We start from the raw sequence: 56,409 nt of genomic DNA on the forward strand, positions 1-56,409 counted from the left end.
CGCTGATTCAACGAGCGGATGGGTCCAAAAGCCGGATAGCAGCATACAGTTGGCTCCTTTGCCGTTTTAATCTTTGCTTACGGCGCGGGCGCCCGGAAGGTTTCGTTTTTTTATGGAATGAGCACTTTGGATCAGGACGGAGAGGGCCGGTTGATCGAATCGGCCGGCTCGGCCGCCGGGCATCGTTCCCTTACGCCAATGATCTTATTTCAGTTCTACGACCGTGACGCCGGATCCGCCTTCGCCCGCTTCCCCGAAGCGGAAGCTTTTGACGCGGGAGTGGCGGCGAAGGTATTTCTGGATGCCTTCGCGCAATGCGCCGGTCCCTTTGCCGTGGATGATCGAGACGCGTGGGTAGTTCGCGAGGAGGGCGTCGTCGATGTACTTTTCGGTCCGGCGGATGGCGTCTTCGTAGCGCTCGCCCCGGAGGTCGAGTTCCATCCTGACTCCTTCCGCGGAACGTCCGCGGACATTCGCGACTGTGACCGTTTCTTTCGGCTTCTCCGGTTTCACGTACTCCAGGTCCGATTCGTGCAGGCGCATCTTCAGGATGCCGATCTGGACGAGCCACTCGCCGTCCGATCCTTTTTCGAGAAGCGTTCCTTTCTGGCCGTAGCTGATGACCTTGACTTCGTCGCCGGGCTGAAGTTCATGTTTGGCCGGCTTCGCCTTGGTCTTCGGCTTTTTGCGCAGGTCCTCTTGAGGCACTGCCCCTTCGAGCCGTTTCTTCGCCTCGATGAGTTCGTGCTCTTTCACCTGCGCACCGGCGTTGAGGCGCATCGACCGGAGTTCGGAAATGACGGTCTCCGCTTCCCGGCGGGCGTCTTCCACGATTTTCTTCGCCTTCTCCTTGGCCTTCTCTTCCAGCTGGTCCTTCTTCGAATCATACTCCGACAGCCGCTCTTCCAGTTGGCTCCGGAGTTCTTCGGATTCATGCAGTACGCGTGCGGTCTCTTCGGCGTCTTTCTCCGCCTGGACCCGGCTCGCTTCCAGCGACGTGATCATCGTCTCGACTTCATTTCGGTCCTCGCCGGTGAATGTCTTCGCATGACGGATGATGTGATCCGGGAGGCCGAGACGCTTGGAAATCTCGAAGGCGTTGCTTCGTCCGGGGACCCCGATGAGGAGGCGGTAGGTCGGGCTGAGCGTCTCGACGTCGAACTCGACGCTCGCATTCACGACGCCCGGCCGGTTGTAGCCGTACGCCTTCAGTTCCGGATAGTGGGTCGTCGCCATGACGCGTGCGCCCCTGCCGTGCACTTCATCGAGGATTGCGATGGCGAGCGCCGCGCCTTCCTGCGGATCGGTGCCGGAGCCCAGTTCGTCAAACAGGACGAGCGAGCGCTCATCGAACCGTTCGAGGATGCCGACGATGTTCACCATATGGGAGGAGAACGTGCTCAGGCTCTGTTCGATCGACTGCTCGTCACCGATGTCTGCATAGATGCCGTCGAATACGGCCATCTCCGATCCCTCGAGTGCGGGGATCGGAAGTCCCGACTGCGCCATGAGCGTGCAGAGTCCGACCGTCTTCAGTGTGACGGTCTTGCCGCCCGTGTTCGGACCCGTGATGACGATGGCGGTCGTGTCTCCGCCGAATTCGATCGTGTTCGTGACCGCTTCTTCCCGCGGGATGAGCGGATGGCGGGCTTTCACCATGCGGATCGATCCTTCGTCGTTCACCCCCGGGATGGTCGCTTTTTCCGCCATTCCGTATTTGGCTTTGGCCAGGACGACATCCATGTCGCCGAGGATCCCAATGAGGACGAACAGTTCATGCGCATGCCCCTGGACCTGTTCCGACAGCATCCGGAGAATCCGCTCGATTTCCTCGTTCTCCTTCATTTTCAGTCGGCGGATTTCATTGTTCGCCTGGACGACGGCATCCGGCTCGATGAACAGCGTCTGTCCGGAGGCCGACTGGTCGTGGACGATGCCGCCGAAATGGGTCCGGTACTCCTGTTTGACCGGGATGACATACCGGTCATTCCGGATCGTCACGATGGCATCCGACAGCATTTTGGCGTTGTTGCGGGTGTACTGCTCGAGCTTGTCCCGCACGCGCCCTTCCTGCGCGCGGAGCTGCTGGCGGATCGACCGGAGAGCGCCCGACGCACTGTCGACGACTTTCCCGTTGTCATCGATGCACGCATTGATCTCATGTTCAAGTGCCGTCAGGACCGGCATCTCTTCTTTTTTCGCGAGGAACAGGGGAATGTCGATCTCCCCTTCCGCTTCGATCGCCTCAAGAAATTGCCGGAGGATGCGGCCGGCGCGGATCGTGCTGGCGGTTTCCATCAGTTCCATCGCGCCGAGCATGCCGCCAGCCTGTGCCCGCTTCGAATAAGGACGGATGTCGAACAGCCCGCCCATCGGAACGTTGCCGCGGATGCGGTAGATGGCGAGCGCCTCGTCCGTCTCTGCGAGCAGCGCGGCGACTTCGCCGAGATCAGTGGACGGGACGAGACCGGAGATCCGGCTCCTCCCGAGCACCGATGTGCAGTGCCCGGCCACTTCATCGCGGATTTTATCAAATTCAAGTGTCTTCAGGACTCGGGAGTCCATCGGCTGCACTTCCTTTCTTCTAAATAGCAGCGGCCCTCAGCCTTTCAGGTGGCCGAGGAACCGTTCGAGTGTCCATGTATTGACGATGTTGTCTTTGTTCAGCCAGGCGCGCCGGGCGTACCGGACGCCGGTGTCCATGTAGCCGAGCTGTCCGGTGCTGTGCGCATCGGTGTTGATCGCAATCGGCACGCCTTTTTCCTGTGCCAGAACGAGCCATTCCTCCGCCAGGTCGAGCCGGTACGGATTGGCATTGAGCTCAAGGATCTTTCCGTATTCCGCCGCCCAATCGATGAGCCGGGCCACATCCGGCGAGTAGCCGTCGCGTCGGCCGATGAGACGGCCCGTCGGATGGGCGATCATGTCGACATTCGGATTGGAGATCGCGGCATGGAGGCGTTCCATGATCTTTTCCTGGGACTGGTTGAAGTTCGAGTGGATGGAAGCGATGACGAAGTCCAGTTCCGACAGCAGCTCATCGGCGAAATCAAGCGTCGCGTCGGGGAGGATGTCCATCTCGGTCCCGCAAAGAACCGTGATGCCTTCCAGTTCTGCGTCCACTTCCCGCACTTCCGCGATCTGCATGCGGAGGCGATCCGGCGTGAGCCCGTTTGCGACTTTCAGGTAATGGGAATGGTCGGTGATGACCATATGGCTGTATCCGCGGTCCCTGCAGGCCTCCGCCATCTCGCGGATCGACTCGGCGCCGTCCGACCAGACCGTGTGCATATGAAGATCGGTCCGGATGTCCTCGAGCCGGACGAGCCCGTCCAGCTCATCGCCGCGCTTGAGTTCGGTCCCGTCTTTCCTCACTTCCGGCGGGAAGAACGGCAGGCCGAAATGGCCGAAGAACTCTTTTTCGGATGAAAATGTCAGCACCGAACCGTCTTCCTGCTCGACGCCGTATTCGCTGATCTTTTCACCGCGTTCCTTGGCAATCTGCCGCATCCGGACGTTATGATCCTTGGATCCGGTGAAATGGTGGATGGCGCTGGCGAACTGTTCTTCGGTCACGAAGCGGAAGTCCACGTCGACCGGATCGTCCGCCTCTACGGTGACCGAAAGCTTGGCGTCGCCGGAAGCAATCGTCTCCATGACCGGAAGGGTGTTCATCAGTCCCTCCCGCACCCGCTCCGGCTGTCCGGTCACGACGATGAAATCGAGGTCGCTGCTCATCTCTGCCATCCTCCTGTAGCTGCCCGTCGCGAGGAACCGGTCAACTTCAGGGATGGCGAGCAGGCTGTTTTCAATGGAATGGACAACCGGCTCGAGCGCCCAGTGTGGAAGCTTGTCCGGCCGCTGACCGAACGTCTCCAGCTCCGCCAGAAGATTCTTTTCGGTCTTTTTTCCGAAGCCTGGAAGCTTGCTCACGTCCCCCGCTTCGCAGGCCGCTTTCAGCGATTCGGCGGAATCAATGCCGAGTTCCTGATGGAGCTTGGCGATCTTCTTTCCCCCGAGTCCCGGAATCTTGAGCAGCGGAATCAGTCCGTCCGGCACTTCCTCCTGCAGCTCGACGAGCAGGTCCGACTCCCCTTTTTCGAGCAGGTCGGTGATAACCGCCCCCGTCCCTTTGCCGATCCCCTTCAGGGACAGGATATCATCCATTTCCGTCAGGCTCCGCGGGTCCTGCTCGAGCACGGCCGCCGCTTTTCGGAACGCCCCGACCTTGAACGGGTTTTCACCGAGCAGTTCCATATGGAGTGCGATCTCTTCAAGCGTCTGGATGATGATCTTCTTGTTCATATGAAAAACCTCCCCTTTCGGCTAAAAAGCTCCCCTCTCGGGAGGGAAGCTCATTTCACGTAAATGTACCACCAGTTCTTGGCCGCCTCGGAGATGAGCGGCGTATGCTTCAGGATGGCCCCCGCCAGGATCGACGAATCGATCCGGTCCTGGATAAAGCCGATCGGCAGCATGGCAAAAACATACAAAAGGAAAAAGAGGACAAGATAAAATTCCAAAAAGCCGAGCGCCGCTCCGGTGAACGCGTTGATCGACCCGAGCACGGGCAAGTATTTCAGGAAATCCAGCATGGAAGAAAGCAGCTGGAGGACGAGCTTGACGGCGATGAAAATAAAGACAAACGCCAGCAGACGGTAGAACGTCTGGTCAAAATCGATGCTCCCGAATGCGATCTTGAGCGAATTTCCGGCCTCCACCGCCGGATACGGCACCCAGAGGACGAACTTTTCGGCGAGCGGCTTGTAATAAACCCAGGCCACGATAAGTGCGACGATGAAACTTACCATATGTATAAGCTGGACGATCAGGCCCCGCTTGAAGCCGGCGATCAGCCCTCCGAGCAGGACAAAAACTATCATTAAATCGAGCATGCACGTCAACCCTTCAGCGTTTTCAGTTCGTTTTCCAGCTCTTCGATGCGCTCTTTCAGCTTGACGGCATCGTTCACTGTGTTCACTGCCGTCAGGACGGCGATTTTCGTCGTATCGAGCGACCGGTTTTTCGAGGAGATTTCGCGCATCATGTCATCCACGAGCGAAGCGACGAGGCGCATATGGCTGCTGCTCTCCGTTCCGACCATCTGATATGTCTGGCCATAGATCTCCACGGCCACACGGATTTTTTTCGGTTCAGTCACTCCCGCCACCTCCTTGAAAAATCCTATACACCATAATACCATGAAAGCAGATTCAATGTGTAGGACGGAAAACGCCGGCCATCCTTTTTGGGAGCCGGCCGGATCTGCACAGGATGGAAGGATGAGAATATGTCGAATACGGTCATCACGATGGACCCCGTGCAGATGAAGAAACTGATGGATCACTATGCCGCGTCGAAGGTCGAGCGCTCCGCTCCCGGCGTGGTCTTCGCCGCAAAGGCGGGCGGCGCCTCGATCACGGCGTACCGCTCCGGCAAAGTCATGTTCCAGGGGGCGGGAGGGCCCGCTGAAGCGGCCAAATGGAGCGCAGGCACCTCTGCGGGACAGGCGCCGCCCGCAAAGAAATCGGCGGCCAAGGGAGACCGGCTTCCGGACGGGTTCTCCCGGATGTCCGTCCTCGGTTCGGACGAAACCGGAACGGGCGATTTCTTCGGCCCCGTGACGGTCGCCGCCTGCTACGTGCCCGCCGAAAAAATTGCGCTTGCCGAGGAACTCGGCGTGAAAGACTCGAAGATGCTGACCGATCCGCTCATGAGGCGGATCGGACCGGAGATCAAGGCGGCGTTCACGAACAGCGTGCTCGTCCTGCCGAATGAGAAATACAACACCGTCCAGGCGAAGGGCTGGTCGCAGGGCAAAATCAAAGCCCTCCTCCACAACCAGGCGATCCGTCATGTGCTTCGGAAACTCGGCGACGACCGGCCGGATTTCATCCTGATCGACCAGTTCGCCGAGCGGAATGTCTATTACCGGCACATCGCCCAGGAAGGGGAAATCATCCGGGAAAACGTGCTGTTTTCCACGAAGGCGGAAAATCTGCATGTCTCGGTAGCCTGTGCGTCCATCCTCGCCCGGGTCGCTTTTCTTGAAAAAATGGACCGGCTGAGTGAGAAAGCCGGCATCACCCTACCGAAAGGGGCCGGCAAGCCGGTCGATGAAGCGGCGGCGAAGATCATCCTCGGCAAGGGCGACGGCTTCCTGTCGTCGATCACGAAGCGCCACTTCGCCAATACCGGCAAAGCCGCCCTGCTCGCTGCGAAAAAACGCGGCAGGGGATGAATTTGACGCGAATAGATAGAAAGCGGACATGAATAGATAGAATGCCTGGACGAATAGATAGAAAGCTGACTCGGATAGATAGAATGCTGACACGAATAGATAGAAAGCTGACTGAATGCCGACACGAATAGATAGAACAACTCAAAAACCCTTCCCCGTTCTGCATCTCGGGGAAGGGTTGTTACTCGTTCAGCTGCGGACGCGTGCGCCTTCGGCTTCCAGCGCACCGATGACGCGGTTGTGCGCTTCGGACACTTCTTCATCGGTAAGCGTGCGTTCCGGATCCTGGTAGGTGAGCGAGAAGGCGATGGACTTCATGCCTTCCGCCATCTTCTCCCCTTCGTACACGTCGAACACATGGACGTCCTTGAGCAGGCTTCCGGCATTCGAGCGGATCGCTTTTTCAAGCGTCGCGGATTCCGTCGTCTTCGGCACGACGAGTGCGATATCCCGGCTGATCGACGGGAACTTCGGAACCGGCGAGTAGACTAGCGGCTCATCGTCTTTCTTGAGGATGGCCTCCAGATTCAGTTCCATGACAAATGTGTCTTTCAGGTCACGTGCCTTCTGCTCGGACGGGTGCAGCTGGCCGACGACGCCGACCCGCTCGCCGCTGAGAAGGACATCCGCCGTCCGGCCCGGATGAAGGCCGGCCATCTCCCCTTTCCGGAACGAAAGCCCTCCGGAAAGTCCGAGGATGTCAAAGAGACCTTCCGCGATTCCTTTGATCGTATAGAAATCCGCCTTCCGGGCCGAGCCCTGCCATTCGCTGCCGTTCCATTCCCCGGTGATGACCGCGGCGGCATGTTCAACTTCCGTCGGCAGGCCGTCCGCTCCTTCGCCGAGGAACACGGCGCCGGTTTCATACAGGGCGATCGAGCCGTTCTGGCGCGCCACATTGTAAGTGACCGCCTCAAGCAGATGCGGCAGGAGGCTCTGGCGGAGCGTGCTCCGCTCCTCGCTCATCGGCATGAGCAGCTCTGTGACCGGCGCCGTTTCAAGCGCGAACTTCTGCGCTTCTTTCGCGGAAGTGAGCGAGTAGGTGATCGCCTGATAGAGGCCTGCCCCTTCCATGAAACGGCGGACGACCCGGCGCTTCGACTGGTACGGGCTCAGCCCGCCCGGAACCGATTCGGCCACGGGCAGTGTCTTCGGAATTTCATCGTATCCGTAGAGCCTGGCGATTTCTTCGACGATGTCTTCTGGGATGGCGATGTCGCCGCGCCGGGTCGGAGCATCGATGACGAACAGGCCGTTCACCGCTTCGTACGGGAATTTCAGCCGGTCCATGATCCGCTCCATTTCTTCAAACGGGATTTTCATTCCGAGATGTTCGTTGATGAAATCCGGCGACACCGTGACGCGGAGCGGTTCTTTATCGAGTTCGTCAAAGAGGACCGTCCCGGACAGCACTTCGCCGCCCGCCAGGCTTTCCATGAGTGCGGCTGCGCGTTCTCCGGCTTCGATCACCCGGTTCGGATCCACGCCTTTTTCAAAGCGGGTGCTGGCGTCGCTGCGGAGTCCGAGGTCCTTGGACGCGCGACGGACGGAGGCCGGGTCGAACCAGGCAGCCTCGATCACGACAGTCGTCGTTCCTTCATGGACTTCAGAATTCGCCCCGCCCATCACGCCGGCGATGGCGACCGGCTCGCGGCCGTTCGTGATGAGGAGATGATGAGGTTGGAGCGTTCGCTCGGTGCCGTCGAGCGTTTCGATCGTCTCTCCCTCGGATGCATGCCGGACGACGATCTCCCCCGTGCCGAGGCGGTCATAGTCGAACGCATGGAGCGGCTGGCCGTATTCGAGCAGGACGAAGTTGGTGATGTCGACGATGTTGTTGATCGGGCGGACGCCGGAAGCCATGAGGCGGGCCTTCAGCCATTCGGGCGAGCTGCCGACCTTCACATTGCGGACGACTTTCGCCGCGTACAGCGGGTTCGCCTCCGGTGCATCGACGCGCAGTTTCAGCTTTCCGGAAGCCGGATCCTCCGCTTCTCCGTGGGACGTATCGGGAAGCGTCACTTCCTTCGACAGGATCGCCCCGGCCTCATAGGCGACGCCGAGCATGCTGAGCGCATCCGCCCTGTTCGGCGTGAGGTCCAGTTCAAGGACCGTGTCATCGAGCCCGAGCAGCGGGAGCGCGTCCTCGCCGGCAGGGGAATCGTCCGGAAGCACGTAAATCCCTTCGGAAACGGCTTTCGGGACGACCTTGCCATCAAAACCGAGTTCCTGCAGCGAACAGATCATGCCGTTCGATTCCTCGCCGCGCAACTTCGCTTTCTTGATCTTGATGCCGCCCGGGAGCCGCGCGCCGGGACGGGCCACGACGACGTGCTGGCCGGCTGCCACGTTCGGCGCCCCGCAGATGATCTGGACGGGCTCTTCTTCGCCGACATCCACTTGGCAAATGTTCAGCTTGTCCGCCTGCGGATGCTTGCTGCATTCGACCACGTAGCCGACGACGATGTTTTTCAGTCCTTCAGACCGGTCGTCCACGCTGTCGACTTCGATCCCGGAACGGGTGATTTTTTCCGCCAGCTCGGCGGGGGCCACTCCGTTAATGTCTACATATTCGTTCAGCCAGTTCAATGATACATTCATGTCAACAATCCCTCCTCAGCTTTCCGCCCTGTGGAACTGGGCGATGAACCGGATATCGTCCGTATAGAAGTGCCGGATGTCGTCAATGCCGTACTTCAGCATCGCGATCCGCTCCGGCCCCATGCCGAATGCGAAGCCGGACACCGTTTCCGGATCGTAGCCGCCCATCCGGAGAACGTTCGGGTGGACCATCCCCGCGCCGAGGATCTCGATCCAGCCGGTCCCCTTGCAGACGTTGCACCCCGACCCGCCGCATTTAAAGCAGGAGATGTCCATTTCAACGGATGGTTCCGTGAACGGGAAGTAGCTCGGGCGCAGCCGGATCTCCCGGTCTTCGCCGAACATCTTTTTCGCAAACAGGTCGAGCGTCCCCTTCAGGTCGCTCATCCGGATGCCTTCCCCGACGACGAGCCCCTCGATCTGGGTGAACTGATGGGAGTGGGTCGCATCGTCGTTATCGCGGCGATAAACCTTGCCCGGGCAGATGATGCGGAACGGGCGCCCTTCTTTCGCTTCCATCGTGCGGGCCTGGACCGGCGATGTATGGGTCCGCAGGAGGATATCTTCCGTGATGTAGAATGAGTCCTGCATATCCCGCGCCGGGTGCCCTTTCGGCAGGTTCAGCGCCTCAAAGTTATAATAATCCTTCTCGACTTCCGGTCCTTCCGCCACTTCGTAGCCCATCGAGATGAAGAAATCCTCGATCTCCTCGACGATCCGGGTGAGCGGATGGTGGTTGCCCGTCTTGGCCGGGGTCCCGGGAAGCGTGACGTCGATCGTCTCCGCTTCGAGTTTGCGGGCGNACCACGTAGCCGACGACGATGTTTTTCAGTCCTTCAGACCGGTCGTCCACGCTGTCGACTTCGATCCCGGAACGGGTGATTTTTTCCGCCAGCTCGGCGGGGGCCACTCCGTTAATGTCTACATATTCGTTCAGCCAGTTCAATGATACATTCATGTCAACAATCCCTCCTCAGCTTTCCGCCCTGTGGAACTGGGCGATGAACCGGATATCGTCCGTATAGAAGTGCCGGATGTCGTCAATGCCGTACTTCAGCATCGCGATCCGCTCCGGCCCCATGCCGAATGCGAAGCCGGACACCGTTTCCGGATCGTAGCCGCCCATCCGGAGAACGTTCGGGTGGACCATCCCCGCGCCGAGGATCTCGATCCAGCCGGTCCCCTTGCAGACGTTGCACCCCGACCCGCCGCATTTAAAGCAGGAGATGTCCATTTCAACGGATGGTTCCGTGAACGGGAAGTAGCTCGGGCGCAGCCGGATCTCCCGGTCTTCGCCGAACATCTTTTTCGCAAACAGGTCGAGCGTCCCCTTCAGGTCGCTCATCCGGATGCCTTCCCCGACGACGAGCCCCTCGATCTGGGTGAACTGATGGGAGTGGGTCGCATCGTCGTTATCGCGGCGATAAACCTTGCCCGGGCAGATGATGCGGAACGGGCGCCCTTCTTTCGCTTCCATCGTGCGGGCCTGGACCGGCGATGTATGGGTCCGCAGGAGGATATCTTCCGTGATGTAGAATGAGTCCTGCATATCCCGCGCCGGGTGCCCTTTCGGCAGGTTCAGCGCCTCAAAGTTATAATAATCCTTCTCGACTTCCGGTCCTTCCGCCACTTCGTAGCCCATCGAGATGAAGAAATCCTCGATCTCCTCGACGATCCGGGTGAGCGGATGGTGGTTGCCCGTCTTGGCCGGGGTCCCGGGAAGCGTGACGTCGATCGTCTCCGCTTCGAGTTTGCGGGCGACGGCCTCTTCTTCCAGGATGGCCATCCGGTGTTCCAGGGCTTCGGTCACTTCCCCGCGCACTTCATTGACGAGCGCCCCCATTTTCGGACGTTCTTCGGCGGGCAGTTTGCCCATCCCTTTCATGAGGTCGGTGATCGGCCCTTTTTTTCCGAGGTATTTCACACGGATGTCATTCAGGGACTTGACGTCGCCCGCCGACCGGATGCCGGCGAGCGCTTCTTCTTTCAGCTGATTGAGTTGCTGTTCCATGCTGATCTGCTCCTTTCGCATAAAAAATAAAAACCCCGCCCCTGGAAAAGGGACGAGGTTGAATTCGCGGTACCACCCTGATTACCGCACACGGGTGCGGTCGCTCGGACAGGATAACGGCTGTTCGCCGGCCCGCCTTTACAGCGACTGCTGGTCCCGGCGGCAACTGACGGGGTGAACTTCGACGGCATCCGAACGCCCGCGCTTCCAGTCCCCGGCGCCGGCTCCCTGTGATCAGATGGTTCGTCTACTCTTCCCGCTCATCGTTTTTCGATTATTCATTCCCCAGTATATCGGAAGCGGACGCCGCGGGCAAGCCGTTTTAAGCTCTTAGGGCATACAGGAGGATGCCGGCGGCCACGGCGACGTTCAGCGATTCGGCCCTGCCGCGGATCGGGATCATGAGCCTGCGGTCGCACGCTTCCAGAAGTTCGGGGTCCACTCCGCTCCCCTCGTTTCCGACGATGAGGGCGAACGCGTCTCCCTTCCCCGGCTCATCGAACGGGACGGCCCCTTCAAGCGCAGTCCCGTATACGGGGATTCCCGCTTCTTTCAGACGCACGGCTTCTTCCCTCAGATCTCCGCGGACGACCGGGATGTGGAAATGGGACCCTTGTGCAGACCGGACCGTCTTCGGCGCAAACGGATCGGCGCAGCCTTTTCCGAGGATCACCGCGTCGATGCCCGCCGCGTCCGCCGTCCGGATCATCGTTCCGATGTTGCCCGGGTCCTGGACGGCGTCGACCAGGAGAAGCGAACGCCAGCCAGCAGCCTGCTCCGCTCCGTAAGCCGGAATTTTGCACTGTGCATAAATTCCCTGCGGATGCTCCGTATCCGTGATTTCCCGCTCGACCGCCGGCGTGATCTCGATCAGCTCGACTCCGCCGGTCTCCCAGTGCGCAGGCAGTTCGATCCCTTCCCTGAAAATGAGGGCGAACACCGAGCCGCCCTGGTTCAGCGCCTCCTCGGCAAGATGTTCGCCTTCGACGAGGAACTCGCCGGTCTTGTCCCGCTCTTTCCTCGTGTTGACGAGCTTTTTCCAATGTTTGACGAGGGAGTTTTGTGGTGATTCAATCCGTTTCATCTGTCCGCCACCTTCTGCACGATTATAGGCCAAGTTTACCAAACACCATGTATACCCGGCGAGCGAAACGGACAGGATGCGCGCAGGAGGGTGATCAAATATGAATTTCCAGATCCGCGACGCCATTTCTGCGAACATGTCCGGCAACACGGCGCAGGACATCCGCGGCGTCATCGATGACGCCATTACCCGGGGCGAGGAGCATCTCCTCCCGGGCCTCGGCGTGTTTTTCGAAAAGTACTGGCAGCAGGCGGACCCGGCCGAGAAGGAAAAAATCACTTCCGGCCTGGAATCCGTGTTCGGAAACAAAGTCCAATGAACGGTCAAAGGGCCCTCCGGTCATTCCGGCGGGCCCTTCTGCTTTTACATAATGGAAGCGAGCACGGCTTTCTGTGCGTGGAGCCGGTTCTCCGCCTGGCGGAAAACATGGGAGTTCGGACCATCGATGACGGAAGCCGCCACCTCTTCGCCGCGGTGGGCGGGCAGGCAGTGGAGGAACATGAAGTCCGGCTTCGCTCGCGCAATCATTTCATCGTCGACCATGAATCCCTTGAACGCTTCAACGCGTGCCGCCGTCTCTTCCTCCTGGCCCATGCTCGTCCAGACATCGGTATAGACGGCGTCCGCCTTGTCCACGGCCGCGTCGGGTTCAGACGTCCAGGAGACATGGCCGCCGGTTTTGCCCGCAATCGCAGTTGCCGTCTCCATCACATCCGGCGACGGCTCATAGCCCTCCGGCGTCGCGACGGCGATTTCCATGCCGGCATGGGCGGCGGCGAGGATGAGGGAATGGGCGACGTTGTTGCCGTCCCCGACGTAGGCGATTTTCCGGCCTTCCAGCCCGCCCTTCACTTCGCGGATCGTCAGCAGGTCCGCAAGCGCCTGGCACGGGTGATAAATATCTGTCAGCCCGTTGATGACCGGAATGGCCGCTTCGTCAGCCAGTTCCTGCACCATCGTGTGCCTGTTGGCGCGGATCATGATGGCGTCCAAGTAACCGGACAGAACGTGTGCGGTATCACGGACGGACTCGCCGCGGCCGATCTGCAGGTCCCGTGAATTCATGAACATCGCATGTCCCCCGAGATGGATCATTCCCGATTCAAACGAAATCCGGGTGCGCGTCGAATGTTTTTCGAAAATCATGCCGAGGATCTTCCCCGACAGCAGCTTCGGATAGCGGCCTTCCTTCGCCAGCTTCTTCAGGATAAAGCCGAGTTCGATGAGTCCCGTCACTTCCTCCGTCTCCAGCTTATCAAGCGAGAGAAGGTCTTCCCCCTTCAGGCTTTCCACCAGCGTCATTTCCTGCATCCCCGTCATGAACATATAACCGCCCCTTCCTTCATTCATCTTATTGCATGATTATACATATGTATTTATATTAAATCAAGCGGATGTTTATAATTGGGAAGAGATTTCTTTTCAGGAGTTGCGATTAGGCAGGAGACGGTGAGGCTGGTGCGTCGTTCGCCGGATAGATTATGTATAGATACACAACGTTTCAGCCTATATGAGTTGAGATAAATAATCTTCATCCAGTCGATTTCCGTTGCAGGCGGACGCTTTCCGTGGGCACAGCTTTAGCCGGCGCCAATACGAAGGTTGGCGTCTGCGCTCAAAAGCGAAGCGTTGGGCGGCATCGCGGGGTCTTCAGCTCGTGCTGTTTCCACTGGAGTCGCCGCCTTCCACTCCAATCGGCTAGAATAATGAATGCACAGAATTTAATTCAACTTATATAGATACGCAACGTTCAGTCAAATCTTCATGCAGAGAACCGGACACCCTTACGGTTTGACCCCGCAAAAATAAAAAAGCCCTCAAGGACGTCGGGCCTTGAGAGCTTGGACTTACATTTTCAAGAAAATGTGATGCGTTCGACGGTTTCCTGATCGAGCTTTTTGATCACTTCGATGAGGAGCTTGACGGCATGTTCATAATCTTTTTTATGCAGCATCGCCGCATGGCTATGAATGTAGCGGCTCGGGATGCAGATTGCCAGGGATGGAACGCCTTCGTTCGCCAGGTGGATTGAGCCGGCGTCGGTGCCGCCGCCCGGGATGAACTCAAACTGGTAAGGGATCCCATGCTCTTCGGCAGTGTCGACAACGAGATCGCGCAGCCCTTTGTGGGAAACCATCGAGGCGTCATACAAGACGATCTGCGGGCCTTCGCCCATTTTGCCTTCCGCTTCCTTCGAAGAGACGCCCGGTGTGTCGCCGGCAATGCCAACGTCGACGGCAAAACCGATGTCCGGCTTCACTTTCCGGGCGGCCGTGCCGGATCCGCGGAGGCCGATCTCTTCCTGGACCGCCCCGACGCCGAATACGCTGTTCGGGTGGGATTCGCCTTTCAGGCCGCGGAGCACATCGATGGCGATCGCGCAGCCGATCCGGTTGTCCCACGCTTTCGCGAGCAGATAATCGGGATTATTCATGACCGTGAATTCAAAATACGGGACTGCCATGTCTCCGGGACGGACCCCCCACTCCATCGCCTCTTCCTTAGAGGAAGCGCCGATGTCGATGAACATATCTTTGATATCGACCGGTTTTTTTCGGGCTTCCGCCGTCAGAATGTGCGGCGGCTTGGAGCCGATGACGCCGGTCAGTTCCTTGCCGTCTCTCGTGACGATCGTGACGCGCTGGGCCAGCATAACCTGCGACCACCAGCCGCCGACCGTCTGGAAGCTCAGGAATCCTTTGTCGTCGATCCGCGAGATCATGAATCCGACTTCATCCAGGTGGCCCGCCACCATGACACGCGGCCCTTCCCCGCCTTTCTTCTCTGCGATCAGGGAGCCGATGCCGTCATAGCCGATCGAGTCGGCGAACGGTTCGATATAGCGCTTCATCACTTCTCGCGGTTCACGTTCATTTCCGGGGATGCCTTTTGCATCCGTCAGGTCTTTCAGCATTTGAAGCTGTTCATCAAGCTGTGCCATTCCTTCGTCCTCCTAATCATCGTGTCAACGCCATTATAGAGGAATGGATGCCCCTTTTCAAAACATTTCGGAAACCTCGACGGAGGATGGACGTGCCAGTTTGCCCGTCCTCTCCTGAAGTTCCTCAATAAACTTGCCCGGCTCATCCGCGCGGATATGGACCTGGTCATATTTCCGCCGGATTCCCATGACCAGGACGGCCTCAGCCGGCCGGTTCAGCCTCAGGATCACATGCGGGGGCGCCGGACCAAAATCAGCGGGAATGAATTCGATGGCATTCTTCGGTGCCTTCATTTCCGGGTCGCCTTCCACTTGCAAGATCTCAGCGATGTCGGAAAAACGGACTTCCATCCGCTTCATCAACCCGAGCGAAAGATAAATCCGGTCTTCCGCGAACTTTGCAGGAGTCAGGCGGACGGCTTGAATGTCCCCGATAAAGAGAATGACCGCGTACACGTTCAGCAAGAGCAGGATGATCGACAGGATCGGCGCCCGGTCGTGGAGCCACCAATGGATGCCGATCGATTCGATGACGATGGCATGGATCAGCATGAGCTGGAGGGCGAGATAGCCAGATTTCTGATGGAGTGTGAACAGACCGTCGCCGGCATGTGGGCTCTTCCGCCAGGAGGCGAAGGCAAAATAGAACATGAGCATTTCTGAGCAGAGGACTTGGATGATAGGGCGCTTTTGGACATGGAGATCGACGGAGTCGGGGAATGAAAACAACAGAGGCGCATTGCTGGAACGCGCCGTCTGGATGATGGTCGGCAAGTAGACAAACAAGGCGGCAAGGACGAGGATTTCCAGGAACAGCAGTGCCCCTTCGGCGGCAAAACCGATCCATGTGATTGCCGCAAAACTGCCGAGCCATTCGGCGGGAATGAGAAAGCGGACGGTGATCAGTCCAAGTGCCGCTCCGGAGAACATGCCCTTCAATGTGATCTTCCCGCGCCAGGCCATCCATAACAACGGAGAGACAACAGCCAGGTCAACCATCGATCCGAGCACCACTCCCTCAATCGCACCTTCTAACAGCGACAGACCGAATTCCGTTCGATAAAGGATGAAGTTGGAACTCAGCACAGCCATGAGCAAAATGAGCCAAACCGAATTGGAACGTCTTTTCACTGCATTCATTTCCGGCCCCCCTTAAATCAGTCTCACAGACTCGCCCTCATTATAGCGGATCCACTCCTTCCCCGGCATCCGGTCCGGCGACGATTCCGTGACGGGTTTCGTTTCTCGTGGTACATTTGTGGTATAACATCCAGTGATATCTGGCTTGATGAAATGGAGCGTCTTTATGCGGTTTTTAGTCTATCTGATCGTCTTTTTCTCGTTTTTTGATTTGTTCAGCCAGCTTCCGATCATGAGTCCGCATGCCCTCGCGCTCGGCGCCACGCCGTTCATCACGGGGCTCGTCGTCGGAATCTACTCGCTCGCAAACACGATCGGCAACGTCATTTCCGGCTTCTCGACCGACCGGAAAGGGCCGTTCCTCGTATTGGTCACCGGGCTGTTCCTGTCGGCCGGAGCTCTATTCCTCTATAGCTTTGCAGAGAGTCCGGGAGTGCTCCTGGCCGTCAGGTTCGTGCACGGGTTCATGGAAGGGCTGATTGTGCCGGCGGCGTTCACGTTCATCGCGAACCGGACGGAACAGTCGAACCGGGGACGCAAAGTGGCGCTCTCGGGCGCTTTCGTCGGGCTTGCCGCCATCCTGGGGCCGGCCATCAGCGGCATTTTGGCGGCACGGACCGGTGCCGCTTTCATCATGACCATGAACGGGACGATCATGCTGGCTCTGGCCATCATGGCGCTGCTCCTCCTCGGAACAGATGCCGGACGGACAAAAGCGGCGGCCAAAAAAGGAGGTCATGCCCACTTCCCGGTGAGGGCACTGTTCAAGAACCCGGGAGTGATGCGGGCGTTCGCCGGCGCTTTCTTCCTCATGTTCTCCCAGGGTGTCCTGGCACTCGTCCTTCCGCTGAAAGTGGAGGCACTCGGCTATGACACGAAAACGAGCGGAATGCTGCTCAGCATATTCGGCCTCGTCGCGATCTTGATTTTCCTGTTGCCGACCAACCGTCTCTTTGACAAGCTGCGCCCGATGGTGACACTGGCATTCGGCATCTCGGTGATGGGGCTCAGCATGCTGTTTCTGTCGGGGGCCGATGAAATGGGTTCCCTCTATCTGAGCATGGTTTTCTACGGCACCGGATTCGCTTTCCTGTTCCCGTCGATCAATTCGCTTCTGATCGATTCGACCGAGCCGGACCACCGGGGCAAGGCGTACGGTTACTTTTATGCGTTCTTCTCGATGGGTGTCGTCGCGGGATCCGGGCTGATCGGCCTGCTCGATCTTGGCTTCCGCGGAGCCTTCATCCTGACCGGCATCCTGCTGCTGGCCATCGCGCTTTATGTATTGACCGGCCTGTTCGGAGCCCGCAGGAGAAAACAGACCATATAACTCTATGTACAAAAAACCAGCCATCCGGGGCAATCAGTTCTGCCTTTCGGATGGCTGGTTTTTTCAATTAGTTCAGGATCTTCACTTTCACTGTACGGGATCCCCACTGAAGCGCACGGCCCTTGTTCGGAATGAAGACGTCGATCCGGTTGCCCTTGATGGCGCCGCCCGTGTCCCCTGCAATCGCTTCGCCGTATCCTTCCACCCAGACCTTCGTTCCGAGCGGGATCACGCGAGGGTCGACCGCGATCACTTTGGCGTTCGGATTCGCCTTGAGGTTGATGCCGGTCGCCGTGATGCCGGAGCAGCCTGCGCAGTAGGCGGTGTAAGCTGTCGAGCGGACAGTCAGTTCACGTGTTGCGGACTGTGCCGGAGCGCTCGTCTGGACCGTCGTGCTCTCCGACTTGACTGCCGTGCCGGAAACCTTCAGGCGGTCTCCAGGATGGATCAGCGAGCTGCCGAGACCGTTCAGGGACATGAGCGTCTTGACGCTCATTCCGTGGTTCGTTGCAATTCTGTAAAGGGTGTCGCCGCTTTTTACTGTATATGTGGCACCCGCTGCCGGCTTGGCCGCCGGTTTTGCAGCCTGGACCGGCTTGCTTGCCGGTTTCTGGACTGCGGCCGACGCCTGGTCAGCGGATGTTGTCAGAATGTCTCCGGGGTGGATCAGGTCAGATGAAAGAGAGTTCCACTGCTTCAATTGTCCGACCGAGACCGAGTTCGCCTGGGAAATGGACCAGAGCGTGTCCCCCTTGGCTACCGTGTATTCTGCTGCCGATGCTGTTCCTGCGCCGGCACCGAGTGTAAGGGCGGCCGTCAGTGCGATCAAACTTTTTTTCATGGATTGGATATCCCCTTTCTTCAACGACACCAACTCTACCACGGGAATGTTTCATTCTCATGACAAAGCGATGAAGAAAAGAAGACAATCCTATTACACTCAAAAACGACCTGTAATATTCTGGGCCGGAAGCTCGACCCTTACTGTCGTCCCGCGGCCTTCCACACTCTCAAACCGGATGGTGCCGCCGTGATGCTCGATGATCTTATAGCTGGTCATAAGGCCGAGGCCGGTTCCCTTTTCTTTGTTTGAGTAAAACGGTTCGCCCAGCCGGTGGAGCCGGTCTTCCGGAATGCCGATTCCGTCGTCTTCAACCAGAATCTCCACTTTGTCGTCATGGCGCATCAGGCCGACCCGGACATCTCCGCCTTCCGGCATGGCTTCGACGGCATTTTTGATGAGATTGATCATGACTTGTTTGATCTGCTTCGCTTCACAATTAACGATCACCGGTTCCTCCGGCTCGGACAGAATGACCCGGCAGCCATGCAGATGGGCTTCCGCCTCCAGGAATCCGGTCACTTCCCGGAGGATGCCGTCCAGACTTTGGCGCTTCATCTCGGTCTCCTGATTCGGCTTGGCCAGGACGAGAAATTCATCCATGATCATTTCAATGCGCTGCAGCTCGTCCAAGATGACTTCGGTGAATGGGCTGTCCTGCTCTCCTGAAAGCTGGACAAAACCTTTGACCGTGGTGAGCGGATTGCGGACCTCGTGCGCAATCCCTGCCGCGAGTCTCCCGACCACGCCGAGCTGCTCCCATTTTCGGGACAGTTCCTGGCTGTGCTTCAGATCCGTAATATCCTGGGAAATGATAATCTTGCGGACGGTTCGGCCCGATTCATCAACAATCGGGATGAATTTGGAGCGGATCCATCTGATTTGGTCACCGGAAGCGGAAATTTTGTATTCCACTTCTCCCTCCTTCAATTTCTCACCTTTTAAAAACGTTTCGGTCTTTTGTCTTAACTCCGGGTCCAGGAAATTGCGGGAAATCGCAGGCGGATCGGCATAAAGCTCATTCAGGGACACGCCAAAGAGCGTCTCGATCGCCGGATTCAGATACATATACTTCCTGCGCACGCAGTCATACTGACAGATGCCGAGATCCACATTGTCCATGATGTCGACGATGAGCTGGTCACGGGTTTGGATAATCCGCTCCTGAAGCTGAATCAGCGATCGGACAGCGAGGGTTGATTCCCGCGAGATAATCAGTGCGCTCAACGCGCAGATCTGTCCCTCTTCGTTAAAAATCGGGAACGCCTGGAGATGGACCGGCACGCGGCTTCCATCTTCCCGCAGCCGGACCGTATCCAGTTTGAATACTCGTTCGCCTGCCAAAAGACGGGCCCTTCCCACTTCAAATTCCCGGGAAAGTTCCGCGGGGATGAACGGAAGCCGCCTGCCCACGAGGTCTTCTTCTTCCCAGCCGAATTCCTTCATAAATGCCCTGTTCACCTTGCTCACCTTTCCGTCAACGGTCAGGAGAACGGCGGATTCGTCGATCAGATCGAAAAATGGGCTCCTCCAGGAGATCGGTGTTCCGTTGTCCGTATATCCTTTCGCTGATGTTTGGACGACCGGAAACATGGTGATCAGGAAACAATCATGTTCCACCTGCTCAATGCCGGTGACATAGAAGGGGTCTGTGCCATCGTTGCGTTCACGGAAAGTGAAGGGAATGAAGGCCTTTCCCTCAGACGCCTCTCTGATCCGCTGCTCGACCAGCGGAAGGTCGGCGCTGTGGATAATTTCCTCATAGGAATACCCATCCCCCGATGTGCTTTGGTATCCGGGTACCGCCTCGCCGTCAGGCATGATGAACCAATATTCCTTCGTCCCGATATCGATAACAAAGCACGACAGTCCTGCTTCCGGTGGAGAGAACCGTGACGCAAACCGGCCGCTCGGCTTTTTCATTTTGATCGACCCACTTCCGTAACTGGAATTACAGCAGACAGGAAGGGCTTTCTGCCCACTCCTAACACAAACATCGTCCGAAAGCACGATAGAATTTTCAGTTTAGAACAAGTATACAAGAATATCTTGACAAAAGGAACCGTAATATTTCCGAAAAAATGAACGTTCCCAGCATGTCAGTTCTGGGTTCCGGATGTTTTGCGAAGGACACTTTTACACAAAATGGGGTGACCGTCTATCTGGAGTGTCAACGGAGATTCTTCGCCAATCACAGTTCTTCCTCAACAGAACGGAACGATCAGTTCCGGGCTGTTGTTCTTCGGTGAATTGACCGCCGAAGACACCTCATACGCTTCCATCCGGCCGGCATCGTAAGGGGCGAGCAACGCCAGGAGGGCATCGGCATCCCGGTTTTCCGGATCCAGCCACTCCTGCTCCCGCTCTCTCGGCAGGATGACGGGCATCCGGTCATGGATACCGGCCATCAGTGAATTCGGCTTTGTCGTGATCGCCGTGCATGAGTGGATCCGTTCGCCTTCCGGGAACACCCACGTCTCCCACAGGCCGGCCAGGGCAAACACTTCCTCCCCTTTCAGACGGATTCTCATCGGTTTTTTCCCGTTGTCCGTCTTTTGCCACTCGTAGAACGAGTCAGCGGGGATCAGGCAGCGGCGCTTCCTGAATGCCTCCCGGAAGCTCGGCTTCTCCGCGACTGTCTCGGCCCTTGCATTGATCAGCCGGCTGCCGATTTTCGGGTCATCCGCCCAGCGCGGGATGAGACCCCATTTCAAATGACCCAGGCGGTTTTTGCTGCCGTCGTTGATCACCGCGACCACTTGCTGTGTCGGCGCGATATTATAGCTCGCTGCATAATCGGATTCAGGAAAAGCGGATCCGGCGGCGGCAAACCGCTCAACCAGTTCGGAATACGACACATAAAGAGTGAATCGACCGCACATCATCTACACCTCTTTTTTTTCTGTATTTTATCACATTTGAAAATGCCCATTCCAAGCAAAAAACCGGCCTTCCTGGACTCAGGAGGCCGGCTTTTGTGCGCGGGTACGGCTGGCATCGACTTTTCCGAGCCAGAGTGTGAGGATCAGGCCGGCCAGGAAGGTGATGACACTGGCGGCAATCGTTCCGGCCCCTGTCGGGAGTCCCGGAAAAATAACGAAGACCGAACCTGCGATGAGGCCGATGATGATCGAATACATGACTGCAGGAAACTTGTTGAGCAAGTAGTGGATCACCTTGCTGCTGACGATGAACCCGACTGCGACGCCTGCACCGATCACCGCGATGATCGGCAAGTTCAGGTCCGACAGAGCCGCAATCGCCGTGGAGTAGGCGCCGAGCAGCAGCAGGACGAACGATCCGCTGACGCCAGGGAGCAGCATCGCCATGCTGCCGAGCCAGCCCGAGAAGAACAGGAAGACTGCTTTGGATCCGGTCAGTTCCCGGATCGGTTCGCTTTCCGCGGGGTTCAGGAACGCCGTCGCGGCAAGCCCGATTCCGACGAGCACGAGCAGCACGTAATGGGCGGGACGGAAATTGCGCTTCATCCCCGACTCCCTTGCGAGGAACGGCAGCACGCCGAGCACGAGCCCGATGAAGAAGAACTGCGTCGGTACAACATGGTTGTTAAGCAGATAATCGATCAGCCGGCTGAATATGAGGAGGGCGGCACCCATTCCGATTGCAAGAGGCACGAGGAATCCGAGCTGCTTTTTCCAGTCTTTGCTGAAGAAGCCGCTGATCGCTTTCAGCAAGTGATCATAAATGCCGAGAATGAGTGCGATCGTCCCGCCGCTCACCCCCGGAATCAGATCGCTGATCCCCATCATGAGGCCGCGGTAAATATTTTTCCATTGCATGAGTGCTTTCATCCTTCCAGTCTGCCAAATAAAAAACCACAATCAGTATACCATGTCTCCCAGCCCATTATGACGCCGTCTTTCATTGAAAGTTCCACTGAAAGACGGGAAGCCCCATGCCTTCCGGCACAGGGCTTCCTGTTTCATCAGTTCTTCGCTGTTGTCAGACGGTCAACCTGCTCCTGCCATTCCTCTTCGGTCATGCCGGTTTCGAGGAAGTAGCGGTTGCGCGGGTGTTCCCTACATTCATCTGAGCAGCTCCGGCGATGGATCAGTTCGTTTTCCTCCGAGCAGAGGATCTTCTTGTTGCATTCCGGATTTGCGCAGTTGACGTATCTCTCGCACGGTTCACCGTCGAAGTGATCACGGCCGACGACGACATGCTCGACCTGGTTCACCGGAACGGCGATCCGCTCGTCGAACACGTAGCACTGGCCGTCCCACAGCTGGCCTTTGGCGACCGGGTCTTTTCCGTAAGTGACGATTCCGCCGTGGAGGTGGCCGACATCTTCAAAGCCTTCGCGCTTCAGCCAGCCCGTAAACTTCTCGCACCGGATCCCGCCTGTGCAGTAGGCCAGAATCCGTTTACCTTCGAACATGTCCTTGTTCTCCTGAACCCATTCCGGCAGATCGCGGAAAGTCTCCACTTCCGGACGGATGGCGCCGCGGAAGTGGCCGAGGTCATATTCATAATCGTTGCGGGCATCAAGGACGACCGTATTTTCATCTTGCATCGCTTCAAGGAATTCATGCGGCTCCAGGTATTCGCCGGTCAGCTCGTTCGGATCGATGTCTTCGTCCAGGCTCAGATTGACGATCTCTTTGCGTGCCCGGACATGCATCTTCCTGAATGTATGACCTTCCGTCTCATCGATTTTGAATACCAGGTCGCTGAACCGTTCGTCGGCATGCATGGCATCCATATATTTTTGGGTCTGCTCAATCGTGCCGGAGCACGTTCCGTTGATGCCCTCTTCCCCGACAAGGATCCGGCCTTTCAATCCGAGCTCCTTGCAGAACGCCAGATGGTCGGCGGCAAACGTCTCTGGATCCTCGATCGGCACATATTTATAATAAAGCAGGACTCTGTGTGTGAATTTTCCCATAATCCGACACCATTCCCTTTCTCCTCGTTGATTTAAAAAATTGCTACACTACAATATAACAAATTCCGCCCCGGCTGAAAAGCCCCGGAAGATGGAAAACAGTCCGCCGATTCATCGGCGGACTGCGGTGTTCACCACTTTTTCAGGTTCTTATAGCTGCGGATGAACGGCTCGGGGTGTTCCTCTGTCTCAAAGGCGAACAGCCCTTCATCCGTATGGAGATACAGGAACCAGCTGTTGCCGGCTATAGGCCTGCAGCTCATGTCCGTCACTTTCCCGAGAACGAAATCCCGTTCATGCGAGCAGACCGCTGCGTCAGTGAGTGTCAGTTCATGGACCCGGCGATCCGTCTGCTGCTCAAGCCAATGGATCCGGCGGTGCATTTTGACGTACCGGATGGACGTGATGCGCTCCCCGTCTTTTCTCATTTGAACACGGATGTGCTGTGCAGCGGCTGAACACGGGATTTCGGATCCAGGTAGGCCTTCGCGTTGTTGACGGCGATCGGCGCTTCCCCGAGACCGACGGCGATCAGTTTCACTTTGCCGTCATAAGACGTCACGTCGCCTGCCGCGTAGATCCCTTCGATGTTCGTCTCCATTTTCGTATTGACGATGATGGAGTTTTTGTCCATCTCCAGTCCCCACTCCTTGAGCGGCCCGAGCGAAGATACGTTACCGTAGTTGACGATCACATGATCCGCATGCAGTTCCGTCTCGCTTCCGTCTTTCGCGACGAGGACGACTTCATCGAGCTTGCCCTCTGCCCCCTGCAGAATCTTGACGTTATGCGAAGTTTTCACTTCAACCGAAGACTCATGCAGTTTCGTCACACTCGTTTCGTGTGCAGTGAACCGGTCTCGCCGGTGGACGAGCGTCACTTTCTTCGCCACGCCTTCCATCATGAGCGCCCAGTCGACGGCGGAATCGCCGCCGCCGCATACGAGGACTTCGGTGCCGGCAAAGCTGGACAGGTCCTTCACCCCGTAGTGAAGCGACTTCCCTTCAAACGACTCCGCCCCTTCAACATTCAGCTTGCGCGGCTGGAATGCTCCGACGCCGGCCGTGATGAGCACGGTCCTCGAGTAATGGACGCCCTTGTCCGTCTCGATCACGAACAGATCCCCGTCCCGGTTGGTCGCGAGGACCGTCTCCCCGAGGCAGATTTCCGGCTTTCCGTACTGCGCCTGCGTTGCCAGGTTGTCGACCAGGTCCTTCGCCAGGATTTTCGGAAAGCCGCCGACATCGTAAATGAATTTATCCGGATACAGCTCGGACAGCTGTCCGCCGAGTTGCGGAAGGCTGTCGAGAATCTTCACTTTCATCTCGCGCATACCCGCATAAAAAGAGGCAAACAAGCCAGTCGGCCCGCCACCTACAATCGTAATATCAAAAATATCGTTCTCATTCACCACTGAGCTCAACTCCTCATTGATCCAATCGAGAATCCTTTTCAGTGAACATTATACCCGTATCTTCCCGGGATAGAAAATACATTGCCCATTGTTTCGGTTTCCGGACGTTTCCCGTGCATCGCGCGGGGGTAGTGGTCTACAATAGGAAAGGTGTAGCGGCCGGGAGGATAATCATAAAAGAAAGGTTGTTTTAGAGTGGGGAAACAGCAGCAGGAAATCTTTGACCACATGATGGCGAACAAGGATGAACTTGCACAGAGATGGATCGATTCAAGTACCGGGGACGACCAGCGGTATGCGTTTAACTTCGAAGACGAAGATAAACTCCGCCGGCAGCATGACGGACTGATCGAGGCCGTGTCCTGCATTTTCATCGAAAAAGAACTTTCGTTCAAAATACATATCAACGAATGGGCAGAGTCGGTTGCGGCCGACTGGGTCAAGAACGGCGTGACGATGCATGAAACGATCGCCCAGTTCCGCACAATCCGTTCCGTCTACTGGGACTACGTCAAAGACTTCATCCTCTCTGACAAGGATGATTTCACGATGGAAGATGCATTCTACTGGAGCAATGTCGTCAATGACGCGTTTGATTACATCACCGAGAATTTTGCCCGGCACTATGAGGAAGCCCACGACCAGATCCTCGCTTCCCAGCAACAAATGATCACGGAGCTGAGCAGCCCGGTCATCCCCGTCAAACAGGGGATCGGCATCCTCCCTCTCGTCGGCGATATCGATACATACCGTGCGAAAGTCATTCTGGAAACAACGCTTGAACAAGCGTCCAAACAAAAGCTGGATCAGCTGTTCATCGACCTGTCCGCAGTGCCGATTGTGGATACGATGGTCGCCCATCAGCTGTTCCAGCTGATCGATGCCCTGCGGCTCATCGGCGTCCGCACGGTCCTTTCGGGGATCCGTCCGGAAATTGCCCAGACAGCCGTTCAGCTCGGCATTGATTTCAAAGAAACCCGGACCCAGTCCACGCTCATGGATGCCCTCGACATCTTCGGGTGATCTCGCGCCTGCCCGGGAGGTTTTCGCGCCCGCTTCGGCTCTTTTCGCGCCCGCTTTCCGGGAAGCCGGATTCTCGCGCCTGCCCGGGGGCATTTCGCGTCCGCTTCGGCTCTTTTCGCGCCCGCTTTTCGGGAAGCCGGATTCTCGCGCCTGCCCGGGGGCATTTCGCGTCCGCTTCGGCTCTTTTCGCGCCCGCTTTTCGGGAAGCCGGATTCTCGCGCCTGCCCGGGAGGTTTTCGCGTCCGCTTCGGCTCTTTTCGCGCCCGCTTTTTGGGGCGCGGTATTTGCACAACCCCTCTCCCGTCGGCCGGAGGGGTTTTTTTGATGAGTTCTCATTGAAATCGGCCTGCCGGTCGTGAATAATGGGAAATGTGCGACCATTCCATAAAGGGGTTGTTTTAATGGTGACCTTCAAAGATTACAAGTACATCCGGCCGGATCTGCCTGCGCTCAGGGAGAAGTGGCGCAGTCTTTTGTCCGAATTCGGACAGGCGACGTCCGCTGACGATCAGAACCGCATCATTGAAGAGCTGAACAAGCTGTCCGATGACTATTCCACCCAGTCGAATCTCGCCTTCATCCGGGCTTCGATCGATACGAACGACGAATTCTACCAGGAAGAACGGGATTACTTCGATGAGATCGGCCCGGAGTTTGATGAGCTGAACACCGAATACTACAAGGCGCTCGTCTCCAGCCCTTACCGGGAAGATCTCGAGGCGCGCTGGGGCACGCAGCTGTTCGCCATCGCCGACCAGAGCATCCGCTCCTTCTCGCCGGAAGCCATTCCGCTGCTGCAGAAGGAAAACCGGCTGTCTTCCGAATACTCGAAGCTGACGGCGTCTGCACAGATCGAATTTGACGGGAAAACGCTCACGCTGGCCCAGCTCGTCCCTTACACCCAATCGACCGATCGTGCAATCCGCAAGCAGGCCGTCGAAGCGACTTTCGGCTTTTACGCGGAGCACGAGGAGCAATTCAACGATATTTACGACCGGCTCGTCAAAGTCCGCCATGAGATCGCCCTGACGCTCGGCTACAAGGACTTTGTCGAAGTCGGCTTCCTCCGAATGAACCGGATCGGCTACGACCGGGACATGGTGAAAAACTTCCGCGACCAGGTCAAGGAGCATATCGTTCCGCTCGCGACCAAGTTGTTCGAACGGCAAGCAACGAGGATCGGCGTGGATCCGCTCTTCTTCCATGACGAAGGGCTGAATTTCACGGACGGGAACGCCAAGCCGGCGGGTCCTCCGGAATGGATCCTCGAAAACGGAAAGAAGATGTACGACGAGCTCTCTCCGGAAACATCGGAATTCTTCCATTTCATGATGGAACGGGAACTGATGGACCTTGAAGCGAAAAAAGGGAAAGAAGGCGGCGGCTACTGCACATTCATCGACGATTACCAGTCCCCGTTCATCTTCTCGAATTTCAACGGCACCTCCCACGACATCGACGTGCTCACCCATGAGGCGGGGCATGCTTTCCAGGTGTATGCCAGCCGGAACATCGGCGTGCCGGAGTATATCTGGCCGACGACCGAAGCGGCGGAAATCCACTCGATGAGCATGGAGTTCTTCACCTGGCCGTGGATGGAGCTGTTCTTCAAGGACGAAACCGAAAAATACAAATTCACCCATTTGAGCTCTGCCCTGCTGTTCCTTCCGTATGGCGTGGCGGTGGATGAGTTCCAGCAGATCGTCTATGAAAAGCCGGAAATGACCCCGGCCGAGCGAAAGCAGGCATGGAAAAGCCTCGAGGAGAAATATTTGCCGCACAGGAATTATGACGGCATCCCGTTCCTTGAGGCGGGAGGCATCTGGCAGAGACAGTCTCATATTTACGAAGTGCCGTTCTACTATATCGACTACTGCCTCGCACAGATCTGTGCGCTCCAGTTCTGGAAGCGGTCGCGCGAGGAGCGGGAAGCCGCCTGGAACGACTATCTCCGCCTTTGCCGGCTCGGCGGATCGCAGGCGTTCCCGGAACTCGTCAAGGCGGCCAATCTGATGTCGCCGTTTGAAGACGGGTGCATCGAATCGGTCGTCGGTCCGATCACCGAATGGCTTGATGCGGTGGACGACCGCGCCCTCTGATTCCGAAAAAAGCGACGGTTCACGAAGAAACGGCGAGCGTGCACCCAATAAAAGGGGTGCGCGCTCGCCTTCTTTATTGGATGTTGATAAGAATTCCCTGCGCCTAGTTCTCCGAATTTTTTATGTTTGGCGAACATTTAAACTTCGTAAATCGAAGAGAATTTTCTTTTATTTTTGTCCGTTATCCTCTATTATAATTTTCGGACGAACTAAATGTTCGGATTTCGAAATATAGGGGGAATTCTCATGTTTAAGAAATGGATGGTCGCCACTGCAGCCACTGCGCTGCTGCTCGGCGCCTGCGGAACGAAAGACGCTTCGGAGATCGATGATGTTTATCTCGATTCCGCGGATTATAAAAAGGCTGCGGACGTTGAAGCACCGGAATCCTATTCCAAGGACTTCCTGCTGGACACGAGCATTTACATGTCCGAAACGGCTGAAACGGTCGATGTGTTGAACCGCAATGTCGACAGCGTTCTTGAAACCGGCAAGCTGGATGACGAGGAAGCCGTCAAAACGGCTCTGAAAGACTTCAACACCTTCTCGTCGGATTTCACGCTTGAAAGCAAATCCGATTCCGAAAAAGAGATTTCGGAGCTGGCGGACGAGATCAACAAGAATATCGGCATCTATGAAGACTACCTGGAAAGCTATATGGAAGAGCCTGAAGAAAAGTACAACACCACTCTTTCCAGCGCCCGCTCCCGCGTGCTTCAGCTGACGGGCGACATGAGCAAGATCCTGGAAGAAAACGACGCCCAGCCGGCGCTGAAAAAACTGAAAGAGCAGTTCGACGCACTGCACTACAACGCGGACTTCGACGGATTCAAAGGCAATTATGCCGTCCTGAAAAGCGAAGACTGAGTTCAAGCAGCGATAGCCGGGCCGGAGATTTTTTCTCCGGCCCGGCTTTTGTTTGATCAGGAAGCGGGACCCGCCGCAGCGGTCTCATATTGAACCATCACCAAAAAGAACCAGGACCTCCGCGGAGGCGCCTGGTTCTGATTATGTAGTGATCCTGTTCACTGTACCGGCATGCCGGCTCTTACCAAAGATTCGGCTTGGCCACCATGAACCAGAGCATGACGAGCAGGAGGGCGATGTACGTCCACAGCTTCCGGTTCAGCAAGCCGACGAGTTCCCGCCTGTCCCCTTCGCCTTCAGAAAGATTCTTCAGGACCGGCTTGAAAGCCCTCGCCAGGAAAAAGATCGAGGCGAACATGACGGCAATCGTGGCGACGACCCAGGAAGTCGACCAGGGATAGCCTCCTCTCCACATGAGGAGGACTCCCGTCGCGACCAGCACATGGCCGGCATGCTTCACGATGCGGACGGCAGAACGGAACACCGAAATATGCTCGTCCATGAAAGATGCCTCTGCAACCCTCATCTTCCCGATGAGCGGGACAAGCACGAAAAATGGCCCGATGGAAAGCGCGGCGCTCAGTACGTGAAAAAACAGGATCAGCGAATAAAAGACACTCATCTCACGTTATTCAGCAGCGGGACGGAATTCATGGACCCAGACTTCCATCTCGGGTACCCATTTCATCCCGTGGTGGATCGAGACGATGGCGTCCTTGTACTCGTCCAGATTGCCGAACCCCGCGGCCTGCGCATCGGCATCCGTCACTTCCCCGAGTGTCTGGGTATAGACGTCGGTGATTTCAAACCGCTTGCCCTGCAGATCCATCACTTCCCCGGGATCTGCATACCGATCATTGCGCCGGACTGCGGTTTTTTTGCCCTCGATCACTTTTTGGATGTCATCCGGCTTTGTGACGAGCCGTTCGATCGAACATTTCTTTGGAGGCAGTTCACCGTTTTCATATCGTTTTATCAATATTCCACTCCTTCCGGCCGGATCAGTTGAAGAAGCCGGCCTTTCTTGCTTCAAATTCAAGTTCTTCACGGAACTTCGGGTGAGCGATGGCGATCAGACGCCTGGCGCGCTCCGAGAACGGCTGTCCGTACAGATCGGCCACCCCGTACTCGGTGACGACGCTCCCGACCGAGTTTTTCGACGTCGTGACGACCGATCCGGGCGTCAGATTGAGCCGGATGCGAGAAATGGCATCGTCTTTCGCAGTTGAATGAAGGCAGATAAAGCCTTTCCCGTTCTTGGAGAACCGGATGCCGTTCGCAAAGTCGGCCTGCCCGCCGCTGAGCGAGTAGTATTTGCCTCCAACCGTTTCCGAAGCCGCCTGGCCGTACAGGTCAATCTCCGTCGAGGCATTGATGGACACCATATTGTCTTCCTGCGCAATATTATGAGGGTTGTTCACGATATTGACCGGCAGGAATTCCACGCCCGGATTGTTGTGGAGAAAGTCATACAGCTTGTGGGTTCCGAGGGCGAAAGTGCCGACGATCTTCCCCCGATTCGTCTTTTTCCTGCTTCCGTCCAGCGCCCCCGCCTCAAAGAGGTCGACGATGCTGCTCGTCAGCATTTCGGTGTGGATGCCGAGATGTCGGTAATCTTTCAGCATCCCCATGACGGCGTTCGGGATGGACCCGATCCCGACCTGGAGCGTGTCCCCGTCCTCAATCCGCCCGACGACCTGCTCGGCGATGCGGATGTCCTTTTCGCCCGCCGGCGGAGCGACGGCTTCCGTCAGCGGGGCATCATGGCGGATGTATCCCGCAATCTGGCTGATATGGACCTGGTTGCGGCCGAACGTCCTCGGCATCCGATCGTTGACTTCCAAGACGAACGGCACATGTCCGATGAACTCCGCCACGTAGTCGGCGTTCGTCCCGAGCGAAAAGTATCCGTGTTCATCCATCGGCGACGCCACCGCCATTACCATGGAACGCTTCGTCGTCCGGGTGAGCAGATACGGGACGTCGGAGAAGTTGTTCGGCACAAGCTCGACTGTCCCCTGGTGATAGGCTTTCCGGGTGGCCGAACTCAGAAAATAGGAAACGTGGGAGAGCCGGCCGGGAAATGCACCTTTGATATAGTCCCGCTCACGCAGGGCGTGCATCTGATGGATGCGGACGCCGTCAAGTTCTTCCGCATGCGCTTCGAGTATATCCAACAGCCGGAAAGGCTCGCCGTTCGCGATCGGCACGATCAGATCGTCCCCCGGGCCGATCAGTGAAAGAAATTCGCTGTCGGTCAATTGCCTCGTCATCGTTGAAACACTCCAATCGTTCCATGATCAAACTTTAACATAAAAAATCCTTCTCCTTTAATAATACCGCCCGCCATCCGGCCAATCCCATCCGGAATTTGAACGTTTGTTGACGTTCAGGTCACAGCAGCAGCCTTCCGTAGTCCGCCGGTGTAACGTTTCCTCCCGACAGGACGACCGATACCCGCATGCCGCGGATTCCTGTTTTTCCGGAAAGGAGGCCGGCAAGTGCCGTGGCGCCCGACGGTTCCACCACTTGCTTCGCCCCTTCGAACAGGATGGTCATCGCTTTGCGGATTTCCATGTCCGTGACCGTGATGAGGTCGTCCAGGGCCTCCCGGACAATCGGGAAAGTGAGTTCCCCCGGAATGGCGGTCCTGAGCCCGTCCGCAATCGTTCCGGTGGCTCCGATCGCTATGCGCCGCCCCGCCTCCAGGGATAGTTGAGTATCGTTTGCCGTGTCCGGCTCGACGCCGATCACCCGGACGTCCGGGCGGGTTTGTTTCACGGCCGATAAAATCCCCGCAATCAGCCCGCCTCCTCCGACGGGAACAAAAATGGCTCCACAGCCGGGGACTTGTTCGAGAATCTCCAGGCCGGCCGTCCCCTGTCCCGCCATGATCTCCGGATCATCATAGGGAGGGATGAACACGCCTCCGTCATCGCCGGCGATCCTCACCGCTTCAGGGATCCGCTCGGCGGAAGTCAGTCCGCACTTGACGATCTGCCCCCCGTACGCCCGGATGGCCGACGCTTTCGCAGGGGAGACGTCTTCAGGAACGACGATGGTCGCCCGGATGCTGAGCATTCCGGCCACGCAGGCGACTGCTTGTCCATGGTTGCCCGATGAGGCGGTGACAACATGAGTGACCCCCTCCTTTGCAGCCAGCCCCACCTTGTTCGCCGCTCCCCGTATTTTGAACGACCCGGTCTTCTGGAGGTGTTCCGACTTCAGAAACACTTCATTGCCGGCGAGCTTGTCCAGCCTGCCCGAAGTCATCACCGGTGTCCGGTGAATCATGCCTTCGATATTCCCGGCAGCTCTTCTGATTTTCTGCAGGTCAATCATGTCTGTTCCTCCTCTTCCCTTTCTTCCATGGTTTCATTCTAAATTTCTTTCCTCTCCTCCGGCAACCATGACATTTGTCATATGCTCTTTTTGACAGGTATGACTGTTTTGGCGGACCGGATTTCCGTAGACTTAATCTATACTCGCAACTGCCGTCGTCAACCCGGCGGTCAACGTTCAAACAATGACACTGAAGGCTATTTAAAAAGGAGGAGCAAAATGGATCGGGAAAAGACCATGCAGCTTCGCAGAAACGTGAAGCCCTATGAACAATCAGACCGGCGCGCAAGCATCGTCCAGATCTTGAATACGTTCCCACCGTTCTTCCTGCTCTGGGGAATCGCCCTGGCAGCTTACTCCGTCTCTCCGTGGATCAGCGCAGGCGTCGCCGTCATCGCGGCCGGCTTCCTAGTCAGAATCTTCATCATCTTCCATGACTGCACGCACGGTTCATTCTTCAAAAAGAAAAAAGCCAATGACATGCTCGGCACGATCACCGGCATCATGACACTGTTCCCTTATGAGAAATGGAAGCGGGAGCATTCGATCCACCATGCCACAAGCGGGAACCTCGACAAACGCGGGACCGGCGACATCTGGGTGATGACCGTACAGGAATTCAATGAAGCAACGCCGATGCAGCGGCTCGGATACAGACTGTACCGGAATCCCGTCGTCATGTTCGGTTTCGGCCCGCTTTACCTGCTCCTCGTGTCCGGCCGGTTCAACCGGAAAGATGCAAAGCAGAAAGAACGGCTGAACACATGGTTCATCAACGCGGCGGTCGTCGTCATTTACGCTGCGATGATCCTGCTTGTCGGATGGCTGCCGTTCCTCATCATCCAGGGAACGATCCTGTTTGTCGCGGGTTGCCTCGGCATCTGGCTGTTCTATGTCCAGCATCAGTTTGAAGACTCCTATTTCGAAGACGAATCGGAGTGGAACTACGTCAAGGCGGCGGTCGACGGCAGCTCCTACTATCAGCTGCCCCGTCTGCTTCAGTGGGTGACCGGGAATATCGGCTATCACCACGTCCATCACCTGGCGCCCCGTGTTCCGAACTATAAGCTGGAACAGGCCCACGAATCGGTTCCGCCGCTCCAGAAGGCGACGACCATCACGCTGCGGACGAGCCTCGAATCACTCAGGTTCAAACTGTTTGACGAAGCGAACAAGCGGTTCATCACGTTCAAGGAATGGCGTGCGGCTTATGCGGCTTCAATAGCGACTTCCGTTTCTCACCGTCGCCGGAAAACCCGGATTGAACATTGACAGAGCGGCCGTTCCCGAACAGGGGGACGGCCGTTTTGCCTATCGGAAAGTGCTTTCTGCTATAATTGTGGAAAATAGACGCACAGGGATGGAGACGCCTGTTGAAAAAATGGTATGAGATTTTTTCCAGAAACAAATGGTTCAACATCTATGCGTGGATCCTGTTCAGCATGATGCCGTTCTTCTTCATCTTCCGCTCGATGGCTCCGCTCGAAATCGTTGCCGGCCTTCTTCTGTTCGCCCTGTTTTTCCTTGCCTACCGCGCCTCGTACAATGCGAGCGGGGCGAAAAGCTATGTTTGGCTGGCAATCGAGATATCCATCAGTTTCTTCATGACAATCGCGTTCGGTTTCATCTATTTCTTTCTGTTCATCGCACTGTTCATCGGAAACATCCGAAGGCGGGTCCCCTTTTTCATCTTCTACGGGATCAACACGGCCGCTTCCGTAGCCGCGCTCGTGCTCGTCATTTTCACGGAGACCGAAATCTTCATCTCCCAGTATCCGTTCCTGATCATGACCGTGGTCGGCGTGCTCCTCATTCCGTTCCACGCCTACAACCGCCATCAGCGGGAAGTGCTTGAGGAAAAGCTGGAAGACGCAAACCGGCTGATCTCCCACCTGATCGTCCACGAAGAGCGCCAGCGGATTGCCCGTGATCTGCACGACACGCTCGGACAGAAACTGTCGCTCATCGGCCTGAAGAGCGATCTTGCCTCCAAGCTCGCCGTGAAAGATCCGGAGCGGGCGCAGGAAGAGATGCTCGATGTACGCAGAACGGCCAGGATGGCGTTAAAAGAAGTCAGGGACCTCGTTTCCGGAATGCGGGGGGCCAAGTTGGAGACAGAGCTGGAACGCGCCGCGCAGATGCTCGATGCGGCGGGGATCCGCCTGTCGCTTTCCGGCAGTCCGGAAGTGATTGCGGCTTCCCCCTACCTCGATGATGTTCTCGGGAAGTGTCTGATGGAAGCGGTGACGAATGTGGTGAAGCACAGCCGGGCATCATTCTGCGAGATCGGCATGGAGAGGACCGGGGCCGAAATCATTCTTTCAATCACGGATGACGGCATCGGAATCGATGACTTTGGCGGCAAAGGGAACGGGCTCCGGGGAATGGAGGAACGGCTCGAGTTTGTCAATGGCCGGCTGGTCATCGACGCCGGTCATGGGGGGACGGGCACTTCGCTCATCGTCCACATCCCGATCGCCAAGCAAGACGTGAAGGAGGATACGGCATGATTTCGATCGTAATCGCGGAAGACCAGAAGATGCTGCTCGGGGCTCTTAGCTCCCTGCTCGATCTGGAGCCGGACATGGAAGTGGCCGGACTGGCCTCAGACGGGGCCGAGGCGGTGGAGCTCGTCCGCCGGCTGAAACCGGACGTCCTCATCATGGACATCGAAATGCCGATCCAGAGCGGCCTCGACGCAGCAGAACAGCTGAAGGACCTTCCGCTGAAAATCATCATCTTGACGACGTTTGCCCGCGCCGGGTATTTTGAACGCGCCCGAAATGCAGGCGTGGACGGCTACTTGCTGAAAGATAGTCCGAGTGAGGAACTGGCGGCGGCCATCCGGTCGATCATGTCCGGGCGCCGCATCTATTCTCCGGAGCTGGTCGATCTTGCTTTCAGTCCGCCGAACCCCCTGACGGAACGGGAAACCCAGGTTCTTGAACTCGTCGCCGAAGGAAAAGAGACAAAGGAAATCGCGAAAGAACTGTTTTTGACAACCGGCACGGTCCGGAATTATATTTCGGTCATTCTTGATAAACTCGGCGTCGGGAACCGGATCGAAGCGATCGCCCGGTTCAAGGAGAATGGCTGGTTCAAAGGGAAATAGGGCCCGGCCCTGTTTCTCTTTTTCATCTAAGGGGAAATGGAGAGAGTGCCGGGGGTGAAAAAATGTTTTTTGGAAGCTGGTTTGAAATTGGTCGCATTCTTCTCGTGGGGACGCTGACGTATATCCTCCTGATAGTGGCCTTAAGGTTAGGCGGAAAACGCTCGCTGTCCAAGATGAATATATTTGATTTCGTCGTCACAATCGGGCTCGGCTCCGTGTTTGCAAGCACTCTGCTTAATAAGAGCTTTTCCCTCGCCACCGGAATGACGGCGATCGGTCTGATGGTGTTCCTTCAGTATTCCGTTTCCTGGCTGACCGTGCACTTCAATAAGTTCAGAAAACTCGTGAAAGCTTCTCCGGAGGCCATTTTCTATAATGGCAATTACCTGCATGAAGCCATGCGCCGGACACGAATCGATCAAACCGAAATTCTGCAAAACGCACGAAAAGAAGGAATCGCATCAATGGATGAAGTCGAGGCAGTCGTTCTTGAGACGAACGGCGACTTATCGATCATCCGGAAAACAGACGGAAAACAGCTGGACGCCCTTCAGAACGTAAAAGGAATTCCGGTGAATCATTCTAAAACAGATTCCTGAACGAAAACCGGGCGGGGCTGCATTCTCTTATGCGGCTCCGCCCTTCTTTTTGTCAAAGCCAAAAGATGCCGATCAGGACAATCGCTCCGAGGAGGAAAGATCCGACCGCCTTCATGTCGAGTCCTGCCCACGGAGATGTCGTCGCGAGATACTCGGCTTCCTCCATTTCTTTCTCCAGCCGCCGGACGGTGTTCCGCAGTTCTTCGACTTCCCGCTCAAGCTCGCTGATCCGTGTTTGATCCATTTTGGTTCGCCTCCATAATCCAGTGTTATCTATCTATACGGATTAGTCGGGTAATTGTTTCATCTATATGAAAAGCCACCGGCCGATAGAGGCCGGTGGCTGTTTCGTCTGCTCATGCTTCCGCAAGTTTGGAGTAGCGGCGCTTGAACAGGACGGTGAAGTACACAATGGTCAAAACGAGTGCTCCCGCCATGAATGCAAGCAGGATGCCGTTATTAAACAGAGCCAGTTCCGAGTTGCCCGAAGAGATGGACGCCTTGAATGCCTGGACGGAATACGTCATCGGCAGTCCGGCGTTCAGCCACTGCAACGGTTCCGGGATCAGTTCAAGCGGGAATGTCCCTGCGCTCGTCGTCAGTTGCAGGACGAGCAGGACAATGGCGATGAACCGGCCTGGATCGCCCATCGACGACACGAGGAACTGGATGATCGCAAGGAACGTGTAGCTGGTGATCACCGCTGACAGGAACAGCCAGCCGGGTTCCACCGCATCCAGTCCGAGCGCCAGGATGACGACCGCCACTGCGGCAATCGACTGGACGAGCCCGACGACTGCCAGGATGGCGATCTTGCTTCCTGCCCAGCGCCAGCCGTTCACCGGCTTGACTGCCGGTTCGACGAGCGGGAAGACGATGGTGATCAACAGCGCGCCGACGAACAGTCCGAGCGATAGGAAGTACGGTGTGAATCCGGTTCCGTAGTTCGGTACGTGATCGATGCTCGCCTTTTCCACGTCGACCGGAGAGGACGCCATTTCAAGTGTCTGATCGTTCGCCTTCACTTTGCCGGCCTCGCCATTGGCATCGGCCAGTTTCTCCTGGAGGGTGCCGGATCCGTCGGCAAGTTCCTGCGTGCCCGAAACGAGCTGGCCGGATCCCTGGGCCAATTCGCCGGATTTCTGTGCAAGTTCGCTTGTGCCCGCCTTCAGCTGACCGGAACCTTCTACCAGCGCCCCGAGTCCGGATGAGAGCGTCTGGCTGCCTTCACGTGCCGACTGGATGCCGGCAGCGAGTTCTCCGAGCTTGCCTGAGAGAGTAGCGTTGCCCGCCGCCAAGTCCGAAGCGCCTTGCTTAAGTTTGCCTGAAGAGCCGTCCAGCTCTTCAGCGCCGGCCAGGATCTGCTGTCTCGCCGCGGCGAGCTGGCCGGCACCGCTTTCCGCGTCGGCAAGGCCGGCGGAAAGGCTTCCGGTCCCCTGCTTGAGCGAGGACAGTCCTCCTGCCACGGCCCCGCTTCCCTGCTTGAGCTGTTCGAGCGCACCGGCAAGCTGGGCTTTCTGTTCGGCCGGGAGAGTTTCAAGAATCGGTGCCAGCTGACCTGATAATGCTTCCACTCCCGCCTGCACCTGTCCGGCTCCGTTCTGGAGTTCTCCGACCGACCCGTCAACCTGGCCGGCACCCGCCTTCAGCTGTCCGAGTGCACCGACAAGTTCGCCGTCTTTTCCGTTTGCTTCGGCAATCCCGCTTTTCAGACGGGAAACGCCTGCCGTGTATTCGTCAATTCCGCTTTTGAGGACGGCCGCTCCGTCGGCGGCTGTGCCTGCGCCCGCCTGGAGCTGGCCGGCGCCGTCCGAGAGGGTCCCAAGTCCTTCGTTAAGCTTTCCGGCCCCCTGCGCCGCTTCAGCCGCTCCGGAGACGAGCCGGTCTGTTCCGTCGACAAGTGTGAGGGAGCCTCCCGCCAGCTGCTCAAGATAACCTTTCAGGTCCGACGCCCCGCTATGGAGGTCTTGTGCACCCGACTGAATTTCTCCCGCTCCTTCGGCAGCGTCTCCGAAGCCGTCGCCCATTTCGGCGATTGCATCAAACAACTGCTCCGAGTAGACGGAGATGATCTGTTCATTGACTTCCGCCCGGATCTTTTCCATTGCGGTTTCGCCGATCTGTCCGGAGAGGAAGTTCATCCCTTCGTTCGGCCGGTATTCGATTGCCAGCTTTTCCGGCTGGTCGTCGAGCAGCGTAGTCGCATGTTCGGAGAAGTTGGAAGGGAACTCGATCAGCATGTACACTTCATGCCCGTCCAGCGCTTTTTCTCCTTCTTCAGGATCCATCTCGATGAAATCGAATTCCTTGCTTTCCAGCAGCTTATCCGTCACTTCCCGGCCGACGTCCAGCTGATTGCCTTCATAGTCGGCTCCCTTGTCGGCATTAACGATCGCCACCGGTAGATCCGACAGACGATCATATGGATCCCAGAACGCCCAAAGCAGCATCCCCGCATATAATACCGGCACGAACAGGACGGCAATGATGGCGATCAGCATCTTCCTGTTCTTCAGGATGCTTTTTAATTCACCTTTCAACATGAAGCTGTTTCCTCCTTGGTTGAATGACTGGAACAGTCAATTAGTCAGTCATTAGAAAAAATAAAAGACGGCTGGTCATTCATGCAGTTTTCGAACACGTGTTATTTGGCGGNGCCGGTCTGTTCCGTCGACAAGTGTGAGGGAGCCTCCCGCCAGCTGCTCAAGATAACCTTTCAGGTCCGACGCCCCGCTATGGAGGTCTTGTGCACCCGACTGAATTTCTCCCGCTCCTTCGGCAGCGTCTCCGAAGCCGTCGCCCATTTCGGCGATTGCATCAAACAACTGCTCCGAGTAGACGGAGATGATCTGTTCATTGACTTCCGCCCGGATCTTTTCCATTGCGGTTTCGCCGATCTGTCCGGAGAGGAAGTTCATCCCTTCGTTCGGCCGGTATTCGATTGCCAGCTTTTCCGGCTGGTCGTCGAGCAGCGTAGTCGCATGTTCGGAGAAGTTGGAAGGGAACTCGATCAGCATGTACACTTCATGCCCGTCCAGCGCTTTTTCTCCTTCTTCAGGATCCATCTCGATGAAATCGAATTCCTTGCTTTCCAGCAGCTTATCCGTCACTTCCCGGCCGACGTCCAGCTGATTGCCTTCATAGTCGGCTCCCTTGTCGGCATTAACGATCGCCACCGGTAGATCCGACAGACGATCATATGGATCCCAGAACGCCCAAAGCAGCATCCCCGCATATAATACCGGCACGAACAGGACGGCAATGATGGCGATCAGCATCTTCCTGTTCTTCAGGATGCTTTTTAATTCACCTTTCAACATGAAGCTGTTTCCTCCTTGGTTGAATGACTGGAACAGTCAATTAGTCAGTCATTAGAAAAAATAAAAGACGGCTGGTCATTCATGCAGTTTTCGAACACGTGTTATTTGGCGGAATCATATCAGACCAACTGACCGGTCTGGGCAATCGGTCAAACGGATTCCGGAAAATCCGCGGGTTGCCGGGTCAGGCAAGCAGCCCGCGGAATAGCGTGTCATTAAATAAGTCGGCAATGATCTTTTCCGGCAGCGGATCGCCGTGTGTCTCCGGCCAGTCGATGACAAACGCCACATACGATTTGAACAGCATGTAGGCGACGAGGTCGGGATTACACTCCCTGATTTCCCCGCGTTCAATGGCCATCTTCAGCTTGGAAGAGATGAAATCGACGATTTCGGCCTCCACTTCACCAAGCATTTCCTGAACGGCCTGGGTGCGGATCTCTTTTTCCTCTTCGATCAGCTTCCCGAGAAGCGCGTGCTGTTCACGGAATTCCAGCATCTTCATGAGTGCCAGATGGGCCTTCATCCGGAACGGCTGGTCCGGGCCGATCACCGCCTGCGCTTCCGCCCGCATCTCGCGGATCGTGGACCGGACGATCTCCTGGAACAGCTCTTCCTTGTTCGCGAAGAACGTATAAATTGTCCCTTTGCCGACTTTCGCTATTTTGGCGACCTGGTCCATCGTGGTCGCCTTGTAACCGAACAATGAAAATGAACGGGTGGCTGCCAGGATGATCTCCTTTCTCCTGTCCATCACGTCCCCCCTTCCCCTCTGAATGACCGTAATACGATTTTAGTCAGTGCGTTTTCTATTGTAGCGATGTTTCACCGAAGATGCAACAGTTCCCTCAAGAACGGTCATTTCAGACGAAGCGTTGTTTATCTCGGGCGAAACGTTGCGTATCTCAGGCAAAGCGTTGTTTATCTGTGATGAAACGTTGCGTATCTCGGATGAAACGTTGTTTATCTAGGCTACCCTTCCCCTTCGGCCCTTCTGTTCATAAAAGCCGCCCGGAACCTGATGCGGTCCGGGCGGCTTCCAACAATTCCGTCATTCATTCACGCGGATGGCGATTTTGCCGAACTGGGTGCTTTTCTCAAGCAGTTCCATTGCCTCTTCCACTTGGTCAAGCGGATAGACCGAGTCGACGACCGGATGGATCCGGTGTTCATCCACCAGCCGGAGCAAATCGCGCAGTTCTTCGCGGCTCCCCATCGTCGAACCGAGAAGATCATACTGGCCGTAGAAGAACGCTCTCAGGTCAAAGTCGACCCGGTCATCCGTCGTCGCGCCGAAAGTCACGAACCGGCCGCCTTTCTTCAAGACTCCGAGGGACCGGTTGAACGTGGCCTCCCCGACGCTGTCGATGACGAGGTCCACCGTTTCGTCCCGGAGGGCTTCATTCCAGTCTTCCTCCGTCCCGATCGCCCGGTCCGCACCGAGCTCAAGCGCGCGCCGCTGTTTTTCATCGCTTCGCGAAGTAACGATCACGCGGGCACCGAGCGCTTTTGCAAACTGGATGAGATAAGTGGCGACCCCGCTCCCGGCTCCAGGGATGAACACGGTCTGGCCCCGCTCCACACGCCCTCTTGTGACGAGCGCCCGGTAGCCGGTCATTGCGGCAAGCGCCAGCACTCCGGCTTCTTCCCACGACAGGTGTGCCGGCTTCGGCTCCAGCTGCTCTGCGGAGATGACGATCTTTTCCGCGAGCGTGCCGTCATCCGGCATGCCGAGGATATCAAAATCGGCGGGCGGCGCGGCGGAATTGGCATACCACCGCAGGGCCGGATTGATGATGACTTCATCGCCCGGCTTCCAGTCGCCTGCCCCCTCTCCGGCAACTTCCACGACGCCGGCGCCGTCCGAGCCGATGGTGACCGCTTCTTTGCCGGGTCCTCTTCGAGCGGGGATATATAAATCCCTGCGGTTCAGACCGGCTGTCCGCAGCGCGACCACCACTTCACCCGGTCCCGGCTCCGGATCCGGGACTTCCTTGAGTTTCCAATTTCCTTGTTCATATGCGAATGCTTTCATTGCGTCCACCTGCCTTGAAATGTTTGCTGAATGCATCGAGGTCATCCAGTGTTGTAATATCGCGCGGGAACAGCGGCACCCGGATGATCTCCCGTTCTCCGAATACCCGGTCGATCTCCGCCAGGTACCTCTGCTCGTGGCGCCGCCGTTCTTTCAGGAATTCGCCGTCCGCTTCGTCGGGCAGCACTTTGTTGACGATGAGCGTTTTTACGTCCAGACCGTACTTCCCGAGCAGCTCCACCGCCTTGTCCGTTTCCAGGATCGGCAGCCGCTCCGGGTTGAGGACGAAAATGAATCCCGTCTTTTTGTTGTCGAGCATGATGTCGCGCACCCGGGAAAACCGGCTTTGCCGCTCCCTGAGCACGTCGTAGATCGGGTCTTCGACGGGCTCTCCGTCGTTCAGGAGGGCGGAGTAGTTCTCGTTCGTCTTCTTCCGCTTCTCCAGCAGGCCGCTGATCCAGACGCCCATGAGTTCCGGAAGAGTGAGCAGCCGGATCGTGTGGCCGGTCGGTGCGGTGTCGAACACGATCCGGTCGAAGTTCGCTTTTTCCTCAAGCAGAATGGTGACGAGCTTGTCGAACAGTGCCGCCTCATCCGCTCCGGGCGACGCCTTGGCCGTATCGAGCTGACGGTTCACTTCATCCATCGTGCCCGCGTGGACGACGTCTTTCAGATTGGCTTTGACGGTTCCGATGTACAGCTCCGTCTCTCTCTCAGGATCGATCTCGAGCGCCGACAGCCGGTCCGTGATCGGCGATACGCCTCCCGTCAGCTTTTTGCCGAAGATGTCCCCGATGTTATGGGCCGGGTCCGTCGAGACGAGGAGCGTCCGGAATCCTTCATTTGCGCTCCTGAGCGCGATTGCCGCTGCGGATGTCGACTTGCCGACGCCGCCTTTCCCCCCAACGAAGATGACTTCTTTTTTCAGCACGTCCAACTCGCTTCCTCCTTTCAACAGCACCGCAGACCGGCAAGCGGCGATTTCTCCATCCCCATGCGGAGATGCCAATCATGGAATTTCTCCAGCATGTAGGGATACAGCTCGAGCGTGTAATAATAGGCCGGATTCGGGATGCCGATCATCTCCGAATAAAGCATCAAGAGGAAGAGGTCATCCTCCTCCCGCAGCTCTGCCGCGATTTCCCGCCTGTGCGGCAGGCTGATCACTTCTTCATAATACCGGACGAGCGCCTTGAGTTTTTCCTTGATGTCCATTCCAACCCCTCCCCGGATTTATTTCAGCATCCCATAAAAGCGGCAGGGGCCTCCCCGAAGGCGGCCCCTGCATTTTCCTCAGTCTTCAAGCGGCATTTTCGGCTGGATCCCTTTTGTCAGGACATTGAACGCCGTCAGCATGATCCAGACGGCAAAGACGAAGATGATCGCCCCGAAGACGAACAGGAGCATGTTCGACTCCGTCCCCCACCAGGCCCACTGGAAGAACACCTGCTGGAACATCGCCCAGAGAGTCATGAAGAGCAGGAAGACCATCGGGACGATGGCGACCATGTAGTTTCTTCCGAGCCGCTTCAGCCAGACCGCGATCAGCATGAGGCTGATGCCGGCAAGAAGCTGGTTGGCCGTCCCGAAGAGCGGCCAGAGCAGATAACCTCCGGAACCGAAGCCGTTCGGCCCTTTCGGAATGAGGACGAGCGCCGCACTCGCGAGGACCGCGACCGATGTGGCGACATGGGTTTTCGCAAGCGTCGGCATGTTGTACTCCATCCCGAGCTCGGCGATGATGTAGCGCATGAGGCGCACAGACGAATCAAGCGTCGTTGCCGCGAAGCTGATGATGATGATCGACACGATCGTCGTCGCGATGCTGGCCGGCAGTCCGATCCCGCCGGCGAGGAGCGAAGCACCCTCGACGAAGTTTCCGAGGCCGCCCGCGTTGGCTGCGCCGAAGCTGCTGTACGCTTCCTTGAAGGCGCCGGCGCTCGGGAACAAAGTGACGACGGCAAGAATTGAGATGAGCGCCAGAACTCCTTCGCCGACCGCACCGAGGTAGCCGACGAACCGGGCGTCCGTTTCCTTGTCAAGCTGCTTGGCGGACGTTCCGGAAGACACGAGGCCGTGGAAACCGGAAATGGCCCCGCAGGCGACCGTGATGAAGAGCAGCGGGAACCAGGAAACATCCGTTGTCGCATTCGTTGCCGGCGCCGTAATCGTCGGATTCGTGAAGATCAGGCCGAGATACAGAATGCCGAGCCCGACGACGAGCTGGTGGGAGTTGATGAAGTCCCGCGGCTGGAGCAGTTTCCAGACCGGCAGCGTCGAGGCGATGTAGACGTAAATCATCAAGATGACAATCCATATGAAGAACGCTGTCGACACCGCACCGAGCCCGAACAGGCCGGTGCCCGTCTCGCCGCCCATCATCGAAACGAGATCCACCTGGAGCCAGCTGAACTGGCTCGCCGCGATGGCCACCCCGTACATGACGGCCAGTGCGATGAGGGACGGGACAAGCATCTTCTTCTGCCGCTTGTACACCGCGTAGCCGATCCACACGGCAAGCGGGATTTGGATGAAGATCGGAATGACGCTCGCCGGGTATTTGATGAACAGGTTCGAAATGACCCAGGCGAAGACCGCGTTGACCATGAGGACGAGAATCAGGATGATGAACAGGAACAGGATTTTCGCCCGCTGGCCGATGAGTTTGTCGGCGATCGTCCCGACCGACTGTCCCTTGTTCCGCACGGACAGGGCCAAGGTACCGAAGTCATGGACACCCGCCGCGAATACGGTTCCGAGCACGACCCAGAGGAACGCCGGAAGCCATCCCCAGTAAACGGCGATCGCAGGTCCGAGGATCGGCGCCGCTCCCGCCACCGACGTGAAATGATGTCCCCACAGGACGAACTTGTTGGTCGGGACAAAGTCGACGCCGTCCTGGTATTTGTGTGAAGGCGTCACATAATTCGGATCGAGCCTGAAGATCTTCTCGGCAACAAATTTAGAATAATAGCGATAACCGAGCGCGAAGACCACCATCCCGATCACGGCGACCAAGATTGCATTCATTTAACAACGACCCCCTTATCGTTTATCTCTTTCATGCCGCCGATCGATCCCCATCCTCCTTCCGATGCTCACCGGCAGGTTCGGCATCCCGCTTCAGACATGTATATGCGAGCCGGCGCTTGTTATTGAAATTTCTATTAATTCAATGTTATCAAATAAGAGAGCTTAATAGTCTAGGTCTTTGGGGCTATTTTGCAGTTTTGACATCCTAAATAAAAACAGCGGACTTCCTGAAATTCAGGAGTCCGCTGTCTTTCTGTCCGCTTCCGCAATCCGGATGATGCAGCCGATTTCATCGCCTCCATCAAAAAAACCGTCCTGCGTTTTTTTTTGCAGGACGGACCTTGATTCCTTCATTATAATTCAGCTTCCAACAAGATCGGACAATGATCGCTGCCCATGACATCGCAGTGGATGTCCGCACCGGTCAGCACAGGCGCGAGCCGGCTGGAGGCAAGGAAATAATCGATCCGCCAACCGATGTTTCGCTCCCGGACTTTGTTCATATAAGACCACCAGGAATAGACATCCGTCCGGTCGGGGTAGAAATGCCGGAACGTGTCGATGAACCCGGTCTCAAGAAGGGTCGTCATCTTGCCCCGCTCTTCATCGGTGAACCCCGAATTGCCGACATTCGCCCGGGCATTCTTGAGATCAATTTCCCGGTGGGCGACGTTCATGTCTCCGCAGACGATGACGGGCTTGCGGTCATCAAGTGCCGCGAGATGGTCGAGGAACCGGTCTTCCCAGTCCAGCCGGAACGGCAGCCTCGCCAGGTCGCGCCGGGAATTCGGGGTGTAGACATTCACGAGATAAAATTCCGGAAATTCGAGTGTCAGGATGCGCCCCTCATCCTGCGAATCTTCCCCGCAGAGTCCGTACTGGACGGACAGCGGCTCTCGTTTGGTGAAGACGGCGGTGCCCGAGTAGCCTTTCTTCACGGCGTAATTCCAATATTGATGATAGCCTTCAAGGGCCAGGTCGATCTGGCCTTCCTGAAGCTTCGTTTCCTGGACGCAGAAGACATCCGCGTCCACTTCATTGAAATAGTCCAGAAAGCCTTTTTTCACACAGGCGCGCAGACCGTTCACGTTCCAAGACACGAGGAGCATGGTTCATCATCCTTTCACGAAAGAAGCCCGCCGGAAAATGGCGGGCCCCAAGCAATTATTCTCCGAGATCGACGTTATGGTAGACCTGCTGGACGTCCTCAAGATCATCGAGCACATCGATCATCCTTTCAAACTGCGCTTTGTCGTCTTCACCGAGCTCGACTTCGTTCTGCGGCATCATCGTCAGTTCGGCCACCTGGAACTCGGTGATTCCGTTCTTTCCGAATGCTTCCTGGACGGCATGGAATTCATCCGGTTCCGCGTAGACGATCACGGTGCCGTCTTCCTCGAAGACGTCCCGCACTTCCACGTCTTCTTCCATCAGAAGTTCGAGGACCTCTTCCTCGGACTTTCCTTCAATCCCGAAGACTGCCGTCGAATCGAACATATAAGAGACGGAGCCGCTCACGCCCATGTTGCCGCCGTTTTTGCCGAACGCGGCGCGCACTTCGGAGACGGTCCGATTGACGTTGTTTGTCAGCGCATCCACGATGACCATCGAGCCGGCAGGCCCGAATCCTTCATAGCGGAGCTCGTCGAACGTCTCATCCGATCCGCCCTTCGCCTTGTCGATCGCCCGGTCGATGATATGCTTCGGCACGTTGTACGTCTTCGCGCGCTCGAGTACCATCTTCAGCGCCTGGTTTGATTCGGGATCCGGTTCCCCGCGGCGGGCGGCCACATAGATCTCCCTGCCGAACTTGGCGTTGACGCGGCTGGTGCTCTGGTCCTTCGCAGCTTTCTTGTCTTTGATATTATTCCATTTACGACCCATTTTCGGTTCACTCGCTTTCACTATGAGCTTACTCAACGATTCATTATACCATTTTCTTTCAACAAGATAAACGATGAGACGTCTCATAAGATGAAATTAATCACCTGTGCTATGATGGGAGGAAAAGACATCATTCAGAAAGGCCGGGATCCACATGGAAACACTTCGACTGACCACACTAACGAAAAAAGGAGGCTGCGGCTGCAAAATCGGACCGGCGGATCTGGCCGGCGTCCTGCGTGAACTGCCTGCCGCGGTTCCCGACCCGAATCTGCTTGTCGGCCTCGATACGAGTGACGATGCCGGCGTCTATCAACTGACAGATGACCTCGCACTCGTCCAGACGACCGACTTTTTCACACCGATCGTCGATGATCCATATGACTTCGGCCAGGTTGCGGCCACGAATGCCATCAGCGACATTTACGCGATGGGCGGAACGCCGATCACTGCGCTGAACATCGTCGCTTTCCCGATCGCCAATCTTGATAAGAAAATTCTCGCGGACATCCTCCGGGGCGCTGCGGACAAAATGGCGGAAGCGGGCGTCACGCTTGTCGGCGGACACTCGATCGATGATCAGGAACCGAAATTCGGGCTCGCCGTCACCGGGACGATCCATCCGTCCAAAGTACGGACGAACGCCGGCGCAAAACCGGGGGATAAACTCATTTTGACAAAGCCGATCGGCGTCGGCATCTACACGACTTCGCTCAAACGCGACCTTCTGTCGGAAGAAGACATCCGTGAAGTGACCCGGGTGATGACCACCCTCAACAAGACCGCTGCCGAGACGATGAATGATTACCGGGTCCATGCAACGACCGACGTGACCGGCTTCGGGCTGCTCGGCCATGCAACCGAGATGGCCGAAGGCAGCGGAACGGGACTTGTGATCCACTCCGGACAAGTCCCGGTACTGCCCCGCACCCGTGAGCTTGCGGAACAGGGTGCGGTCCCGGGCGGAACGAAAAACAATCACGCCCATGTCGCCGACCGGGTGGAGTATCCGGAGACGATGGACGAGACCGGCCAATGGATCCTCTGCGACGCCGTCACTTCCGGCGGACTGCTGGCATCGGTTGCCGGCGAGGACGCGGACAGCCTTCTTGAAGCATTGCAAAATAACGGCGTGGATGCCCGCATCATCGGTGACGTCACTGCAGAAAATGCAGGCCGGATCACTGTCCGATGAGAACACGGAATTATACCGAAAGAGATGAAGCCATTTTATGAAACGCGAACTGACACTCGATGAACTGTTCAATGTGATGGAAGCGGGCGGCCACGCCCTCGTCGATGTCCGCTCCCCGAAGGAATTTGCAGAAGGCACGATCCCCGGCGCCATCAACATACCGATATTCAACAACGAGGAGCGGGCCGAAGTCGGCACCCTCTATAAACAGCAGGGACAGGAAGCGGCAAAAAAACGCGGCCTCGAGATTTTCTCGGCCAAGCTCCCCTCGTTCGTCGAGGAGTTCCGAGAGATCGGTTCCCCGTTCACCGTGTTCTGCTGGCGGGGCGGCATGAGGAGCAAGACCGCCGCGACGGTCACCGACCTCATGGGACTCCGGTCCAGCCGGCTGACCGGCGGCATCCGGACTTACCGGCAGTGGATCGTATCCGAGCTCGCCAAGGAGCAGTTCACCCCTCCCCTCATCGTTCTGAACGGCTACACCGGATGCGGCAAGACGGAGATCCTGAAACGGCTGAAGGCGGACGGGTTCCCGGTCATCGACCTGGAAGGACTGGCCGGTCACAGAGGATCCATCTTCGGCGGCATCGGCCTGGAGCCGAGCAACCAGAAGAAGTTCGACGCGCTGCTCGTCGGCGAGATGAAGCGGCACGAACACTCCCCGTATGTCGTCATTGAAGGCGAGAGCCGGCGCATCGGAAAAGCCGTTCTGCCTGAATTCTTCGATGAGAAAAAAAGTGAGGGGACGCATCTGTTCCTCCGCCTGCCGGCAGACGTCCGGGTGAAGAACATCCTGGCAGACTACGACCCTGATCAGGATCCCGCCCGGTTCCTCGAGGCCTTTTCCCGGATTGAAAAACGGATCCACACGCCGGTCGCAAAAGAAATCCGCGATCATCTGGAGTCGAGGGAATTCGCCGGAGCGGTCAAGCTTCTCCTTGAATTCTATTACGATCCCCGCTATGAACACTCGGCGGGCCTGAGCGAAGACGATGAGCGGCAGACGTTCATCGATGCAACGGACATGGAGGATGCCTACCGGAAAGTCCGGCAGGCGGTTCAGCGCATCGGACGCCATGCCGCCGATCCGGAGGCCGCCGCCTCGGATCTATAAACGCACAGAAACGGGACACTCCCCAGTCCGCATCACAGCGGCCCGGGAGTGTCCCGTTTTCTTGTCATCCTCCGAACTGCTCGCGCTCGATCTTGTCGAGAAGCTCCCGGCAACCGGCCGTGACAAGTTCGTATGTTTCATTGAAGTTATCCGTATACCACGGATCCGGCACATCTCCGGCGTTGCCGGTCAAATCAAGCAGCCGGATGATTTTCGGATCGTCCGGCTGTCCGAGCATCTTCCGGGCGTCCCGGACATTCTGCTCGTCCATGCAGACGATATAGTTGAACTTCTCAAAGTCCTGTTTATCCAGCTGCCTCGCAGCCATTCCTTCATAGGAAACACCTTCTTCATCCAGCTTCCTGCGGGTCCCTTCATGCGGCGCTTCCCCGGCGTGCCACGAACCCGTGCCGGCCGAGTCCGCCGTGATCTCACCGGACAGGCCCTTCTGTTCGATCAGCCTGCGCATGACCGCTTCCGCCATCGGAGACCGGCAGATGTTCCCGAGGCAGACGAATAATACGGATACCATTGACATCACTCCCTTGCAGCTTATTTTCTCTATATCCCGTACGCTTTGCAAACCTCCCGCGTGTGTGCTAAATTATAATCATTCTAATTAAAGATTTGGAGCGAAAGTATTTGGACACTTACGAACCGGCGATTCACTTCCGGCAGGTCTCTTATTCTGCCGGAAATAAAAAGATAATCAAAGAGGTCACCGGCTCATTCCCCGCCGGAAAAATCACGACACTGGTCGGTCCGTCCGGTGCCGGGAAGACGACCGTTTTGAAGCTGTGCAACGGACTCCTCTCCCCTTCCGCCGGAGAAATTCTCATCAGCGGACGCCCGATCGGCGATTATGAGCCGACCGGGCTGCGCAGGAAAGTCGGCATCGCGCTGCAGGACGCGCCGGTCGTGAAGGGAACCGTTATGGACAATCTGGCCCTTCCCCTCCGGCTGCAGAAAAAGGAACTCTCCCGTGAAGAAGCGATGGCATGGCTCGACGATGTCGGACTGGAACCCGAGTACTTGGATGCAAAAGCGTCGGAGCTTTCCGGGGGCCAGCGGCAGAAAGTGTCGATCGCGCGCACACTCGTCAACCGGTCCGAGATCCTATTGCTCGACGAGATCACGTCCGCCCTTGACCGGACGTCGCGGCGGGAAGTCGAAGAGCTGATCGTCCGGATCAACCGGAAATACGGAACGACGATGGTCTGGATCACCCACAATCTGGAACAGGCGCTCACCATCGGCGACTACACCTGGGTCCTCATGGGCGGAGAACTGGTGGAGACCGGTGAGAGCCGCCTGCTCGAACATCCAGAAAACGACCGGGTCAGACAATTTGTTGAGGGGGTAGACGCATGAGCCCGATAGCACTGGGACTGACACTCATCTTTGTCCTCATCCCGCTCGTCCTCTCCCGGACACTGAACCTCGGCCTCGAGAAAGATACGCTGATCGCAACCGTCCGGTCGATCATCCAGCTGTTTGCGGTCGGCTATGTGCTGAAGTTCGTATTCGAGTCGGACAGCTGGATCTATATCCTTCTCATGATCATGCTCATGATCTTCGCCGCGGTCCAGAACGCGAGGAAAAAGGGGAAATCCATCCCCGGCATCACTTGGAAGATCACTGTCACGATCGTCGCGGTCGAAGTCCTGACACAGTCGATCCTGCTCGGCTTCCATATCGTTCCGGCGGATGCGCAATATATCATCTCGATCAGCGGGATGGTCGTCGGCAACTCGATGGTGCTCTCCATCCTCTTCCTCAACCGATTTACTGCCGAAGTGGAATCGAATAAAAATCAGACGGAGCTCATCCTCTCTCTCGGAGGAACACCGAAGCAGGCGATCCATGGCCAATTGACCGACGCCATCAAAGCGAGCATGATCCCGACGATCGAAAGCCAGAAAACGATGGGTCTCGTCCAACTCCCCGGCATGATGAGCGGCCAGATCATCGCAGGCGCGGATCCGGTGCAGGCCGTCCAGTTCCAACTCCTGATCTTGTTCCTGCTCCTGACCACAGCCGCCGTCTCGAGCATCCTGCTCGGATTCCTCTCCTATCCGTCCCTGTTCAACGAACGGATGCAGCTGATCCGGGAACAGGGACTGAATTGACCGGAAGAAGGGATTTTCCCGGACGGCTAGAACCAGTACTGTATAGGGGTGTCGCAGAATCCCCTGGCTCAGATTCACCTGGACGCCGACTAAGATTGGAGGGTGTTTCAAGATGTACAAACGGATTTTGCTGGCAGTGGACGGCTCGGAAAATTCGCTCCGGGCTGCAAGGCAGGCTTCCTGGATTGCAAAAGCTTCCGCCGGTGCCATTGAACTCGTATACGTTGCCGACTTTTCCAGGTCAAAGAACACATTGGCGCAACCCGAAGGGGACAATCAGCGGGACCACCAGCTCCAGCAGCGGCTGTTGCCGGCCGAGACCCTGCTCAACGGTGACGGCGTGCAGCATGAAGTGACCATTCTCCGCGGTGAACCGGGCCCGTCCATCATTTCTTATGCCAACGCAAATGCCTTCGATCTGATCGTCATTGGAAGCAGAGGGCTGAACCAGCTGCAGGAGATGATGCTCGGAAGCGTCAGCCACAAAGTGATGAAGCGGGCACACTGTCCGGTATTGGTCGTGAAATGAAAAACGGAAGCTGCGGAATTGCGCAGCTTCCGTTTTTCAATCAGTGGTTCCGGCTTTTGATCATACCGAGTGCAATGATGGCGATAAACGCAACCAAGGCTACAACGATCAGGATTTGCAGAAGATTATCTCCGAAATAATGCGCGTCCAAACGATTTCCTCCTTAACTCCATCAAGATGGTCGGCTATAGCCGGACCTGCATTCTTTATTGTACCTCATACCCGGAAATTCCGGAATATATGCGTTCGACAGTGATACTCTTAATGTTTAAAAATCCTCTTCCCCTTTGGAGTCCTCTGCCGCTTCGCTTTTTGCTTCTGCACTCCATATCCGTTCCGGCACGGGCGTCCCCTGGTGGAATGCCATCCGCCATTGTCCATCCGTCCGTTTCCACACGGAACTCCGGTTGGCCACGGTGCCGGCCTCCCGATCAACAGTCCGATATGTGGCGAGCACAATCTCTTCCGCGAGTTGCCGAGCTGAGAAGTCCCGGATCTCCAGGCTAACCTTCCCAAGTGTTCCCGCCTTCAGACATTCCGCCCGGTCGAAGCATCGGCCTGATTTGCCAAACTCATAAAAATGTTCATCAAGAAGAGGGGCAAACAGTTCTGATTCCGAACGCACGCGGTCATCGAGCAGCATTTCTTCCAATCGGCGTATTTCCTTTTCCACCGTCATGGTCTGTCTCATCCCTCTCGTTTCGCATTACTGCCGACATGGAAGACAAGGACAATAAAAGGGACAGACACGCCAAGACGCATGTCTGTCCCTTTTATTGATCATTGCGCTTTTGCCTGGGGTTGCCTGGCACGTCCGCAGACTTCTTCGACTTCCCATTTGTCATTGACGTAGATGCCGATGATTTCCACATCCAGGCCCCATGTTGAGATCAACTCGACGGATTCGCGGATTCTGGCTTTTTTCAGCTCACCGTCCACTGCGTGGCCTGCGCAGTCATAGTGACCGGCAATCGCCAGCACAGTGGATCCATGTTTATCTGTGGAGACTCGGACCCGTTCAATGATCGAGTCAATCTTTTGGGGATCATTTCCGAGAAGCACTTTGTTCGGGCCTGCTTCGGTCACCGAGTCTACATATTTTGCATTGTATTGGCTTTTCATCCATTGAATGACCGGTTCCTGAACACGACCGTCCATGCAGTTGATGACTGTCACAAATTCGCGTTGTTCCATTTGCTGTCCCTCCAAGTTCCGGACCGGGTCGGCCCACAGGATCGGTTTCTCTGTTTTCGGAAAACCTTATGCTATAGCATACCAATATTGATGACGAAATGACGAATAAATTGTCAACTTCACGAAAACCGATTCAAAAGAACCGGACCAAAAGACCCAAAATCAAACGTGGTTCTCTGCTCGCAGGGTGAAACTCCCGGCACCGGCTTGTGGAACCATTCCCAAACGGGGATCTCCCCAAACCGGTCAGGCGATATTCTCTCTGGCATCCTTCCATTCTTTCACTCCGTGGACGAGTGCGTAGAGCAGAAGCCCTGCAATGACGACTGCGGCGAGCAGGCCGTACATGCCGGAATACCCCAGCATCGGCACGAGCAGGCCGAGCAGATAAGGACCGAATCCGACGCCTGCATCCAGTGCGATGAAGTAAGTGGAAGTCGCGAGGCCGAGCCGGTGCGGATCGGCCACTTTCACCGCGATCGCCTGAGCGCTTGACTGGAAGTTGCCGAAGCCAAGGCCGATCAGCACCCCCGCCAGGAGGAGTACCCAGCTCGTGCTTGTGTTGCTGAGCAGATACAGGCCCACGGAGAAGATCAGCAATGCCGGGACCACCACGATGTTCGCCCCTTTCAGGTCAAGCAGGCGGCCGGTGAACGGCCGTGACAGGAGGACGGCCACCGCATACACGAGGAAGAAGAAGCTGGAAGCGGTGACGAGTCCGATCTCTTCGGCGTAGAACATGATGAAGCTCAGCACTCCGGCATATCCGAAAGCGACGAGCAGCGTGACGAGCGCGATCGGCAGTGCGTTCTTCTCGACGAAGCTCCAGATGCCGAATTTCTTGCCTTCTTCCGCAGGCGCCTTGCCTTCGACAGGAGCCGGTTTGCGGAGTGCCAGGCCCATCAAGAGCCCAATGACCGCCAGTGCGAGGCAAAAAACGAATATCATTTGGAAACTCGTATAATTCGTCAGCAGGATTCCGAGGAACGGACCGATTGCCGCGGCGAGCACGGCACTCATGCTGTAGTATCCGATTCCCTCGCCCCGCCGGTCCGGCGGCAGGATCCGTGCGACGATCGTCCCCGTCGCAGTGGAACCGATCCCCATTCCCATGCCGTGGAAAAACCGCACGAGAATGAGAAGCGGCAAATTGATTGCCGTGAAATACAAGGCTCCGGTGATCACATAGACGATCAGCCCGATCAGGAGGATTTTCTTGCTGCCTGCTTTTTCGACGACTGCTCCGGCGATGAACCGGGCGACGAGCGCACCGATGATAAAAGTCCCCGAAACAAGGCCGGCCGTGCTGGCGCCGACGTCGAACTTGCCGGAAGTGTACGGCCCGATCGTCACCATGAGGAGATACATGACGAGCATGAGGAAAAAGTTGATGGCAGATACAAAAACAAAGTCTTTCGTCCAAAGTTTGTGCGATTGCTCCATACGAACCCTCTTTCTAGACATTAAGATCAAACGGCCGGATCATTCGGCCAGATTGTTTCGGATGGCGGCGAACAGGTCGGCCATTTCCTTCTGCTCTCCGGGCGCGATGCCGCGGAGCGCCTTTTCCTCCACCTCGGATACGATGGCGAAGGCCTTCTCAAAAACTGCCACGCCGTCTTTTGTGAGAAAGATGATCTTCTCCCTCCGGTCCTTTCCGGCACGGGAGTCGATCAGTCCCCGCTCGAGAAGCTGATGAAGGTTCCTTGAAATGGTCGGCTTTTCGACGTTCTGCCGGACGGCAAGCTCTGCGGGCGACATTTCTCCTTCCTCTGCGATGAGGCGGAGAACGGACCATTGCGGCACCGTCAGCCCTTCGGCCATCAAGGCCTCCCCCACTTTCAAGACGAGCGGTCGATATAAGGCGGTGAACCGCCTGAAAAACAGCTGATGCGGCTGCAGTTCCATCTTGAACCTCCTAGATGAAAATAGTTAGTTTAGCTAATCAACTGTTGAAGTATACAAAAAACCGGGCCTTTTGTCAATGTCCCGGCGAGTTTTATTTTTGATGGCCATTTGGACCGGTTTCGTTAAAGCCCGGTTCAAGAAGTGACGAGTGATGAACGGGCTGTCTTCAAGGTTTTAGAAAATGTGCCGACCCGGTTCTTTTTATCCGATTCCGGAATGCGAGTGGCACCGGCAAGCAGACGGGCCGGACACGATCCTTTGAAACCGGTGATTCACCGTTCTCAGATCAGATGCCCGGCCCATTGCGGCCGTTCGCTTTTCCGTTCGTCAATTCAGCTGTTCCAGTTCCTTTTTTTCCGGCAAGGGCGCGACATGGTCTGCCGTATAATCCAGCTTCATCTTTTCCAGCTCAAGCTTCATCTTCTCGGTCTCCGCGATGAAATTCTGTTGTTTGATCTGTTCCAGCTCAATCTCTTCCCGGATGAATTCCTTTTTCATCCGGACCATCCGGCGCTGGTGATCCGTGACGATCGCCGTGATCGGGATGGATGCTGCGATGGCGACGATGGCAATGATAAAAAACAACTGCTCCTCCTCCTTTTCTATATATACCTGGTGAAGCCGCTTTTGGTTTCATTGATAGCCTCATGAAAATATATTTTGCGCCAATATTTTAAATTGGTATTGATTATTCATTCTTCTTGTTGCATAATCATTCTTAATATCATTTTGGGAGGCGGCACGGATGAAAAAAAGGCGGATTGTCGTGAAGATCGGCAGCAGTTCCCTCACAGACCTTGACGGCGGGCTGTCAGACGCTCTCGTCTCTGAGCATACCGCGGCGATCGCCGGCCTGATGAAGGCGGGCCATGAAGTCGTCCTCGTCTCCTCCGGCGCTGTGGCCGCAGGGTTCCGCAATCTCGGATATGCATCCCGTCCACCGGGAATCGCCGCAAAGCAGGCGGCCGCCGCGGTCGGTCAGGGGCTTCTCATGGAAGCCTATGCCGAGGAGTTCAAGAAGCACGGCATCGTGGCCGCCCAGCTGCTCCTCACCCGCCAGGACCTCATGAAAAAGGAACGGTTCCACAACACCGGACGGATGCTGGAAGAACTGCTGAACCGGCGGGCGGTCCCGATCATCAATGAAAACGACTCGGTCTCGGTCGAAGGCATCACTTTCGGTGACAATGATATGCTCTCGGCGCTCGTGTCCGGCCTCGTCCATGCCGACTTCCTCGCCATCCTGACAGATGTCGACGGATTGTACGACGGCAACCCGGCAACGGATCCGGATGCCCGCAAATACACGTTCATCGCCGAAGTGCATGACGGGTTGCTGGAAGCGGCTTCCGGAGCCGGTTCTTCTATCGGGACCGGCGGGATGAAGTCGAAAGTGCTGGCCGCCCGCACTGCCGGGTTCCTCGGTGTGCATGTATTCATCGGAACGGGGCGCGGCGCCGGCAAGCTGCTCGATATCGTCGAAGGACGCGGCAACGGCACATACATCGGCAGCTCGGCATTGCTGTCCGGAAAAGACTCCAAGCGCTGGATGGCCCTCTGTTCGGTCCCTTCCGGTTCCATCACGGTCGACGACGGCGCTGCCAGGGCCCTTTCCGGCAAAGGAACGAGCCTGCTCCCGGTCGGCATCGTGTCGGTGAATGGCTCTTTCAGTGCAGGCGATGTCACGGATGTCGTGGACCAACAGGGCGTCCTGATCGGCCGGGGCCAGGTGAACTATCCGTCTGAAACGGTCGCCAAAATCATCGGGAAAAACGGAAACGAATCGATGAGAATTTCCGGCGGCACCACGCCGGAAGTCATCCACTGCAACCGCTGGATCCACCTGAAGGAAAAGGAGGCTATACATTGACCCATTTGGACACCGCATATTCAGATGAGCTGAAGATAAAAGGACAATCGGCGAAATCCGCCGCAGCGCTTCTCGCCGCCGCTTCATCCGCTCTGAAAAATCAGGCGCTGACCGCAATCGCAGAAAAGCTGGTCGACAGGCAGGCAGACGTGCTGGAAGCGAACCGTCTTGACCTGGAAAACGGCCGGGTTGCAGGCATGGCCGAATCCCTGCTTGACCGGCTCCGGCTCGATGAAAAACGGGTGACGGATATGGCATCCGCCCTCCGCGAGCTCGTCCGTCTCCCCGACCCGGTCGGAGAAGAAACGGAAAGCTGGTCACGGCCGAACGGATTGGCCTTAACGAAAGTGCGGGTGCCGCTCGGCGTGGTCGGAATCATCTATGAAGCCCGCCCGAATGTCACGGTCGATGCGGCGGCTCTTTGCCTGAAAACCGGAAATGCCGTCATTCTCCGCGGCAGCTCATCCGCCATCCATTCCAATATGGCACTCGTTTCCGTAATCCATGAGGCGCTTGAACTCACCGGTCTTCCGGCGGGGGCCGTGCAGCTCGTCGAAGACACGAGCCGGGAAACCGCCTCACGTTTATTCCGGATGAACGATGTTCTCGACGTCCTCATCCCCCGCGGGAGCGCCGGGCTCATCCGC

General features: G+C 56.8%; 55 protein-coding genes and 1 pseudogene (2 of these 56 running past the window's edge). 17 read left to right on the forward strand and 39 right to left on the reverse strand.

Annotated elements, in window-relative coordinates:
• From BN1189_RS14385 to zapA, 5 genes are all read right to left on the reverse strand, one after another.
• A protein-coding gene (locus BN1189_RS14385) for a DUF350 domain-containing protein (protein WP_040228998.1) crosses the window boundary here: on the reverse strand, nt 1-45 show its beginning. 369 nt of this gene lie to the left of the window's left edge; the window shows 45 of its 414 coding nt (coding positions 1-45); it begins with the start codon at nt 43-45; the stop codon falls past the left edge of the window.
• Between the two features lie 159 nt (nt 46-204).
• The gene (locus BN1189_RS14390; protein ID WP_040228999.1) at nt 205-2,565 is read right to left on the reverse strand and encodes an endonuclease MutS2; all 2,361 of its coding nucleotides are present in this window, start codon (nt 2,563-2,565) and stop codon (nt 205-207) included.
• A gap of 36 nt (nt 2,566-2,601) precedes the next feature.
• On the reverse strand, nt 2,602-4,305 hold the full coding sequence (polX, locus tag BN1189_RS14395; RefSeq protein ID WP_040229000.1) for a DNA polymerase/3'-5' exonuclease PolX: 1,704 nt from the start codon (nt 4,303-4,305) through the stop codon (nt 2,602-2,604).
• A 50-nt stretch (nt 4,306-4,355) separates the two neighbouring features.
• Nucleotides 4,356-4,895: a CvpA family protein gene (locus BN1189_RS14400; protein WP_040229001.1), complete on the reverse strand. Its 540-nt coding sequence runs from the start codon at nt 4,893-4,895 to the stop codon at nt 4,356-4,358.
• Nucleotides 4,896-4,900: 5 nt separating this feature from the next.
• Entirely contained in the window at nt 4,901-5,161 is a 261-nt protein-coding gene (gene zapA, locus BN1189_RS14405) for a cell division protein ZapA (RefSeq protein WP_040229002.1), read from the reverse strand.
• Nucleotides 5,162-5,290: 129 nt separating this feature from the next.
• Here zapA and rnhC point away from each other — a divergent pair, with 129 nt between their 5' ends.
• Nucleotides 5,291-6,241 carry a ribonuclease HIII gene (gene rnhC / locus BN1189_RS14410; RefSeq protein ID WP_040229003.1) on the forward strand — a complete coding sequence of 317 codons (951 nt, stop codon included), beginning with the start codon at nt 5,291-5,293 and terminating at the stop codon, nt 6,239-6,241.
• Nucleotides 6,242-6,430: 189 nt separating this feature from the next.
• Here the strand turns inward: rnhC and pheT are convergent, their stop codons facing one another.
• From pheT to BN1189_RS14435, 4 genes and pseudogenes are all read right to left on the reverse strand, one after another.
• Complete coding sequence (gene pheT / locus BN1189_RS14415) at nt 6,431-8,842, reverse strand: phenylalanine--tRNA ligase subunit beta (protein WP_040229004.1); 2,412 nt, start codon at nt 8,840-8,842, stop codon at nt 6,431-6,433.
• Nucleotides 8,843-8,857: 15 nt separating this feature from the next.
• Nucleotides 8,858-9,640, reverse strand: a pseudogene (pheS, locus tag BN1189_RS14420) (phenylalanine--tRNA ligase subunit alpha); the annotation flags it as partial.
• A gap of 175 nt (nt 9,641-9,815) precedes the next feature.
• Nucleotides 9,816-10,853, reverse strand: coding sequence for a phenylalanine--tRNA ligase subunit alpha (pheS, locus tag BN1189_RS14430; RefSeq protein ID WP_040229006.1), 1,038 nt, complete (start codon nt 10,851-10,853; stop codon nt 9,816-9,818).
• Nucleotides 10,854-11,175: 322 nt separating this feature from the next.
• On the reverse strand, nt 11,176-11,937 hold the full coding sequence (locus BN1189_RS14435; protein WP_040229007.1) for a TrmH family RNA methyltransferase: 762 nt from the start codon (nt 11,935-11,937) through the stop codon (nt 11,176-11,178).
• 100 nt (nt 11,938-12,037) lie between these two features.
• Between BN1189_RS14435 and sspI the strand changes: the two genes are divergently transcribed.
• On the forward strand, nt 12,038-12,256 hold the full coding sequence (sspI, locus tag BN1189_RS14440) for a small acid-soluble spore protein SspI (RefSeq protein WP_040229008.1): 219 nt from the start codon (nt 12,038-12,040) through the stop codon (nt 12,254-12,256).
• A 44-nt stretch (nt 12,257-12,300) separates the two neighbouring features.
• Here sspI and argF read toward each other — a convergent pair whose 3' ends face one another.
• The 3 genes from argF to BN1189_RS14455 form a co-directional block, all read right to left on the reverse strand.
• Nucleotides 12,301-13,263, reverse strand: a complete 963-nt coding sequence (gene argF, locus BN1189_RS14445; protein WP_257125423.1) for an ornithine carbamoyltransferase — start codon at nt 13,261-13,263, stop codon at nt 12,301-12,303.
• 529 nt (nt 13,264-13,792) lie between these two features.
• Complete coding sequence (locus tag BN1189_RS14450) at nt 13,793-14,878, reverse strand: M42 family metallopeptidase (protein ID WP_040229009.1); 1,086 nt, start codon at nt 14,876-14,878, stop codon at nt 13,793-13,795.
• Between the two features lie 57 nt (nt 14,879-14,935).
• On the reverse strand, nt 14,936-16,018 hold the full coding sequence (locus tag BN1189_RS14455) for a hypothetical protein (protein WP_040229010.1): 1,083 nt from the start codon (nt 16,016-16,018) through the stop codon (nt 14,936-14,938).
• A 166-nt stretch (nt 16,019-16,184) separates the two neighbouring features.
• Between BN1189_RS14455 and BN1189_RS14460 the strand changes: the two genes are divergently transcribed.
• Nucleotides 16,185-17,348 carry an MFS transporter gene (locus BN1189_RS14460; RefSeq protein WP_040229011.1) on the forward strand — a complete coding sequence of 388 codons (1,164 nt, stop codon included), beginning with the start codon at nt 16,185-16,187 and terminating at the stop codon, nt 17,346-17,348.
• Between the two features lie 67 nt (nt 17,349-17,415).
• Here BN1189_RS14460 and BN1189_RS14465 read toward each other — a convergent pair whose 3' ends face one another.
• The 7 genes from BN1189_RS14465 to BN1189_RS14495 all read right to left on the reverse strand — a co-directional run bounded on the left by BN1189_RS14465 (nt 17,416) and on the right by BN1189_RS14495 (nt 24,506).
• The gene (locus BN1189_RS14465) at nt 17,416-18,189 is read right to left on the reverse strand and encodes a 3D domain-containing protein (RefSeq protein WP_040229012.1); all 774 of its coding nucleotides are present in this window, start codon (nt 18,187-18,189) and stop codon (nt 17,416-17,418) included.
• A gap of 99 nt (nt 18,190-18,288) precedes the next feature.
• Entirely contained in the window at nt 18,289-20,112 is a 1,824-nt protein-coding gene (locus BN1189_RS14470) for an ATP-binding protein (RefSeq protein WP_040229013.1), read from the reverse strand.
• Between the two features lie 281 nt (nt 20,113-20,393).
• Nucleotides 20,394-21,071, reverse strand: coding sequence for an SOS response-associated peptidase (locus tag BN1189_RS14475; protein ID WP_040229014.1), 678 nt, complete (start codon nt 21,069-21,071; stop codon nt 20,394-20,396).
• A gap of 78 nt (nt 21,072-21,149) precedes the next feature.
• On the reverse strand, nt 21,150-21,989 hold the full coding sequence (locus BN1189_RS14480; protein ID WP_040229073.1) for a DUF368 domain-containing protein: 840 nt from the start codon (nt 21,987-21,989) through the stop codon (nt 21,150-21,152).
• Nucleotides 21,990-22,135: 146 nt separating this feature from the next.
• Complete coding sequence (trhO, locus tag BN1189_RS14485; protein ID WP_040229015.1) at nt 22,136-23,095, reverse strand: oxygen-dependent tRNA uridine(34) hydroxylase TrhO; 960 nt, start codon at nt 23,093-23,095, stop codon at nt 22,136-22,138.
• A gap of 131 nt (nt 23,096-23,226) precedes the next feature.
• Nucleotides 23,227-23,523: a hypothetical protein gene (locus BN1189_RS14490; RefSeq protein WP_040229016.1), complete on the reverse strand. Its 297-nt coding sequence runs from the start codon at nt 23,521-23,523 to the stop codon at nt 23,227-23,229.
• Nucleotides 23,520-24,506: an NAD(P)/FAD-dependent oxidoreductase gene (locus BN1189_RS14495; protein WP_040229074.1), complete on the reverse strand. Its 987-nt coding sequence runs from the start codon at nt 24,504-24,506 to the stop codon at nt 23,520-23,522. The genes BN1189_RS14490 and BN1189_RS14495 overlap by 4 nt, the downstream gene beginning before the upstream one ends.
• A gap of 198 nt (nt 24,507-24,704) precedes the next feature.
• On the opposite strand from BN1189_RS14495, the gene BN1189_RS16695 reads away from it, so the two are divergent.
• The 3 genes from BN1189_RS16695 (at nt 24,705) to BN1189_RS14510 (ending at nt 28,498) form a co-directional block, all read left to right on the forward strand.
• Nucleotides 24,705-25,532, forward strand: a complete 828-nt coding sequence (locus BN1189_RS16695) for an STAS domain-containing protein (RefSeq protein WP_052455892.1) — start codon at nt 24,705-24,707, stop codon at nt 25,530-25,532.
• A gap of 401 nt (nt 25,533-25,933) precedes the next feature.
• Nucleotides 25,934-27,631 carry a M3 family oligoendopeptidase gene (locus BN1189_RS14505; RefSeq protein ID WP_040229017.1) on the forward strand — a complete coding sequence of 566 codons (1,698 nt, stop codon included), beginning with the start codon at nt 25,934-25,936 and terminating at the stop codon, nt 27,629-27,631.
• Nucleotides 27,632-27,877: 246 nt separating this feature from the next.
• Complete coding sequence (locus BN1189_RS14510; RefSeq protein WP_040229018.1) at nt 27,878-28,498, forward strand: hypothetical protein; 621 nt, start codon at nt 27,878-27,880, stop codon at nt 28,496-28,498.
• 181 nt (nt 28,499-28,679) lie between these two features.
• Here BN1189_RS14510 and BN1189_RS14515 read toward each other — a convergent pair whose 3' ends face one another.
• From BN1189_RS14515 to BN1189_RS14530, 4 genes are all read right to left on the reverse strand, one after another.
• Complete coding sequence (locus BN1189_RS14515) at nt 28,680-29,120, reverse strand: hypothetical protein (protein ID WP_040229019.1); 441 nt, start codon at nt 29,118-29,120, stop codon at nt 28,680-28,682.
• A 6-nt stretch (nt 29,121-29,126) separates the two neighbouring features.
• Nucleotides 29,127-29,477, reverse strand: a complete 351-nt coding sequence (locus BN1189_RS14520; RefSeq protein ID WP_040229020.1) for an ASCH domain-containing protein — start codon at nt 29,475-29,477, stop codon at nt 29,127-29,129.
• A gap of 22 nt (nt 29,478-29,499) precedes the next feature.
• The gene (locus BN1189_RS14525; RefSeq protein ID WP_040229021.1) at nt 29,500-30,771 is read right to left on the reverse strand and encodes an acetyl-CoA hydrolase/transferase family protein; all 1,272 of its coding nucleotides are present in this window, start codon (nt 30,769-30,771) and stop codon (nt 29,500-29,502) included.
• Nucleotides 30,772-30,892: 121 nt separating this feature from the next.
• Complete coding sequence (locus BN1189_RS14530) at nt 30,893-31,840, reverse strand: threonine ammonia-lyase (RefSeq protein ID WP_040229022.1); 948 nt, start codon at nt 31,838-31,840, stop codon at nt 30,893-30,895.
• A 219-nt stretch (nt 31,841-32,059) separates the two neighbouring features.
• Between BN1189_RS14530 and BN1189_RS14535 the strand changes: the two genes are divergently transcribed.
• The 4 genes from BN1189_RS14535 (at nt 32,060) to BN1189_RS14550 (ending at nt 35,551) form a co-directional block, all read left to right on the forward strand.
• Complete coding sequence (locus BN1189_RS14535) at nt 32,060-33,112, forward strand: fatty acid desaturase (protein ID WP_040229023.1); 1,053 nt, start codon at nt 32,060-32,062, stop codon at nt 33,110-33,112.
• A 101-nt stretch (nt 33,113-33,213) separates the two neighbouring features.
• Nucleotides 33,214-34,350 (forward strand): sensor histidine kinase, encoded by a 1,137-nt coding sequence (locus BN1189_RS14540; protein WP_040229024.1) that lies wholly within the window; start codon nt 33,214-33,216, stop codon nt 34,348-34,350.
• Nucleotides 34,347-34,952 (forward strand): response regulator transcription factor, encoded by a 606-nt coding sequence (locus BN1189_RS14545; protein WP_040229025.1) that lies wholly within the window; start codon nt 34,347-34,349, stop codon nt 34,950-34,952. Before BN1189_RS14540 ends, BN1189_RS14545 begins: the two co-directional genes overlap by 4 nt.
• A gap of 62 nt (nt 34,953-35,014) precedes the next feature.
• A complete protein-coding gene (locus BN1189_RS14550) occupies nt 35,015-35,551 on the forward strand; it encodes a DUF421 domain-containing protein (protein WP_040229026.1) in 537 nt (178 codons plus the stop codon).
• Between the two features lie 52 nt (nt 35,552-35,603).
• Here the strand turns inward: BN1189_RS14550 and BN1189_RS14555 are convergent, their stop codons facing one another.
• From BN1189_RS14555 to BN1189_RS14600, 10 genes are all read right to left on the reverse strand, one after another.
• Nucleotides 35,604-35,795, reverse strand: a complete 192-nt coding sequence (locus tag BN1189_RS14555) for a hypothetical protein (RefSeq protein WP_040229027.1) — start codon at nt 35,793-35,795, stop codon at nt 35,604-35,606.
• 112 nt (nt 35,796-35,907) lie between these two features.
• Nucleotides 35,908-38,094, reverse strand: coding sequence for a YhgE/Pip domain-containing protein (locus tag BN1189_RS14560; protein ID WP_040229028.1), 2,187 nt, complete (start codon nt 38,092-38,094; stop codon nt 35,908-35,910).
• 75 nt (nt 38,095-38,169) lie between these two features.
• The gene (locus tag BN1189_RS14565; RefSeq protein ID WP_040229029.1) at nt 38,170-38,871 is read right to left on the reverse strand and encodes a YhgE/Pip domain-containing protein; all 702 of its coding nucleotides are present in this window, start codon (nt 38,869-38,871) and stop codon (nt 38,170-38,172) included.
• 184 nt (nt 38,872-39,055) lie between these two features.
• Complete coding sequence (locus BN1189_RS14570) at nt 39,056-39,625, reverse strand: TetR/AcrR family transcriptional regulator (protein WP_040229030.1); 570 nt, start codon at nt 39,623-39,625, stop codon at nt 39,056-39,058.
• Between the two features lie 297 nt (nt 39,626-39,922).
• Nucleotides 39,923-40,906 (reverse strand): zinc-binding dehydrogenase, encoded by a 984-nt coding sequence (locus BN1189_RS14575; protein ID WP_040229031.1) that lies wholly within the window; start codon nt 40,904-40,906, stop codon nt 39,923-39,925.
• Nucleotides 40,887-41,843, reverse strand: coding sequence for an ArsA family ATPase (locus BN1189_RS14580; RefSeq protein ID WP_040229032.1), 957 nt, complete (start codon nt 41,841-41,843; stop codon nt 40,887-40,889). Before BN1189_RS14580 ends, BN1189_RS14575 begins: the two co-directional genes overlap by 20 nt.
• A gap of 14 nt (nt 41,844-41,857) precedes the next feature.
• Nucleotides 41,858-42,121, reverse strand: coding sequence for a cory-CC-star protein (locus BN1189_RS14585; RefSeq protein ID WP_040229033.1), 264 nt, complete (start codon nt 42,119-42,121; stop codon nt 41,858-41,860).
• Between the two features lie 78 nt (nt 42,122-42,199).
• Nucleotides 42,200-43,936, reverse strand: coding sequence for a carbon starvation CstA family protein (locus BN1189_RS14590; RefSeq protein ID WP_040229034.1), 1,737 nt, complete (start codon nt 43,934-43,936; stop codon nt 42,200-42,202).
• A gap of 356 nt (nt 43,937-44,292) precedes the next feature.
• On the reverse strand, nt 44,293-45,048 hold the full coding sequence (locus BN1189_RS14595; protein ID WP_040229035.1) for an exodeoxyribonuclease III: 756 nt from the start codon (nt 45,046-45,048) through the stop codon (nt 44,293-44,295).
• A 55-nt stretch (nt 45,049-45,103) separates the two neighbouring features.
• The gene (locus BN1189_RS14600; RefSeq protein ID WP_040229036.1) at nt 45,104-45,823 is read right to left on the reverse strand and encodes a YebC/PmpR family DNA-binding transcriptional regulator; all 720 of its coding nucleotides are present in this window, start codon (nt 45,821-45,823) and stop codon (nt 45,104-45,106) included.
• A gap of 154 nt (nt 45,824-45,977) precedes the next feature.
• On the opposite strand from BN1189_RS14600, the gene selD reads away from it, so the two are divergent.
• Entirely contained in the window at nt 45,978-47,018 is a 1,041-nt protein-coding gene (selD, locus tag BN1189_RS14605; RefSeq protein ID WP_040229037.1) for a selenide, water dikinase SelD, read from the forward strand.
• Nucleotides 47,019-47,055: 37 nt separating this feature from the next.
• Complete coding sequence (gene mnmH, locus BN1189_RS14610) at nt 47,056-48,132, forward strand: tRNA 2-selenouridine(34) synthase MnmH (RefSeq protein WP_040229038.1); 1,077 nt, start codon at nt 47,056-47,058, stop codon at nt 48,130-48,132.
• 64 nt (nt 48,133-48,196) lie between these two features.
• On the opposite strand, the gene BN1189_RS14615 is transcribed toward mnmH, so the two are convergent.
• Nucleotides 48,197-48,664 (reverse strand): low molecular weight protein-tyrosine-phosphatase, encoded by a 468-nt coding sequence (locus tag BN1189_RS14615; protein WP_040229039.1) that lies wholly within the window; start codon nt 48,662-48,664, stop codon nt 48,197-48,199.
• Between the two features lie 110 nt (nt 48,665-48,774).
• Between BN1189_RS14615 and BN1189_RS14620 the strand changes: the two genes are divergently transcribed.
• The 3 genes from BN1189_RS14620 to BN1189_RS14630 all read left to right on the forward strand — a co-directional run bounded on the left by BN1189_RS14620 (nt 48,775) and on the right by BN1189_RS14630 (nt 50,790).
• Complete coding sequence (locus tag BN1189_RS14620; protein WP_040229040.1) at nt 48,775-49,503, forward strand: ABC transporter ATP-binding protein; 729 nt, start codon at nt 48,775-48,777, stop codon at nt 49,501-49,503.
• On the forward strand, nt 49,500-50,261 hold the full coding sequence (locus BN1189_RS14625) for an ABC transporter permease (RefSeq protein ID WP_040229041.1): 762 nt from the start codon (nt 49,500-49,502) through the stop codon (nt 50,259-50,261). The genes BN1189_RS14620 and BN1189_RS14625 overlap by 4 nt, the downstream gene beginning before the upstream one ends.
• A 112-nt stretch (nt 50,262-50,373) precedes the next feature.
• Complete coding sequence (locus BN1189_RS14630) at nt 50,374-50,790, forward strand: universal stress protein (RefSeq protein WP_040229042.1); 417 nt, start codon at nt 50,374-50,376, stop codon at nt 50,788-50,790.
• 268 nt (nt 50,791-51,058) lie between these two features.
• On the opposite strand, the gene BN1189_RS14635 is transcribed toward BN1189_RS14630, so the two are convergent.
• From BN1189_RS14635 to BN1189_RS14655, 5 genes are all read right to left on the reverse strand, one after another.
• Nucleotides 51,059-51,469: a nuclear transport factor 2 family protein gene (locus tag BN1189_RS14635; protein ID WP_179860965.1), complete on the reverse strand. Its 411-nt coding sequence runs from the start codon at nt 51,467-51,469 to the stop codon at nt 51,059-51,061.
• A gap of 101 nt (nt 51,470-51,570) precedes the next feature.
• Entirely contained in the window at nt 51,571-51,984 is a 414-nt protein-coding gene (locus tag BN1189_RS14640; RefSeq protein ID WP_040229043.1) for a carbonic anhydrase, read from the reverse strand.
• Between the two features lie 246 nt (nt 51,985-52,230).
• On the reverse strand, nt 52,231-53,427 hold the full coding sequence (locus BN1189_RS14645) for an MFS transporter (RefSeq protein ID WP_040229044.1): 1,197 nt from the start codon (nt 53,425-53,427) through the stop codon (nt 52,231-52,233).
• A 39-nt stretch (nt 53,428-53,466) separates the two neighbouring features.
• Complete coding sequence (locus BN1189_RS14650) at nt 53,467-53,892, reverse strand: MarR family winged helix-turn-helix transcriptional regulator (protein ID WP_040229045.1); 426 nt, start codon at nt 53,890-53,892, stop codon at nt 53,467-53,469.
• Nucleotides 53,893-54,219: 327 nt separating this feature from the next.
• Nucleotides 54,220-54,477, reverse strand: coding sequence for a hypothetical protein (locus BN1189_RS14655; protein ID WP_040229046.1), 258 nt, complete (start codon nt 54,475-54,477; stop codon nt 54,220-54,222).
• 160 nt (nt 54,478-54,637) lie between these two features.
• On the opposite strand from BN1189_RS14655, the gene proB reads away from it, so the two are divergent.
• Both proB and BN1189_RS14665 read left to right on the forward strand, forming a co-directional pair.
• Nucleotides 54,638-55,762 (forward strand): glutamate 5-kinase, encoded by a 1,125-nt coding sequence (gene proB / locus BN1189_RS14660; protein ID WP_040229047.1) that lies wholly within the window; start codon nt 54,638-54,640, stop codon nt 55,760-55,762.
• A protein-coding gene (locus BN1189_RS14665) for a glutamate-5-semialdehyde dehydrogenase (protein ID WP_040229048.1) crosses the window boundary here: on the forward strand, nt 55,759-56,409 show its 5' portion. It continues 612 nt past the right edge of the window; the window shows 651 of its 1,263 coding nt (coding positions 1-651); the start codon lies at nt 55,759-55,761; its stop codon lies off the right edge, out of view. Before proB ends, BN1189_RS14665 begins: the two co-directional genes overlap by 4 nt.

It is taken from the genome of Bhargavaea cecembensis (genome assembly GCF_000826125.2).
In the GTDB taxonomy this organism is placed as follows: Bacteria; Bacillota; Bacilli; order Bacillales_A; family Planococcaceae; genus Bhargavaea; species Bhargavaea cecembensis_B.

Excerpts from the sequence above, each read along its gene's own strand:
- BN1189_RS14465 (WP_040229012.1), bottom strand. The coding sequence starts at position 18,189 with ATGAAAAAAAGTTTGATCGCACTGACGGCCGCCCTTACACTCGGTGCC.
- BN1189_RS14650 (WP_040229045.1), bottom strand. The coding sequence starts at position 53,892 with ATGGAACTGCAGCCGCATCAGCTGTTTTTCAGGCGGTTCACCGCCTTA.
- BN1189_RS14475 (WP_040229014.1), bottom strand. The coding sequence starts at position 21,071 with ATGTGCGGTCGATTCACTCTTTATGTGTCGTATTCCGAACTGGTTGAG.
- BN1189_RS14510 (WP_040229018.1), top strand. The coding sequence starts at position 27,878 with ATGTTTAAGAAATGGATGGTCGCCACTGCAGCCACTGCGCTGCTGCTC.
- BN1189_RS14435 (WP_040229007.1), bottom strand. The coding sequence starts at position 11,937 with ATGAAACGGATTGAATCACCACAAAACTCCCTCGTCAAACATTGGAAA.
- pheT (WP_040229004.1), bottom strand. The coding sequence starts at position 8,842 with ATGAATGTATCATTGAACTGGCTGAACGAATATGTAGACATTAACGGA.
- BN1189_RS14530 (WP_040229022.1), bottom strand. The coding sequence starts at position 31,840 with ATGATTGACCTGCAGAAAATCAGAAGAGCTGCCGGGAATATCGAAGGC.
- BN1189_RS14400 (WP_040229001.1), bottom strand. The coding sequence starts at position 4,895 with ATGCTCGATTTAATGATAGTTTTTGTCCTGCTCGGAGGGCTGATCGCC.
- polX (WP_040229000.1), bottom strand. The coding sequence starts at position 4,305 with ATGAACAAGAAGATCATCATCCAGACGCTTGAAGAGATCGCACTCCAT.
- argF (WP_257125423.1), bottom strand. The coding sequence starts at position 13,263 with ATGTTCATGACGGGGATGCAGGAAATGACGCTGGTGGAAAGCCTGAAG.
- pheS (WP_040229006.1), bottom strand. The coding sequence starts at position 10,853 with ATGGAACAGCAACTCAATCAGCTGAAAGAAGAAGCGCTCGCCGGCATC.
- proB (WP_040229047.1), top strand. The coding sequence starts at position 54,638 with ATGAAAAAAAGGCGGATTGTCGTGAAGATCGGCAGCAGTTCCCTCACA.
- BN1189_RS14545 (WP_040229025.1), top strand. The coding sequence starts at position 34,347 with ATGATTTCGATCGTAATCGCGGAAGACCAGAAGATGCTGCTCGGGGCT.
- BN1189_RS14390 (WP_040228999.1), bottom strand. The coding sequence starts at position 2,565 with ATGGACTCCCGAGTCCTGAAGACACTTGAATTTGATAAAATCCGCGAT.
- rnhC (WP_040229003.1), top strand. The coding sequence starts at position 5,291 with ATGTCGAATACGGTCATCACGATGGACCCCGTGCAGATGAAGAAACTG.
- BN1189_RS14450 (WP_040229009.1), bottom strand. The coding sequence starts at position 14,878 with ATGGCACAGCTTGATGAACAGCTTCAAATGCTGAAAGACCTGACGGAT.
- sspI (WP_040229008.1), top strand. The coding sequence starts at position 12,038 with ATGAATTTCCAGATCCGCGACGCCATTTCTGCGAACATGTCCGGCAAC.
- BN1189_RS14595 (WP_040229035.1), bottom strand. The coding sequence starts at position 45,048 with ATGCTCCTCGTGTCTTGGAACGTGAACGGTCTGCGCGCCTGTGTGAAA.
- BN1189_RS14590 (WP_040229034.1), bottom strand. The coding sequence starts at position 43,936 with ATGAATGCAATCTTGGTCGCCGTGATCGGGATGGTGGTCTTCGCGCTC.
- BN1189_RS14525 (WP_040229021.1), bottom strand. The coding sequence starts at position 30,771 with ATGACGAGGCAATTGACCGACAGCGAATTTCTTTCACTGATCGGCCCG.
- BN1189_RS14535 (WP_040229023.1), top strand. The coding sequence starts at position 32,060 with ATGGATCGGGAAAAGACCATGCAGCTTCGCAGAAACGTGAAGCCCTAT.
- trhO (WP_040229015.1), bottom strand. The coding sequence starts at position 23,095 with ATGGGAAAATTCACACACAGAGTCCTGCTTTATTATAAATATGTGCCG.
- BN1189_RS14460 (WP_040229011.1), top strand. The coding sequence starts at position 16,185 with ATGCGGTTTTTAGTCTATCTGATCGTCTTTTTCTCGTTTTTTGATTTG.
- BN1189_RS14625 (WP_040229041.1), top strand. The coding sequence starts at position 49,500 with ATGAGCCCGATAGCACTGGGACTGACACTCATCTTTGTCCTCATCCCG.
- BN1189_RS14555 (WP_040229027.1), bottom strand. The coding sequence starts at position 35,795 with ATGGATCAAACACGGATCAGCGAGCTTGAGCGGGAAGTCGAAGAACTG.
- BN1189_RS14630 (WP_040229042.1), top strand. The coding sequence starts at position 50,374 with ATGTACAAACGGATTTTGCTGGCAGTGGACGGCTCGGAAAATTCGCTC.
- BN1189_RS14455 (WP_040229010.1), bottom strand. The coding sequence starts at position 16,018 with ATGAATGCAGTGAAAAGACGTTCCAATTCGGTTTGGCTCATTTTGCTC.
- BN1189_RS14505 (WP_040229017.1), top strand. The coding sequence starts at position 25,934 with ATGGTGACCTTCAAAGATTACAAGTACATCCGGCCGGATCTGCCTGCG.
- BN1189_RS14645 (WP_040229044.1), bottom strand. The coding sequence starts at position 53,427 with ATGGAGCAATCGCACAAACTTTGGACGAAAGACTTTGTTTTTGTATCT.
- BN1189_RS14480 (WP_040229073.1), bottom strand. The coding sequence starts at position 21,989 with ATGCAATGGAAAAATATTTACCGCGGCCTCATGATGGGGATCAGCGAT.
- BN1189_RS14615 (WP_040229039.1), bottom strand. The coding sequence starts at position 48,664 with ATGGTATCCGTATTATTCGTCTGCCTCGGGAACATCTGCCGGTCTCCG.
- BN1189_RS14585 (WP_040229033.1), bottom strand. The coding sequence starts at position 42,121 with ATGGACATCAAGGAAAAACTCAAGGCGCTCGTCCGGTATTATGAAGAA.
- BN1189_RS14640 (WP_040229043.1), bottom strand. The coding sequence starts at position 51,984 with ATGGAACAACGCGAATTTGTGACAGTCATCAACTGCATGGACGGTCGT.
- BN1189_RS14560 (WP_040229028.1), bottom strand. The coding sequence starts at position 38,094 with ATGTTGAAAGGTGAATTAAAAAGCATCCTGAAGAACAGGAAGATGCTG.
- selD (WP_040229037.1), top strand. The coding sequence starts at position 45,978 with ATGGAAACACTTCGACTGACCACACTAACGAAAAAAGGAGGCTGCGGC.
- BN1189_RS14470 (WP_040229013.1), bottom strand. The coding sequence starts at position 20,112 with ATGAAAAAGCCGAGCGGCCGGTTTGCGTCACGGTTCTCTCCACCGGAA.
- BN1189_RS14515 (WP_040229019.1), bottom strand. The coding sequence starts at position 29,120 with ATGAGTGTCTTTTATTCGCTGATCCTGTTTTTTCACGTACTGAGCGCC.
- mnmH (WP_040229038.1), top strand. The coding sequence starts at position 47,056 with ATGAAACGCGAACTGACACTCGATGAACTGTTCAATGTGATGGAAGCG.
- BN1189_RS14570 (WP_040229030.1), bottom strand. The coding sequence starts at position 39,625 with ATGGACAGGAGAAAGGAGATCATCCTGGCAGCCACCCGTTCATTTTCA.
- BN1189_RS14600 (WP_040229036.1), bottom strand. The coding sequence starts at position 45,823 with ATGGGTCGTAAATGGAATAATATCAAAGACAAGAAAGCTGCGAAGGAC.
- BN1189_RS14635 (WP_179860965.1), bottom strand. The coding sequence starts at position 51,469 with ATGACGGTGGAAAAGGAAATACGCCGATTGGAAGAAATGCTGCTCGAT.
- BN1189_RS14575 (WP_040229031.1), bottom strand. The coding sequence starts at position 40,906 with ATGAAAGCATTCGCATATGAACAAGGAAATTGGAAACTCAAGGAAGTC.
- BN1189_RS14550 (WP_040229026.1), top strand. The coding sequence starts at position 35,015 with ATGTTTTTTGGAAGCTGGTTTGAAATTGGTCGCATTCTTCTCGTGGGG.
- BN1189_RS14490 (WP_040229016.1), bottom strand. The coding sequence starts at position 23,523 with ATGAGAAAAGACGGGGAGCGCATCACGTCCATCCGGTACGTCAAAATG.